This is a genomic window from Paenibacillus wynnii, assembly GCF_030812855.1.
GTDB lineage: Bacteria > Bacillota > Bacilli > Paenibacillales > Paenibacillaceae > Paenibacillus_AQ > Paenibacillus_AQ wynnii_A.
Map to the genome: position 1 here is coordinate 1 of NZ_JAUSTK010000016.1, position 57,671 is coordinate 57,671.

A 57,671-nucleotide genomic window follows, 5' to 3' on the forward strand; every position below is an offset into this window, starting at 1 on the left:
TGGCGAGGTTTAAGTGTTCAAAGATTTGACTGTATTTATCTTCCGGATGCATAAGGAGCAACTCTTTAAAGGAAAATAGCTCTTCTTGTCGAATAGAATAGATGGGGATTACCTCTTTTCTTCTCGGATGTTGGTTTCGTCACCTATATCTTCGAGAATTTGGGGAGGTACTCCTTTTTCTATGCTCAAAAAAACCAGTCCCAGCAAGGGTTTGGAATTATGAAATTGACTCTGAAATACAACATTATTTATTATATCTACTCCGCATGTAGGAAGTGTTGCATAAAATACAACATTAGCTAGCTGTGGAGTCTATCTAAAGTTGGATTGTTGTATTTCATACAACACTTCAACTTTAATGAGCAATTTTCGAGAGAAATGTTATATAAAATACACTATTTCACTCGAAATCGTCGTAGCTACACAATAAGTAAATGTTATGTTCATAGCTGCGGCTGCTGAAAAATAATCCATGCAAGAAGCCGCTGGCGAAGGGGAATCTCCTGCCAGCGGCTTTTTAAATTGGAAGAGTGATGCTATGATTTAACAGAAGGAGGAACAGCCAAGCATGGACATTAACAAATATGAGCATCTTGTTCCGGATGTCTTTCTGTTCGTTGACCGCAGATCCTTCTCAGACTGGGAGATCGGCCGGAGCACCATCGATTTCCATGACCTCACCTTCATCGTTGGAGGCAAGTCCAACTACTATATTAACGGGGAGAAGTTCACCGTGGAGGCAGGCGACATGCTCTATGCCCCTTCCGGCAGCATCCGCGAAGCCCATACCTTCAGGGATGCACCAATGCATTCCTATGCGTTCAATTTCTTCTGGCAGGGTGGGGACAATGATGTGCAGCTTCCCTTCCATACGGTAACCCGAAACTGGCGGACCAAAGAGATCCTGGACGAAATCCGAAAATTCTCGCATGTATGGATGGGCAAGCAGCCTCTCTACAAAATGGAGGCTCGGGCCATCTTCCAGCTGATTATATATCGCCTGCTCAGCATCGCCCACCATCAGCAGGCACCGCTGGTTGATCCGAGGATACATAAGGCAATGGCCTATATCATGGATCATTATTCCGAGAACGTCGCGGTCAGTGAGATTGCCGGTTTGGTTGGCCTGAATCCCGAGTACCTGGGCAAGCTGTTCAAGCAGAATACCGGCTCTACTTGCAAGGAATTCCTCAACCGGGTGCGGGTGAACAATGCCGAGATGATTCTGGCAACAGGCGGCTTTAATGTGTCCGAAGTGGCGGAACACTGCGGTTACCATGATATCGCATATTTCAGCAACGTCTTTAAGCAGATCAAGGGCTATCCCCCGTCATCCGTCCGAAAATAGCAGCGGAGTGACTGTACCGGGTAATCCCCCCCCTTGCTGGTATAGTGTCCGCTTTATTTTACAGATTATTCCGTACGAAAGCTCTCCTCCGGCCCCAGGTACGAATAAGGCAGCGGCGAGGCGGACAGCACCAGCTTCTGCAGCACCAGTCCGGCATCCAAGCCGTAAAAGTGGAGTGTATGAATGCCCTTGGTTAAAGGGTGACGGGTGGTCATAGTATGAATATTATTCATCACACCTCGGCACCACGGTTCATTGTCATGATTTCCGCCCTCAAAGCTCTCCGGCAGAGCATCGGCGATAACCGGTATTTCGCCGTCAAAGCCTGTCGCATATTTCAATCCGCTAAACTGTGACAGATGGTTCGTCGGCGCAATATACGAGGTCAGGCTGTACTCCCCGTCCTGTTGCACCAGCACCCGGTATTCCAGATATGGTGCCTGCTCCGGTAGCCCAAAGGACACACCATCCGGATACATTTTCACCGATGATAAAGTACGCCCGTAGTTCTCAATGGTCCTCCACTCTACCCCGGACTTCGCAATCCGGCTTAGCGTATGCTCCGCTTCGATGGATACTACGTTATGGGCCTCGATGAATGTCATCGGCTGCACATCCTGCACGTCAATCCAGTCTACGGCAGCCTGTACTTTCACCGTTCCCCCTGCACCTGAGATGGTAATTTCACAATTTACTGACTCCCGTACGTTCTCCCAGTCTACAGTAACCTGAATTCTCTCCCCGGTTCCGGTCCAGCCGCTGGTCTTTCCCAGCCTGATCCATTCCGCGTTGCCGGCCACTTCATACGCAAATCCCGTTTCCCCGCCGCTGCTGATCGTAATCGTGTAGCTCTCTTTATGCAGATTCGTAAATACCGGCAGAGCCGCTGTGCCAATGGTATACCCCTGCTCCGTTCCTTCCACAGCGACGATCATCACTGAACCCTTTGCCGGGATAACGGTACTTGCTTCCGGATAACTCCAGCCTTCCGCATCCCAGTTGACATAACCCACATGAGCCGAGCTCATCATTCCCTTCCATTTTCCACCGGATATTCCGGTATTGTAGATCCGCTCCAGCTCCTTGTCCCGTTCAATCGCTTCGCTCACCAGATTGGCGTACTTGTTGGCCAGTACACTGCCCCGCTCCGCGTTAAGCTGGCTAAGTCCGGCATAAATCTGCATTTTGATCACATTTGCTGAGGCAACCGCCGGGAAATAAATGAGCTGAAAATAGGCATCCTTGTGCGACTCTGGAATAAGCTCCCCGTATTTACCGGCAGTCTCCTCTAGTGTGACCGCTTGCTGCAGAACACGCTGGGCCTCCTGATATTGGACAATGCTGAATGTAGAAGGTCTGAGAATTTCCGGTTTGCGCCGTCCGTTCATTCTCGTGTAATCCGCTAATACCTGTGCGATCCCGGCAACCGCCTCTTTATCCACCACATGCCCGAATTGCTGCGCCACCCACTGTTCTGTATAGGCTGCAGTCCTATTGATTGCACCTGTTCCCCACTTTTCAAAGTCATAAGCCAGGTCCAGAAAATAGGATATCGGCAGTTCCATCGGCTTCAAATCCCCGACATTGACGATCCACACCTCACGGATGCCGTAATCGTAGGCCATACACATCTGCTCCCACGTCTTCTCCAGCGGGCTCGTATTTACCCATTCATAGGAATGCGGACCGCCATGATAGTCAAAATGGTAATACATCCCCCATCCGGCGCTGCGGTGCTGCTCTTCACCTGCCGGAATTTTGCGGAGGTTGCCGAAGTTATCATCAGCCAGCAGAATCGTCACATCATTCAAGACATCCCAGTCCTTCAGACCTTCTACTTCGGTAGTACCGTACCAGTATTTCTCCACTTCCTTATAGACGGCCAGAATTTGCGGCGCATGCTCAAGGTTATATTTCTTCAATAGCTCTTTCTGAGTACGGATGATATCCTTCAGCAGCTCAATATTTTCCTGGTCGGAGCCTTCCAGTGCAGAATCGCTCTCTCCCCGCATTCCGAGGGTGATCAGATTGAAGTAATCTTTATTACGCTTGATTCCTTCTTCCCAGAAATCAGTGATAGCCTGCCTGTTCCGGGCAAAATCCCACAGATTACTTGTCCCATACTGCTGATACACCTTCTGCCATTCACTGCCTGCCCTGAACAATGGCTCATGATGAGACGTGCCCATAATAATGCCGTATTCTTCCGCATGTCTGGCGTTCGCCATCGGGTGGCTCTTACCGTTCAGGCTGAATTCGGCGCTCCACATGGCCGGCCAGAGATAGTTCCCCTTTAACCTGAGGATCAGTTCGAACACCTTGTCATAGAAATCTTCATTGAAGTCGCCAAACGCCCCGGTAACCCAAGAGCCCAGGGACGGCCAATCATCATTCAGGAAAATACCTCTGTATTTTACAGAAGGCTCTCTGGAGGTGACATTCAGACCGTTATCGGGAATTTCAAGCAGTGCTCTCTTCTCCGGGTGCACATCCGCAAAATAAACCCAAGGGCTGACACCGATCATTTCAGATATTCTATAAATGCCGTAAATGGTCCCCCGTTTATCGCTGCCGGCAATGACCAGTACCTGATCTACTCCTTCAACCGGGTGTTTTACCATATGGAGTATATAGCATTCCCGCTTATGCTGGATCGAGGATACGTCCAGGTTGCCTGCCGCAATCAATCTATCGATAAGCCTATTGCTGCCGATTGTCCCTGCAATAATGGCCGTATTGCCAAGTTGCTCTGTTTGTGTGATGATTTCAGGTTTAGTTCCGGTTACCAGATTTATATCGACGGCAAAAGACTCCGTGACCCGGCGCAATCCGTCATAATCCTTCGCTGCTGGGTCGATATAAATCTTCGCGGCTTCGCCTTGATTCACTAGTATCATTGAAATTTCATCCCTCCGTACTGTCTTATTCATATACTCAGGCACATTATATAAGTAAAGCGGTTTCAGCAGCCATGTGTAAACTAGATACTTTTTGTAATAAGCAGAGGCGAATTTAGCTCTAGCCGCTGAAATTAACAAATCAGCATTCCAGATATTTCTCGTTTCTGTTACAGTGGAGTCATTGTTAGGCGCTGGCAGCGAATAACACAGCATCGGAATCTGCATCAGCTTCAGATATTACTAAAGCGCCTTCAAAAATATCAATGATCGAGGATGATTTCAATGATGGAAAACAACTACAGCTCTATTGCAGATGGTGCAGCCACCGGTCCTAAAGCTCCTAAAGATCCGGTTGAGCGGCGAAATGGGTTCTTTGTGTTATTCGAAACCGTAATTGAGGCGACTGCGCGGGCCGACGGCAGGCCATCTCAGGAGATTTATCTGGAAGGCAGCTACCTGACCGATAAGTCCAGATATATTGGCGGGGTAACAGATGAACAGATGCTCGAGCTTCTCAAAAGCTGGAACGGTTTCCGCAAGCTGGTGCACAGTATCGGTGTATCTGTGATGGCGAAGAACGAGCAGGGCGAGGTCTCCTTTCTGCTGCAGAATTGGGGTAAAAGAAATAAGTATGAAAGTGGAACCCGGCTGCGTGTTCCCTGCCCCAGCGATGGCACGGAGGTTATTCTGAAGCTGGAGGATTTGGCGTGGTCTGCAGATGATGATGTTCCCGGCAAATTTGCGTTTGAATTCAATCAACCGGGTGAGCTGGCGACGGCGAGTATTATTTTCTATTTGAATGACGGTTACTCGGTGCCCGAGCTGACGGCTGAATCACCTGTTGATTTCGGCTCTGACGAATACCGGAAGATGATCGCGAAGTCCTTACTGCACACAGGCAATAATCACAGATTGAAGTTAGCTATAGACAAAGCGATACGCGGCGAAGATGTCACGATTGCCTATATCGGAGGTTCAATTACACAGGGTGCGGGTGCCAAGCCGATTCATATCGGATGTTATGCCTATCAATCTTATTTACGCTTCAAAGAGTTGTTCGGCAGGGATGGCGGGGAGAATATTCATTTTGTCAAAGCCGGAGTTGGCGGCACACCGTCCGAGCTTGGAGTCATCCGTTATGAACGGGATATACTCAGAGACGGATCTGTGGCTCCGGATATCGTAATTGTGGAATTTGCCGTTAACGACGAGGGCGATGAAACGAAGGGTAATTGCTATGAGAGCCTATGCCTGAAAATCCTGGGTGCTGACAACCGGCCGGCGGTTATTCTCCTGTTCAGTGTGTTTGTGAATGACTGGAACCTGCAGGAACGGCTCTCCCCTGTCGGACTGCGCTATAACCTCCCCATGGTCAGTGTAAAGGACGCTGTAACAGCGCAGTTCAAGCTGACCAAGGCTGAGGGAAACCTCATTTCGAAACGGCAATTTTTCTATGACATCTATCATCCTGCGAATGACGGACACCGGATAATGGCCGATTGTCTGAAACATCTGTTCTCCGAAACTTATACAGCGCAAATGGACGAAGAGGATATTAATTGGGATCAGCCGCCGGTGATCGGGAATGATTTCAGCAGCATCCGTTTGCTGGACCGCATGAGCCTTAGTGAGACTGCAATGATTGAAAAGGGAGGATTCACGGAGCTTGATATGGAGCTGCAAATGGTAGAAATGGATACTAACCCTTACGGAACTGCAGAATTTCCGCATAACTGGATGCATTCGGCCTCGTCCGGGCAGGCAAGCTTCAAGCTGACGATCACAAGCAGCATCCTCATTCTAGTATTTAAGGATTCCGGCAGCGCCGAATTCGGCAGCGCGGATATTTTCGTGGACGGCACGCTGATGCTCACCGCTGACCCGCATGAGAACAACTGGACACACTGCAATCCGGTGATCCTCTATCAGAATGAGAGCAGCCGTGAGCACAAAATCGAGATCAGAATGGCTGAGGGAAATGAAGATAAAAGCTTCACTATACTGGGCTTCGGTTATTGCTGACGAGAGTGGTTTCCACTTTATTATCTATAACAAAAAAGGTGTCCTCTTAGCCGTTTTATGGCTAGGGGCCACCTCCAAACCTCTCCCCCCAACTCTCAATATTAAGATCTACTGTGAGCAGCAGATCATCGGCTCCTGATCCCAAAATATCTATTAAGGTTATTTCGTTTCCTTCCTTGTCCGTTCCTATCGGATCGTGCAGCGACACGTCCTTTCGGGTCTTTTTGAGTGAACGGAGGTGCATGAGGATCTCATTCTCGATACAACGGGCGGCAAAAGTGGCTAGCTTCGTCCCTTTGTTCGGGCGGTAGCTTTCGATGGCCTTAATGAGTCCGATCGTCCCGATTGAGATCAAATCTTCCATATCCTCTCCCGTATTGTCGAATTTTTGACGTTGTGGACACGATACGATGTCAAGATTATGATTTTTGGTGATTCCCCACTGTCCTGTGTCTAGTCCGAATCTTCCGATAACATTGAACTATCGTGTTATTTTATGACTTTTTTAAGAAATGCTCTAATCAAGGGGTGAACTCTATTTTTAAATGCTGAACGTTCAGGCTGAAAAAGCGTTCCAATAAAGAAGGGATGATTAATTAGTTCCATAATTCGAGTTTCTCCATCTGTATCCACTCCTGCTATTCGCATATCTGCCTTCTCTAAGAGAGGAGCAACCCACATTTATGAGGCGGTGGGATTCTCCTCCTTATGCTCTGCTTCAGAAAGTTAATTACATTCTCTTTTATCTTATTCTCTTATTATCTTATTCAAGCTCTCCTCCGTAACTCCATCAGCTTGTAGATATCTACTAAAGGCATACAACTCCTTTTTTATAGCTGAGTTCAGTTCTTCTGAGATCACAACACCCTCTTCCCACCACCAGTTTTTAATGACGAATGGATTACTGCCTCTATGAATTTCCGGCTCGAATCTTGCTACGATTTGATCTCCATATAGAACTGGAAGCACGTAATAACCGAACTTGCGTTTCTCTACCGGAACGTACACTTCCCAACTGTACTTAAAGTTAAAAATTTCTTCGGTCATTTTCCGATCCCAAATCAGATTATCCAATGGAGCTAATATGCGGACTACCTTTTCCTTTGCTTCATATGTTTTATTTAAAATCTCTAAATCCTCAACTCTTATATAGAAAATGTCCTCTATTCCTTCAATCGATATCATTGCAAGCTTATGGTCTTCTACTAACTCTGAAAGGATAGAAGCTCTTAGTTCTTTGTCAGAGAGAAAATGCCCGAGCCATCCACCGCCATTTCGCTTCCACAATAATCCGGAACTTCCTACTCTCCTTTTAAAATACCACTTGTAAAATTCCCGTTCATTATTAAAGGGGGCAGTACCATGTAGCAGTTCGTAAGGCAACAGCCTTTCGATTAAATCATAAACCTTTTGTGTATTCTTTTTTCTGAAAATACCTAACTCGCCTGTATTAAACATAAAATCCATGGCCACTCCAGACAGGTTCTTTTGTCCCCATCGACCATGCCCGATCCCTCCCAATTGCACCTGTGTAGATTGAAGCGGTCCCTTATCAAACATTAGATCTCGAATAAAATCCACATGTAGTAAAGCATCAAGAGATCCCCTTCTTTGTAAAATGAATCTCAATTCTTCTTCCTTCGCTTTTCTTAAACGTTGAAAATAAGGCCAGTCTGAAGTAGAGTAAATAGACATCATTTTATCCCAACCGTCAATCAGCGATCGTTCCTTGTATAACAGATTCTCGAGATAGGCCAGCGAGTATTCTTTTATCCGAGCTTGAAATACCAGGTCAGCATTTCTTCCTACTACATCAAGTGGGTCGTACTGTACACATCCTACCCTTTTTATGTACTCCAAAATACCCTTCTCGCCAGAAAATACATTGGAATTATCTAGACCGTGGTATTTAACTAGAAATCGCCTTGCTTCCGAATTAGTAATTTTTAAGGGTTTCATGATATACGATAATAATCTGGATAGGGAATTATACTTTGATCTGGCACTTCAGAGAACATACAATTCTTTAAGGCTGACACCCGTTGAGCATCTATTTTCTCAGCTTTAGTTATAATTTGTTCTATTTCAAAATCTTTAAAAAAATGATCGGTTGCCATATTCAATATTTCATTAAATACACTTTCTTTTTCAGCGGATGATATCATATCAATTCTTAAGATGCCGATTTTGCACTCTCCATCAAGGAATCTGGTAGTATTCGGAATAGGGGCAATTTCAATAGTTCCAATTATCTTATTTGTCGTTTTATTAGTTATACTCCATCTGATAAAAAATTTTTCCTTGAATACTGTAATCCATCCTCTAATAGCCTCCAACACAGGCTCAATGCCATGGAAATCCCAAACGCCTCCACAATTATCATTATTCATGTGGCTTTTTGTAATTGGATCGGAATAGCATTCAAACAAATCTTTCGCATCCTCTTCTTTAACTAGTGAAAAAAGCATTGACTCCGTTTCATACACTGGGCATTTTTCAAAAGGATTCACTGTTTGCATTGTACTTCCTCCTAATGAGCTGATGCTTATATTTTATAAGAGTAAGGGCGACATCTGTATGTCGTATTTGTCTAGTATAACTTGATGATTTCTCTGGCCTTTTTTAGAATCCGCTGTTTTAATTCTTCAGGCTCTAACACTACAACTTTATTACCAAGTGACAAAATAGTCCCGAACCATAAATGCTCATTTTCGGGTACATACAATTTCAGAATAAAATCTCCATTTGCATAATCTTTCTCAATACTGCCGTTCAAATACTCCATTGCAAACATTTTAACTTCAGCTTTGCATCGAATTATGCACGTTATGTATGTACGAGTATCGATGGCTTCGTATCTTGCCATCAATAGATCTGCACGCTCATGTTCTTTAGAAATGTGCTTGTCTATAACTTGGATATTATTCATTCGCACCAACTTATAAAGCCTGTAATCCTGTTTGTTGGTGCAATAGGCGAATAAATACCAGGCATACCACTTGTAAGTCAGCAAAATCGGATCTACTTCTAGTTGACTTGTCCAATTTTCTGCATTGGTGTATTCAAATGAAATTATCTTTTTCCTAGAAATAGCATTTTCAATAAGTTGTATTCTATTATCTGTATCTTCACCTTCACGAAGAACGCCAAAATCCAAAGATATATTATTTGTAAGAGATTGGCTGCTTGAAACTGACACTATTTTCTCAATCGTCTTCTCAATTTTGGGATTACCGTAGGCAGTAGACAATCCTTTAAGTGCTGTCAGTATGTGTGCATAATCACTTTCATTGGCAAGCTGACGCTCCATCTTAAAACTATTCATAATAGAATAACCACCATCTTTACCATAAGACGAAACGATAGGAATCCCGGATATATTTATGGTCTCAATATCTCTCTGTATGGTTCTGTGTGATACTTCGAATTTTTTAGCTAATGTCCGTGCGCTAACCTTTTCCCTATTTAATAGAAATATTACTATTCCAAGCAAACGTTCAATTTTCAAAATGTTTCACCTCAATAAATCAATTTTTACTACTGATAAATAGAGAGGGTTTTCCTTGATATTGTTTATACTCATCTGCTAATGGACGTGAAATAATTCTTTTGATAAAGGCCTGCTGTGGTGGGTTTTTTAAGTTTTGAGGAACCACTCTCATTTATATTGGCACTTCCATCTCGAAATACTAACTTAACGTAACCAGACACGGGTGTATGCAGTAGTAAATTGTTTACATCAGACTATTCATATTCCGATGTATATTCGAAATCACATTGTCAGCATATCGAATGTACGTTCCTATGTAAATGAAATATTTAAATATCTGCCCGGTTAACATGTCTCCACCAGTCTAAAAAGATATATTTCCTTCTACATATTTCGCACCGATGAGATCATGTAACTAACATCAAGATATTTTCAGATGATAAGATTAACTATACACGCTTCATTTCTCTCCAAAATCCAATGGACAATATAAGAATGAATATAAATTGAATACCAAAGTATAAAAAAAGCAACTTATCCGTAGACAAGTCGCTTTCTATACGCTGAATTATTAGCGGTTAATACTTTTAAACTTTATCATGGGCTTACCGCTTCACCTTATAAAACTCATGATACAGCTTCATTGCAAGTCCAGTTTTCCGTGGAAAATCGGTCGGAATGATCAATAGTTGAACACTTCAAAACTGGAATGGCTGGCTTAGACACCATATAGCAAAGGTGTAGACGAATCCGACAAATCTCACCTATGCTTTATAAACAGCGACTCTTGTCTGCTCTTCGGAAGTCTGTCCGGTTTGGTTGTAGATTGTTGTGATCTTTGTTAAAACCATCCCTTGAAGAGTCTAACTCTCAAACGCAGGTTTCATTTCCCATACCTCCATCGACTTTACTGTTAAGGTGCCGTCGCCCCAAATCTGCATACCAAGAGCATCCGTACGGCTCGGATAAACGCGAGTCGTCAAGCTTTTCAATTCGTTGGCGTAAGCCTCTACCATTGAACGATCCAAATAAATTCTCAACTTCAAATTCGCTCCGTCCAACTCCACCCTTCCGCCTTGAATACCTTTGTCCCAATCTGCCAATTCGTCCAATGATGATTTGTTTCGGTCTACGATCAAAGCTGATTCCTTCATATCATAATAGAGCAACGTTTCTTCTTCGCCATCGGGGGAGCAGCGTAATTTCATTCCTAACTGTGTGCATGTTCCCGCCTCCAGCTCAACCAGTATTTCCAGCATATCGCCTTTGACTTCTTTCAACAGATCATTGGCTTCGTTTAACGATTTATCTTCCATGGATGTGAGTTTTTCGCCGTGAAGCAGTTCCATTTCTTCGATAGGCCTTATTCCAAGTCGCCCGTCCTCGTGAAGGAATATGCTAAGGGGAATTCCCGCGTTATGCGCATATCCGGAATAATAATTAATTTCTGACGTTCTGACTCCCTGGGAAATGGTGAATATAAGTTTACGTCCCGTCCTCGGGTCAACCATGCCGCTAGGACCCGTAAAATGGAAATCACCCAGATCGATCAACTGCGGTTCTTCCTGATCTGGAGTAAATCGCATGGCAACCTTGTCGAAGGTACCGATCCAGTAAAAGACTTCAACGTCTGCTTCAGGGCCAAGAGGACTAATGAGCAAAATATGTTTTTCAGATCCGGTTTTGTCCTGACCGAGAGGAAGAAATACGGGCAATTCCCACATATTACCGAGATGAGTGTATTTCTTGTTATCACTTATATAAAAGGGACCCTTATACTTCCATTCAATCATGTTGTTTGACGTATAAGCAAGAATCGTTCCCCCTTGGCCATCGGTGCCCGAACCGATCAGCAGGTACCAAGTGTCCCCGTCTTTCCAGACAAAAGGATCGCGGAAATCGCCATAAAAACCCTGACCTTTCTCTTGAACGATGACAGGTACGGGGTGCTTCTCCCAACGGATTAGATCGTTCTCACCGTCTTTCAGAAAAGTGCTTCGTGCCAGTCCTACCCGTTGGTTCGGAGTGGCGCTGTCATCGCCGGCGGTATAGAACAATGCCGGAACGCCGTTCTCGTCATAGGCAGAGCTGCCGGACCAAACACCATCCGGGTCAAGGCCGTTATCCTCCGGAGCAAGCGCCCATGGCAGATCTCGCCAATGCGCTAGGTCATTGCTAACCCAATGGCCCCAATGGATCGTATGCAAATACGGCCCATGCGGATCATGCTGATAGAACAAATGATATTGCCCGTTAAAATAGATAGGCGCATGCGGCTCATTCATCCAATGCTGCGGTGGACAGATATGGTATTGCGGGCGGTGCCTGTCGTTTGCAAGCAAGCGGCGGTCCAGTTTGATATCATCGTACGGAATCGCCGGAATGGAACCTCCGTAAGGAGTCAGATATTCCCGGTAAGACTGTCTTACTTCCTCCGGCGAAAGAGCTCTATTGTACATTTTTAATTCATCGATCATGCCGCTGTACATATTAAGCACATACGGTGTATCGCCCAGTATGAAGCCCTTATTATTCTTGGCGATCATTAAATCCCTGTTACAAAGTGTAATTGCAGTGTTAGCAACGATTGATTTGACCGCTACCTCTTCACCGTTCAGATAGAGCTTCATCACGGCATTCCTACTATCAAATGTTGCAACAATATAGGACCATTGATTTAGGGGAAGGGAATGTCCATCCGCCCAAATTTCAACCCATTCGTTATTTAATCCTACTTGCATGGACCATTGACCGTGACGTAAAATACCAAGGACAAAACCTTCCTTTTTCTCGCGGTCATGTTGATTTACAATGGGCGAAAGCCTTGCTTCTATGCCTCTTTCATAAGTACGGGGCGCTACCCATGCCTCAACTGTAAGAGCATCTTGTGGCATAACCGTTTTCACCGCTGGACGAGCAATCCAATTGGAGTATCCGTCAAACATCAGCGCATTTCCGCTGATTCCTTTTCTCCTTTGCGGGTCATGCGAATTGTTATACCGCGCTTCGTTTAACGCATACTCAATCTTATCTTTGATTCCGGTAACGTGATCTAACGCTTCCTTTCCGCTTGCTTCGTCAAAAGACCAATGGCTGATCAATCCTTGTTTATTTTCCATTCGAAATAATCTTTCCCTTCTCTGTATATTTGTACAGGGCATCCTAGAGGGTGTTCATCCCTTTAGCCTCAACCAACGGTTCCTTTCGGAATAAAGGTGCAATAATCAGAAGTCCACCTCCAAAAAAAACACCGGCTAACAGATACATCACCATAACGGACAACTGATCCTTCAGCCATCCCGACATGCTCATCGTTATCAGCATCGAGCCCATAAAGAGAGGAGACAGGATGCCGTTCACTCGACCGACATAGGCTTGCTCCGTATTTTTCAAAATCAAAGTCTGAACCGCAACCTGAAAGCCGGGCGTAACCATGCCGATGAAAAATTGAGCCAAGAGCGTAAGCCACATAAACGTCGATAGACCGGAAATCGCCATACACAACGCATTGACCGCCAAACCGATAGCAAGCAGAGAGCGCGCCTGCATGACTTTGCTCAGCATTACCGTTAAGGCTCCGCCGAGAATCATCCCCATACCGTTCAAAGAGAGCAGCCACTGCAAATATTCCTTCGGCAATCCAAGTCTATCCGTAATGAGAAAGATGCCCAAGGGCTGGATAAACCCGACGCCAAGACCGGTAAAACAAAAGCATGTTCCCAACAAAAGTAAAATTCGTTTCTCCCTGATATAATGCAGGCCTTGAACCATTTCAATCCTTAAACTATTCGAATGTTCCATTTTGTCGAGCTTAGTGTCTGTAGGCAGCAAAGTTAAAACCGTAGCCGATAGTAGGAAACAAACCGAAACCAGACCGATAGAGATCGAAATGCCGAATTGATAATAACACAGCGTACCCAGTACCGGTCCGAGCAACGTAAAGACGGCCATCACGGACTGGAACAAAGACATTCCAGTCTGAAGCTGATCCTCCGGCACATGCCTCTTAAACAATTTCATACTTGATGGCTGAGAGAATTGCGACAAAATTGAAGAGACCAGCGTTGCCAAAAAGACGGCCTTCCATGTACCAAGCAGCAAAGCCAGCAGAACGAACGCAACCGAAACCGCACTGCCTAAATCGCACCAGACCATCGTTTTTTTGGGCTTCCATCGGTCTGCCCATACGCCTCCTATAAAGGAGAAGATAAATATTGGCGCAAATTCAGCAACTGATATCAGGGATACGGCTAATGCGCTGCCGTTCGTCTTCTCCATTACAAACATCAAAACCGCAAAGTTTCTGACCCAAATTCCAAGCTGCAAAAAAGTCATGGATAACAAAATCCCAATCATAAACCGATTCCGCAGTAAACTGCCCATCCCCGCCGTATCCTTTTTCATAGGTTCACCGTTCGGAGAATACGATCGGCCATATACTCGGAAAGCTGTTCTACCGTCGAAAATTTCAGTTCTTCCCATTCCGCGCTTTCTAGTTCAAGGCCGAACTCGGTCTCGACTCTGACCAAAAGACGTATGAAATCGAGCGAATCGAGCCCTATAGCATGTTCATAGGGAGTCGTTACTGCATCTTTTATTTCGCATGAATGAATGTGAGCACGCACACCATGGTTCTGCTCCAGCATAGAAAAGCTGAATTCACTTTCCATTTCAAGACAAACCCCTATAGAATGACCAGAATGACGCTCGTACCGGAAAGACCAAGAATTTGCCAGTACGCATTCGTAGCCCCTTCCGTGGTATCTGCTAATAGATGAATAAGAGTTTTCCAGACAGTCCAAATTATCGTCTCGTTGAGACGGCACGGAAAGAATCAATAGCATCTGTCCTTTCTACTAATCAAATATGTAAACGATTACGTAAACGATTATATCTCTCGACTTTTTTTATTATAATTAGATCAATTAATAAAGTCTATTAATAATTTTCAAAAATCAGGAAATTGAATTCCGACAAGCCGATCTGAACTTATTCGCCAAGAATCAAAAGTTACTAATAATTTTTAAGTTCGAGATTTGTCTGTTCAAATAAGTGATTTCTGAAGATCTCAAAAAAAGCGATCATTGAAGTTGGTGAGCAGCACATGCTTTCCTTTTCGTAGAATTTGCGCTGCCATCTGAAAATGACTGTTCGGTGGCGTTGCGTTCAGCACAGCGTCGATGTCTGCATCAAGCAAAGCTTCAAGCCGCGAATAGGACAGATTACACAGAAAAACAAAGAATTTGTTCTTTACTCGGTATACCTATGGATAAACAACTTTCTATAGAATTGTCGTCTTCAACAAAGAAAAAATAGATAGTCAATATAATATTAAAATCGCGGTTCACCTGAAACGTTGACGGCGATTTCGCATTTTTCATAAATGATTTTTCGCATTCTACAGGTGGTTCTTCATAACCTTCTCAACTCTTCTAATAGAAAAGGATGGGATAAGTTCTTTGCCCCAATAAATGAGTATTCCCCCCCTCTATGGAGCCAAGATTACCTATCAAAATACAAAAACGTGGAAGGATTCAAACGATCCGGCGCCTGAGTCTAAATAACGATCGAAGACCTCTACCGGAACCCTCCAGCGGATGGGCGTGTAATATGTGTGGATAGTTTGGTCCGCTCTCGCTTCAACCTTACCGTGGGAACCACTAGTTTCAAAAACCAAGAAGCATCAGGATATTCTTCGATTCTTCCAGATCCTTCGGCGCCGATTTCATCGACCGAAGCGCTTGTATGTGATCCTGGATAATTTCTCTCCGCACTTGCACATAAAGTGAAAGATTAGACCTGGAATTGGTTTCATATTACAAGTCAAAATTCAGACTTCCATTCTAACTAAATTTGAAATGGAACGCACCAAAAAAGCAGCCTGTCAATAGACAAGCCGCTTTTTACTCACCGCTTCACCTTATAAAACTCATGATACAGCTTCATGAGCGCTCTTTTCTCTATCCTTGATACATAACTCCGGCTTATCCCAAGCTCCTTCGCAATTTCCCGTTGCGTCCGCTCTTCCCCGCCTGTATCTAAACCAAACCGTCCAACAACTACTTCCTTCTCTCGGTCATCCAGAATATCTAGATTACGATATATTTTACTCTTCTCAATATTAAGATCTACTGTGAGCAGCAGATCATCGGCTCCTGATCCCAAAATATCTATCAACGTTATTTCGTTGCCTTCCTTGTCCGTTCCAATGGGATCGTGCAGCGACACGTCCTTTCGGGTCTTTTTGAGTGAACGGAGATGCATAAGAATTTCATTCTCGATACAACGGGCAGCAAAAGTGGCCAGCTTTGTTCCCTTGTTGGGGCGGTAGCTTTCGATGGCCTTGATGAGTCCGATGGTTCCGATGGAGATTAGGTCCTCCATGTCTTCGCCTGTATTGTCGAATTTTTTAACGATATGGACACGACACGATACGATGTCATTCCCAGTATTTCATATTATTTTGCCGACAAAGTGATTTCGGATACGGATTCCCGTTCGATGATTTTATGGGGCAAATAGAAATTCCCTTTTCCTGTCACTTGACCGGAGTCAGTGAGCACTTTCATCAGGTGTCTTACGCTTTCTGAACCAATCTGCCCGAAAGGCTGCTCGATTGTCGTCAATGTCGGCGTCGTCATGGTGCCCACCGATAAATTGTCGTAACCGATGACCGAAATATCTTCCGGCACGCGAAGCCCGGCATCGTGAATGCATCGCATCGCCCCGATTGCCATCTCGTCCGACGCGGCAAAAACAGCGGTAAGTTCGATCTTCTCATTATTGGCAAGTAATTGCTTCATGGCCACGTAGCCGTCGTCGAAGCGCATGTCTCCAAAAGCAACAAATGAATCCGAATAGGGAAGGTTATAAAAATCGATCGCCTGTTTATAGCCCCTAAAACGCAATTGCTCGCTTCGCTCCGGTTCCGTCGGCAATGCGGATATCATACCGATGTGCCGGTGCCCTCGCGAGACAAGATAAGCAACCGCATCGAATGAGGAGCGGATATCATCCACTTTAAATGCCGGAAGTTTTCCGTTTTCATGCGAGCTCAGCACAAGAGCAATCGGGATTTGCACTTGTTCGATCAGATCTTCATAATCGCCGGGCACGTGGCAGCTAGCCAGAATAATACCATCCACCATACGTTGTTTGACAAAGGAAAGCGCCTTGGATATTCCTTCGTTGGACATATGCTGGCTTTTCAATTCATATAGAAGCAAATCGATGTTATGCTCCTCTGCAACCTTGCTAATTCCGCTATATAATTCACCGAAATAGAAAGCCGTGATATAAGGAATAATGATACCCAGCGAAAGCTTTTTATTTTTAACGTTGGATAGTTTTGTATTTTCGTTCGCAAAATAATTCAACTTCTTAGCGGCATGCATGACCCGCTCCCTTGTTTCAACGTTTACCATTTCAGGCTTGTTCAGCGCTCTGGACACGGTTGCAATCGAAATGCCTGCATGCTTCGCAATATCTTGAATCGTTGCCACCAACAAACCTCCTCGTTCTATCCCTAAGAAATGCCTAGTCTATTTTATTATACCTAATACAAACACGATCTAACAGCTTGATCTTCCACTTATCCTTTTTCCGCTCCCGATGTCAACCCTTCAATCAAGTACCTTTGCAAAAACAGAAACAGCAGCGTAATCGGAACAGCGATCAGAACGCAGCCCGCCGCAAACATCGTGAACTGACTCTTTGTTTTATCTGTCATCATATCGTACAATCCGACCGCGAGCGTTTTTTTCTCGGAGGTCCGGAGAACCAGCTTTGAAAAAATGAAGTCGGTAAACGGGCCTGTAAAATTCATAAGCACCGCGAATACGAGAAGAGGTTTTGACAATGGCATGACAATGCCGAAAAAAATACCAAGGTGACCTGCTCCATCGATCCGGGCAGCTTCGATGAGACTTCTTGGAATGGTATCGAAATAACTCTTCGAATAAAGGAAGAAAAGAGGCGCTCCAGCTGCGGAAACGATAATGACCGCTGCATGCGTATTCAGCAAATTCATCTGATTGAGCAGAACGTAAATGGCAATCATGCTCATAAAACCAGGGAACAAACCGAGCACAAGCAGGGTGCTCATGAGATTCTTGCGTCCTTTAAAACGAAACATCGATAAGACATAGCCGGTCATGAGCACCAGCATCGTTCCAATCATCATACTGAGTATCGAAATTTTAAGAGTGTTTCCGTACCATTGTATAAATGGGTATTTCACAAACAACTCCTCATAATGAATCAACGTAAAGGCGGTTGGAATAAGGGTTTCGCCATAGAGAGAGTCGCCCGGACGGAAAGAGGACATCAGCACCCATAAAGCAGGATATACGCAAAAAATCGCGGTTACACCAAGTATGAAATAGCCGAAAGTTTGAAACGTGATCCTTCTTATTTTTTTGGCGTTGATCAAAATGCATCCTCCTCTTTGAACGCTTTCGTTCGGCGAACATTCCAAACGGCAAAGGCAGCCAGAATGATAAAAATGAATATCCCGATGACGGAAGCAAAATTATACTGCCCTTGATCCATCGACAGCTTGTAAAGCCACGTGATCAGTATGTCGGTATGACCGGCAAATCGATAATCTCCATTAACAGGGTTGCCGCCGGTTAAGAGATAAATGATATTGAAATTGTTCATGTTGCCTACGAATTGCATAATCACGAGCGGAGTCATGGCGTGCATAACGACCGGGAATGTAATGAGCCGAAGTTTCTGGAAGCCATTTGCCCCATCCATATCCGCCGCTTCGTACATATCTCCAGGTATCGTGGACAAAATCCCTATGATCATTACCATGATAACAGGAAACCCGAGCAGCAAATTGACTAGAATGATCGTTACTTTTGCCCAAGCGGGATCCGAAAGCCAAGGAATCTTGGAAATTCCCATCAAGCTCAAATATTGGTTCACAGGTCCGAACTGACCGTTAAAAACATTGCGAAGGATCAAGGTTGAAACGAACATTGGAATCGCATAGGGGAGAATGAAAATCGTCCGCCAAAGCTTCTTGTATCGTATATCTTTATGTTGGACCAAGAGCGCAATGGCAAATCCGCCGAAGAAACAAGTACATGTCGCAAAGAAGGCCCATATAAACGTCCACAAGGTGACACCGTAAAAAGTGTGACTCCAGGCTTGAAGCCGAAAAATATCCCGAAATGCGCCAAGTCCGTTCCAATCGACCAGGTTTGCCGGCGGCATATTGCTTTTGGTGAAATTCGTGAAAGCGAGTAAAATCATGAACACGATCGGCATCACCGTGAAGAAAAGAATACCCAACATGGGAATGGAGATAGCAAGATGCGGAAAACGGTAATCGGCGACATATTTTAGCGTTTGTACGAAAGTATTCAATCGTACTCCTTTTTCCAGCAGCTTTCCGCACCGGTAAGCATCTTTGACATTCAGCAAATACATACATACCATCACAATCATGAGAAATACGGTTATGAGTCCCTCGACCAGTAAATAGATGGAATGATCTCCCGTAACCTGCTTGTACAATTTCCCTACTTTAATCAGCTGAGTTTCTGTCTCCCCCATCGTTACCAAACCCCAAATGGCACGAGGCAACTTTGCAAGGGCCAAATATAGGCCAATACTATACAGCCCCAGAAAGAGGAAGCCTTTCCCATATTGCCGATTGTGCAATTGGCCAAGCCCCATAATAAGGATCGACAGGATCGCGCTTTTCTTGCTATGCTGCCTCATGTCGTGCTGAAGTCGTTTCTCGATGGACAGCTGTCGCATACTAAACCAGCTCCTTAGTCTCTGAAATAGACCGCCGGCAATTGACTGCCGGGCGATCGTCCCTTTTTACCAATCATTCTATTTTGTTTCAATGCTTAATGATCCGCTTCAATGTTCGATTTCATGTCAGCCACCGCTTTATCCAATGTTTTTTTGATATCGGAGCCTTTCCAGATCTGCTCAAGCACTGGCGGCATGCTTTGAAAGAAAAATTCAACCTCCTGAATGCTGGGTATCATTTGCGCATCTTTTACATGTTTGCTGAATGCCTGAATGAATTCGTCTTCTTTGAGCTTCTCGTCGTTCTCGATCCCTTGATAAGCGGGAAGTACGCCTCTTATCTCGTAGTTCTTCAACTGCATTTCTTTGGTAGTCGCGAAATGGGCAAACAGTTTTGCCGCGTTTGGATATTTCGAGTATGAACTGACAAAATAAGCCGGAACGCTTGCATAAGGAACCGGATCGATGCCACCCGGCATTTTTGGAAGCTGGATGACGCCGACCTCAAACGGCAATTTTTTATATTTCGCTGCATTCCAGATGCCGTCAATGATCATTGCCGCCTTGCCCTGTTCCCATAGCGATACCTTAATATCTTCCGTGAGATCCGTAATTTCCACTGGGAAAATCTCTTTAAGCGAACGGAAAAACTCCATTCCTTTGACCGCTCCCTCGTTATTCAGGCCAATGTCATTTTTGTCCGTTCCATTCTTCCCGAATATGTAGGCACCGTAACCAGCCATAAACGAGTAATTGTACAACATACTGTTCGGTTCGTACAAAAATCCGTATTTATTATTGGGAATGTCGTTAAATTGTTTCGCGAAAGCTTTAACGTCATCCCACGTTTCCAGTTTAGTGTTCTTCACCAATTCTTTATTAACGTAAATCATATAGGACTCTATATTTCGGGGATACCCGTATAAAATGCCGTCAATCGTCGCAGCATCGACGGCCGATTTGACTGTAATTTCTTTGGTCTCTTCCTCGAAATAATCATTCGGAAGAACAAGGCCGGATTTGACGGCCGGCCCCAGCTGATCTGCACCGGCAACAACCACGTCAGCCCCCGTTCCGGCCGGACCGTCCGTACCCAGCCGACCGAGCGTCTCCCAAAACTTCACATCCTCAACCGTTACCTTTACGCCATATTTTTTCTCAAATTCCAGGGCAAGAAGGTCCGTATAAGAATCTTTCATATCCCAGTAGACAAGCTCAGCGCCCGGCTCCGGCTTCAGTTCATCCAAAGACGCACTTGTCGTTTCGGCCGGTTGTTCCGCCTCATTGTATTGTTTATTACTTTTTGGCGCGCTTCCACATGCGGACAAAGCAAGAATCGTGGCAACAATCAGTGAGAGAAGTACCATTTTCTTTTTCATACATTTAAGCTCCTTTGTTATCAGATGGTTTCTTTCTTGCACAGCGTCTACTCGCGATTCGGATTGTTATCCGGTCACTCTTCCATTTCGTATGACCGATTTCGCAACACCACCCTTCTAATATGAGTCCATTATGAAAATACTATTCACAGTTTTGTGATTCATTTTTACATTCAACGTCATCTTTATTCACAATATAATCTCATTCCTTAAAAGTTGTCAATAAATAAACGGTATTTTTTCGTTATTTTCATTGATTCCAGCCATTTTCTACTAAAAATTAAAAACTAATGTTATATTTATTGACAAGGAAAACAGAAGTTTCGTATGATTGGAATCGTAATATGAAATATTTTCATGTAAAAATGTAAAGAATGAGAGGGCATATTATGGAGCAATTATGGTGGCAAACAGCGGTCGTCTATCACATTTATCCGCGAAGCTTTCGGGACAGCGACGGAGACGGGTTCGGAGATCTCAAAGGAATTATCGAAAAACTTGATTATTTGCAGTTCCTGGGCGTCGATGTGATCTGGCTTGGGCCGGTTTACGAATCGCCCAATGACGACAATGGCTATGATATAAGTGATTACTATCAAATCATGGAAGAATTCGGGACAATGGAAGATTGGGAGCTGCTGCGGAATGAAATCCACCTCCGCGGGATGAAAATCATGATGGATATCGTTCTCAATCACACGTCGGACGAACATGCATGGTTTGTTCAATCCAAGCAGCCCGGCGACAATCCGTACCGTGACTATTATTATTGGCGCGATAGCAACGAAGGATTGGAACCCAACAACTGGGAATCGTTTTTTGGAGGGCCGGCCTGGGAGTATGATGATGACGCCAAAGCCTTCTATCTTCACCTTTTTTCCAGGAAACAGCCCGATTTGAACTGGGCAAACCCTTCCGTACGGCAAGAGATGTATGACATGATGCGTTTCTGGTTGGACAAGGGAGTTGACGGTTTGCGTCTCGATGCGGTCAATCTTCTTTCGAAACCGGACGGTCTGCCAAATTCCGAGTTGACTTCAATAGACAAGAAATATGCTCCCTGCGGACATTTAGTAGCAAACGGGCACGAGATTCACGGAATTTTCCACGAAATGAACCGTGAAGTATTTTCTCGTTATCCTATATTTACGGTTGCCGAGATGGCCGGCGTGTCGGCCGAGGAAGGATTGTTATACACGGATCCTATACGCCAAGAGTTGGACAGTATCATATGTTTCGAACACATGGATGTCGACAACGGACCGAATGGCCGCTGGGAAACGGTTCCGTTCCAGTTAACAACCTTTAAACGCATTTTGTCCAACTGGCAGAGAACTCTTCATGGAAGCGGCTGGTTCGGACTGTATTTAAATAATCACGATCAGCCCCGTGTTGTTTCCCGTTGGGGCAACGATACGGAATATCGGGAGGAAAGCGCAAAAATGTTCGCTACCTGCATTCAAATGATGCAAGGTACCCCTTACATTTATCAAGGTGAAGAAATTGGCATGACCAATGTCCAATTCGACGATATCAGCAAATACCGCGATGTAGAAACGCTAAATTACTATCGGATCGAGACGGAGGAAAGAGGAAGGAATTCTGCCGATGTCATGCGGGATATTTACTTGAAAAGCCGTGACAACGCCCGGACACTCATGCAATGGGATGAAAGTCCGAATGCCGGGTTTGGGATCGGGACCCCCTGGATCGAAGTCAATCCTAACTTCAATGACGTTAACGTTAAGAGCGCATTGAACAATCCAAATTCAATTCTTCATTACTACCGGAAGCTGATTCACTTGCGGAAGCGGTATGAAGTCATCGTATACGGCGATTATGTTTTATTGCTTGAAGAACATCCGGATGTCTTCGCCTATAAACGCACGCTACGAGACGAGACATTGATCGTCGTTACCAATTTTTCCGAACAGGAACAAATCGTCGAAATCAAAGAGCCTGTCTTGCAACAAGAGCTGTTAGTAACTAATTATCCCGATAACGGGGAGAATATGGATCGGATGCAATTGCGCCCTTTCGAAGCGAGAGTTTATCTTTGTAAACAAAAGGAGACTTTCAAATGACAATAGAACACAATCGGGAAGATCTGATGAAACAAGCAATCAAGAGGCTTATGAAAATTTCATTTCTGCACATGGCGGCCCATTTGGAGCGATTGTTGTGAAAGATGGAGGAATTATTGGGAGGGGCCGTAATGAAGTTACCTCATCGAATGATCCGACAGCCCATGCCGAAGTACAAGCTATTCGTGAAGCATGTTTGCATTTAGGACATTTCCAACTAAAAGGCTGCGAGATCTATACGAGCTGCGAGCCCTGTCCTATGTGTATTGGGGCTATTTATTGGTCCCGTCCAGATGCGGTTTACTACGCCTGCACGCAAGCAGAGGCAGCTTCGATCGGCTTTGACGATCAATTCATTTATGAACAAATCGCTTTGCCCATGCCGGCGCGTTCCATTCCCATGAAGCGAATTGATCTGCCAGATTACAAGCTTCCATTCGCAACATGGAAAACCTCAATGAATAAAACAGAGTATTAAGTTAGGGCCCGAAAATTGTTATGTGGCATAAGGTCATCAGAAATAGAGGTTGCTGAGTAAGGCAACCTCTTTAAATAACAACCAATATTAATGTAAGAATTCTTATTTCTTCACCTTATAAAACTCATGATACAGCTTCATCAACGCCCGCTTCTCAATCCGTGACACATAACTCCGGCTTATCCCCAGCTCCTTCGCAATTTCCGGCTGCGTCCGCTCCTCACCGCCTGTATCCAATCCAAACCGTCCAACTACTACTTCCTTCTCCCGGTCGTCTAGAATATCTAGATTGCGGTATATTTTGCTCTTCTCAATATTAAGATCTACTGTGAGCAGCAGCCTGACAGCACTGAAATTCTCGGATCTGTTAATCGAGGTATCCCGGGAATATGTGATTCATGTGCTTCAATAACACGCTGGCAATAATACGAAATCAGTTGTGAAGGTGCATGCGCTGCTGGATTATATTCACGGAAATTATGCCAATAAATAACGAGCGCCGATATTGAGTGGAAAAAAAATACCGTCAGGATGTCCCGACGGTTCCTAAATGTTCCTATTCAGTACACTTTCTTATAATCCCGGTCCTCTATAATCAATGGTTACTTATTTATTTTCACTCTAAGCCGAACATTATCCTTCGGCTGCGGGAATGTCAAGGTCAGAACACCTGCATCCGTCTCAACTGTTCCTCCATCCGGCAACCCTTCAATCTGCGAATGCTCTGTAATCTGCAAATTTTTGAAATGTACAGTCCATTGCATCCATTTGCCGGTATAACCGAGATGAGCCGGGTCAATAGAGAATTCTGCAGCTTCGGAACTCTCCAGAAGATGCAGCTTGAACAGATTGTATTTACCCTTCTCATAAGCATAGGATTCCCCGTCATCATCGTAAAGCTCAAAAATATTGTTCGCGCTTCCCGTACAATAAACATCAAGCCGGAGATTGCCGTTGCCTTCCATTAATGTGGAGCTAACCGGCTCGGCCTGCGGAAGAATCGCCCCGCCTTTGACATAGAGAGGCATGATATTCAGTGGGGCCTGGGCAACAATGCTGTCTCTGCCTTCCACTCTTTCCCCCGTCCAATAGTCATACCATGTGCCCTCCGGGAGATAAACTGCGCGGAAGGTGGTACCCGGCCGGTATACGGGCGCCGCCAGCAGGTGGCTGCCCAGCAGAAACTGGTCGCAAAGATTATACACCACAGAATCGGAAGGATATTCAAGAATCAACGGACGAATAACAGGCATCCCCGTTTCTGCAGCTTCTTTAAAAAGGGAGTACATCAGCGGCATCAGCCGATAGCGCAGTTTGATATAATCGCGGCAGATATTCTCGATCTCCGGCCCAAAGGACCACGGCTCCTGTCTTAAGCTGGACTGCTCGCTGTGATTGCGGAAAAATGGAAACAACGCGCCCATTTGAATCCAGCGGGCCAGCAGTTCACCACTTGCATGAAAGGCAAACCCTCCAACATCGGGACCGGCAAACGCAACACCGGAGAGACCAAGATTAAGTACCATCGGCATCGACATTGCCATATGTTCCCAGTAGCTGCGGTTGTCGCCGGTCCAGACCGCTGCATACCGCTGGATGCCGGCATACCCGGCCCGCGTCAGCACGAATGGGCGCCGTCCGTCCAGGTTTCTTTGCAAACCTTCTGCGGTTGCCTTGCACATAAGCAGACCATACAAATTGTGGACGGCTCCGTGAGATACCGGACGTCCGTTGTTATTGTGAACCGTCTCCACATCCATCGTCATCGTCGGGCCAAAGACGGCGGGTTCGTTCATGTCGTTCCAGATGCCTTCAATACCCGCTTCCATATAAAAGCGGTGCAAATCTCCCCACCATTCCCGGGTTTCATCGTCCGTAAAATCAGGAAAGACGCTGGGACCCGGCCATACCGGTCCCACGAAGGGCTCACCGTCCTTCATCAGGCACAAGCGCCCACCTTCAACTCCCTCATTGTATATCTTATAATGGGTATCTTCTTTGACTCCGGGATCAACAATCGGTACGATCCGAATGCCGAGCTCCCGCAGTTCCCGGGTCATCGCCAACGGATCGGGAAATCGGACGGGATCAAAGGTAAAGACCCGGTACTCGTTCATATGGTGAATATCCAGATGGATCGCATCGCAGGGAATATCTTTCTCGCGAAAGGTATTCGCCAATTGCAGCACTTCATCCTGGGACAAATAGCTGTAGCGGGATTGATGGTAGCCCAGCGCCCATTGCGGTGGAAGCTGCATTCGCCCGGTCAGCAAGGTGTACCGTTTAAGCACATCTTTGATTTGCGGACCGGCAATAAAATAAACATCAAAAGAACCTGTCTCTGTCTGCATCGAGTAAATATCCTTTTGGCTGCGCATATCAAAGAATGTTCTGCCGGGATTATCCAGAAAAATGCCGTAGGCCATATGCGGTTCATGAACAATTAGAAAAGGGATCGACTGGTACAACGCCTCAGTCTCCGGTACATGTGGAGAAAATACGTCTGAATTCCACATCTCATAACGTTCTCCCCGCTTGTCCAGAAAGCCCGTTTTTTCTCCAAGTCCGTAATAATGGGCCTCCGGGGAAACAGTGAATGTCCCGGTCACAGCTCTTTTTTCATCCCATGCCAGCAAGTTGTTATCTGCAACCTTATTTCCTGCCTTGTCTATAAAACGTAGACTGCAATCGGCTTTAGACATATCAAGGATTACATGTTTGGTTTCCCACAGGTAGGTTTCTTTCGTCTCCTGGATCTCCGGCAAATGATGTTCAGCCTCTTTTACAACAGCAATCGTACCTGTCATATCCAAGTTCCCCGTAGTGAGCAGTTCCGGAAACAGCTTAATGCGGATTATTCCTTCGCTCATTTTATGCAACGCGAGAATACCGTGCTCACCTTTCACGATCAGCAGGTTCCCCTCCTGCGATAACCCGGTTATTCTCCCCATCCCAAGAAGCTCTTGCGCAGGCTGGAGATTTTCGATCTTATCGGGACTTATGGCTTCACTGTTCAACATTTGCAGCTTCCTCCCTTTGATGAAGCCAAGCAACTTTTCTTGGCCTCACCAACCCAAAAATATTCTGTATTCTATCTATGGTCCTGTTATTGATGTTTATACAAAATCCTGAATTCATACGGCATTAACACACCTAGATGTTCACCAGTATGCCAAGTTTCCATTGCGCCATCGTTTATGGCATCGTACCATTCGCCGGTGGGGAACGGAAGTTCAGCCGTAAGTGGAGCCGGGGATGCGTTCATAACCACAACCAAGAGATCTTCACCTAATCGGCGCTCATACGCTAATAGAGAAGAACCTTTCTCGGCCCACAAGGTCCGGAACGATCCTGAAGTCAGCGCCGGATGCGCTTTGCGGAGCTGGATGAGCTTTTGGTAAAAAGCGAACAGTTCCCGGTCTTGCTTCTCCGATTCCCAGATCATGCACCTGCGATTGTCAGGATCAAATTGACCCGTGAGTCCCACTTCGTTCCCGTAATAAATGCTCGGCGCCCCGGCAAAAGTAAACTGGAGCGCAGTGGCCAGCTTCATCTTCCGCTTGTCATCACCGCATAATGTCAACAAACGTACCGTATCATGTGTATCCAAATGAACGAAGCAGCTCTCATTCACCTGCTGCGGATACCGGGCCAAATACCCGCCGATTTTTGCCGCGAAATCATACGCATCATAATGCTCAAAGACGATAAAATCGAGGATCGCATGGGCCACCGGGTAGTTCATCACACCGTCGAATTGATCCCCTTGCAGCCATTTCATCCCGTCATGCCAGACTTCCCCCAGAATATAGGCGTCCGATTTCAACTCTTTTACCGCCTTGCGGAATTCCCGCCAAAAGGCATGATCCGCTTCGTTCGCCACATCGAGCCGCCAACCGTCTACATCCGTCTCTTCAATCCAATAGCGTCCCACGTTGATAAAATAATCCCTAACTTCGGGATGGGCCGTATTTAATTTGGGCATGGTTTGTTCGAACGCAAACGTCTTATAGGAAGGAACGCCGTCGGTCACCTGAAGCGGCCACTCATTAATGTGAAACCAGTCGTAATACTCCGAGTCCTTCCCTTTTTCCACCACATCCTGAAAATAAGGAAACGTAACCCCGCAGTGATTGAACACACCGTCCAAAATAACGCGAATACCCCGCTCATGGCAGGCCTGGACCAAAGATTTCAGCGTCTCCGTAGACCCAAAATGAGGATCGATCTGCAAATAATTCCGTGTATCGTATTTATGGTTCGACGGCGCGTCAAATAGAGGGTTAAAATAAATCACCGTAATGCCCAGCTCCGTCAAATAATCCAGATGATCGATAACCCCTTGCAAATCTCCGCCAAAAAAATTGTAATACTCCGGCCTGCCGCCCCATGCCTGTGTCTCTTGCGGATCGTTACTCCGATCTCCGTTTGCGAAACGTTCGGGAAATATCTGATAAAAGATGGCGTCCTTTACCCAAACAGGCGGCTTATGCACATCAACCGGGTGCAAATAGGGAAATTCGAACAGTCCCAGATGCTCCTTAGGCGATGCAGAATGGAACCCTTTTTCGGTATACCAGATTTGATCGTGGCCTTTTGTCAGAAGAAAACCGTAAGCAAGCCTGCCATAAGGAGGGCGTACCGCTGCCTGCCAGTAGTCATACAACTCGTCGCTCGCCAGAATCTCCATACTCTCTGTTGCCATGTCACCCCAGGGCTTGCATTTATCTCCGTACAGGACTTCCACCTTTGTGGCGTCCTCTTTTTTAGTGCGGATACGCAAATGAACCGTTTGATCATCGTAACCATAAGTCCAGCCATCACCCGGCCGGTGGTAAATCGCTTCGAGCAGCATAATCTGTCATCCAACTCCTTTAATGTTTAAATTGTTCATTCTCCCAGGTACGGCTCAGCCCTTCTCGGACCCCGCCATCAACCCTTCAACCAAATACCGCTGCAGTAAAATGAACAGTAGTGTCAATGGAACCGCAACCAGCACACAGCCGGCGGCGAACAGCGTAAATTCCGTGGCGAACTTTCCCTGCACAATTTTGAACAGTCCGACCGCCAGTGTCTGCTTCTCGGGCGTACTTAACACCATGTTGGCAAAAATAAAATCGACAAAACCTCCGCTGAATGAAGTGAGCGCAATGTAGACAAGCATCGGCTTGGACAGCGGCAGCATAATTCGCCGGAATACCGTGAAATGCCCGGCTCCGTCAATCCGTGCCGCATCGACCAGACTCTGCGGAACCGTGTCAAAATAGCTTTTCACATATAAATAGCCCATCGGGGCTCCGGCCGAATACACCAGAATCAGGGATAGATGTGTATTGAGAAGCTGCAGTTGCATCAGCAAAATATAAACAGCAATCATACTCATAAATCCGGGGAACATCCCGATGATGAGCATTCCGAGCATCAGATTCTTACGGCCTTTGAACCGGAAACGGGAAAAGACATACCCGGTGATCGTAACCAGAAAAGTGCTGAATATCATCGTAAAGAAAGACACTTTGAATGTGTTGATAAACCACTGCGCATACGGATAGGTATTGAACAAATCCCTGTAATGCTGCAGCGTGAACGTGGATGGAATCAAATGTTCGCTGTATAAGGCATTGCCTGGTCTGAAGGAGGACATCACGACCCAGAGCGCAGGATAAATACATACGATGCCGATTACAATCAGCCCCGCATAACAGAAGAGGTTGCCCAAACTCCATTTCAGCTTCGCGTCCGATCTTGTCATCTGTTCAAATCCTCCTCCTTAAATGCCTTCGTTCTCCGGATGTTGGCGATCGCAAAGGATGAAACAATGATGAAGATGAAAATGCCAATGATGGAAGCAAAATTATACTTGCCGCTGTCCATCGTCAGTTTGTACAACCAGGTGATCAGAATATCGGTGCTGCCCGCGGATTGATAGGCCGGATTTGCCGGATTACCATTCGTCAGCAGGTAGATCAGATTAAAATTGTTGATATTGCCGGCAAAGGACATTACCAGCAGCGGGCCAAATGAGAACATCACCGTCGGAAGCGTGATGGCATTGAATTGCTGAAACGGACTGGCCCCGTCAATTTCGGCGGCTTCGTATAAATCCCTCGATATCGTGGATAAAATCCCGATAATCATCAGCATCGTAATCGGAAACCCAATCCAGATGTTAACGACGATTACCGTGAACTTGGCCCAGAACGGATCTGTCAACCAAGGCAGGCCTCCCAGACCGAAATAACCGAGATATTGGTTGATCGGGCCGAACTCACCGTTAAACATGTTTCTCATAATAAGCAGTGAAATGAACTGTGGTATCGCATACGGGATAATAAACAGGGTGCGCCAAAAGCCTTTAAAGCGAATTCCTTTTTTCTGAACCATCAGAGCCACGATAAATCCACCCGCAAATGTTGTCAACGTTGCGCAGATCGTCCAAATCAGCGTCCAGAGCGCTACTCCGAAAAACGTCTGATTCCAGGCCTTAATCGTAAAGATATTTTTGAAGCCTTCCATTCCAGTCCAACTCACCAGTTTGGCCGGCGGTAGAAAATTCGGAGCCGAATAATTCGTAAAGGCCAGCAAAACCATGAACAGAATCGGCATCAGTGTAAAGAAGACAACGAGCAGAATGGGGATAAAAATAACCATTTGCGGGAATTTTGCCCCTTTAAGATACTGTAAGGTCTCCGCAAAATGCGGCGCCCGTTCTCCCTGCTCCCGCTTCCTGCCTATCAAGTAGGCGTCACGCACATTGGCAATATAAATGAATGCCAGGATGACCATAGCCAAAATGACGATCATGCCCTCGATTAATAAAAAAATGGAATGGTCGCCACGGACATTGACGTATACTTTTCCTATTTTTTTCAGGTGGTCTGCTTTTTCCCCAAGCGTAGTCAAACCCCAGACAGCCTTAGGTAAAGAAAAAGCCAGGCTGATTCCGGCAATGTGCAAAAGGAATAACAACACTCCCTTTACAAATTGTCGGTTGTATATCTGTCCAAGCCCCATACCGAGCAGCGATAGAATCATCGCCCGCTTTCGATGCTGGATCATTGTTATTCATCTCCCATTAGCAAAAAAGTGGCGACGTCATCCTATGCCGAAGATTTGGATGACGTCAGTTCATCAGGCGAAACCGCAGCTTATTGGTGTAAGGTTTGTATGCCTTCCTTAATGCTTTTTACCGCATTGTCCAATGTTGTCTGCGGGTCTTCCCCTTTCCAAATCAACTCCAGCGCGTTGGCCATTGGAGCCCATACTTGCTGCATTTCAAAGATCGACGGCATCGCAATGGAATGCTCGAATTGCCGGATCGCTCCGCTGACCATCGCGTTGTCTTTGATCACGGCCTCGTTTTCCATGCCTTTGCGAGCGGGAATGAAGCCGGACACTTCAAAATTCTTCAGCAATGCTTCCTTGGTTGTCACATATCTGGCAAACAATTTTGCCGCATTCGGATATTTGGAATATGCGCTGACATAATAGGCTTTTACACCAGCGAAGGTATTCGGCACCTCACCGCTCGGGAACTTTGGCAACGGTACCATTCCGACTTCAAATGGGAGCTCGGAGAAATTGCCGATATTCCACACTCCATCCAGATTGATGGCCAGTTTCCCTTCCTGAAACAAAGCAGTTTTCACATCCCCTGTAGCATCAGCCGCTTCCATAGGCAAAATTTCGCGCATGGACTGAAAGTATTTCATGGCTTCAACCGCTCCCGCACTGTTCAGTCCGATTTCTTCCGGGTTGGTATTGTTGTCGCCAAAAACATAACCCTTATAACCCGAGAAGAAGGGATAAGCAAAATATAAATTATTCAACTGCATCATAAATCCGTATTTCTTGGTTCCCACATCGTTAAATGTCTTGGAGAAACGGATAATGTCATCCCAGCTATTCAAGTCCGACTCCTTGACCAGTTCCTTGTTGTAGAACAAAGCATAGGTCTCCATATTGCGCGGATAGCCGTAAAGAATGCCGTCTTTCGTTACGGCATTAACTGCCGTCTCCTGAAATTCCGCTTTGGTCTCCTCTTCAAAGAAATCATTTGGAAGGACAAAACCGCCGGCTATCGCTTCACTCAGATTGTCATGAGGGAGCACCAGCAGATCTGCTGCGAGCCCTGCGGGGCCGTCGATCTTCATCTTGGTCATCTGCTCTGGTGCTCCTTGTTCCTGAACCTCGACCGGAATGTTGTACTTCTCGGAGAATTGTTTGGCGATTTCAGTTAAGAAAGGCAGCCCGTCTTTACCGTCCCAGACCAGCAGTTTGGCGCCGGGCTCGGGTGTCAACTCGTCGGCATTTGTCGTATTCTCGTTAGTTGGACTGGTTTGTTCCGTACGCTGAGGCGTATTGTTCTCTGTCGCTTGGTTGTTTGAACATGCCACCGTTCCGAACAACATCATAAAGGCAAGCAAAAGGAGATTGATTTTCCCTAATTTCATTACATGAACCACCCTTCGATTATTTAATAAAACGCTTTCAGTGAAACATTTAATCAAAAAATTAAATCTGCATTCACTTATTTCAACGGTATAACTCTAAACACCATCTCCTTTCATTTGTCATTTTTGATTAATCGTTTAATCTAATGATAAAAAAATATAGCAAGAGAACACTATACTTTTTTACTATAAGGAATCGTGCTTTGCCGCACAGTAAGACTAACCGGAATGGTCACGTTTCTGGTCGAGGAGACCGTTCCATTAATTTGGTCGAGCAACATGTTAACAGCTGTCTGGCCTTTGCTCAACACGTCCTGCCGGATGGTCGTCAACGAAGGAATCATAAACTGGGTATAAAATATATCATCGAAGCCGATAACGGATAGATCCGTAGGCACCGACAGACCAATATCATGCAGCCCTCTGATTAATCCCATAGCAGAAACATCGGAGAAAGCGAATACAGCACTGATCCTGCTTTTGCTGCTTCCAATCTTTTGGGCCGCCTGATATCCGCCCTGTATAGAGGAGAACTCCTCAATCACCAGTTCCGGATCGCTTGAAATGCCGCATTCTTGTAACGCCCTTAAATAACCTTGGTAGCGGAAATAGTTGACTCCGCCTTCCTCCAGCTTCCCGGTCAGGGCTGCAATTGTCTTATGCCCCAATCCTATCAAATGCTTCGTCCCGAGATATCCTCCCGCTTCGTCATCCAAATTGACCTGGTACAGGTCAGGACTAGACAAATAGCTGTCCAGAAATACACATGGCACACCCATTTCCATCACTTTTTGCAAGGCGGAAGAGTGGCCAAAGGTACCCACAACAATCAGGCCGTCAAGATCCCGCTGCTTCACAAACGAGAAATCCTCATCCTCATTCGTGCCCAGCAATATGACCTGAACTTCATGATTCCTCGCTCCGTTCTCCACACCACGCACAAGTTCCCAATAAAATGGATTGTCCTGCAGTATTCCTTTCTCCAGAAACGGAACCACAACGGCAATCAGATGTGAATTTTTATTTTTCAAATTACGGGCCGAGGCGCTGGGAACAAACTGCTGTTCCTGAATAATCTTGTTTACCTTGTTGATCGTGTTTGCAGATACCCTGCCGGTTTGATTGATGACATTGGACACTGTCGCTACGGATACGTTTGCAATTCGGGCAATATCCTTAATTGAAACTTTGTTATTCATAAAGGCTCCTCAATTTGATTAAACGTTACATCACTGTAAATTAATTTAATCACCTATAGATTATTTTGTCAATGGATTTTTTGAAATGACCCGTTATTTCCCCGCATCCCAAAATATAGGAGCAAATGTATCCAACAGTTGCAGATCACGGTATATCGTCCTTACATCTACATCGCACTTAAAAGCCAAATTTGTTGCGGATATACCAGGATTGGATCAAATTAATGATATTATATACGTGAAATTTTCTCGGCTATGATTATTCTCCTCACTATGATAATGATCGTTCTATTACTAGGTTTCTACACTATAATTTCAATGAAATCCAATTACTTCCTTCTAAACTATGTATGGATGGTCTTTTGTTGCTTTTCCTTTCTTTGGTCTGTCATCATGTTTCTTTTTACACAGTATACCTAATCAATGCTTCTACGGTTTGTCAGGGAACGTATGTTTGTTGATAAAAACAAAGAAAAAAACCGATCCATCCGAGCTATGACCACAGGGAGGAATCAGGTTATTTAAGGTTCAACTGATTTTGAATAGGTATGACCCATATTTACTCTATGAAAACCTTTGGTGTTGTGGGCTTCTAAAGTAATTCGGCTTTCTACCGCTTTGCCTTATAAAACTCATGATACAGCTTCATGAGCGCTCTTTTCTCTATCCTTGATACATAACTCCGGCTTATCCCAAGCTCCTTCGCGATTTCCCGTTGCGTCCGCTCTTCCCCGCCTGTATCTAAACCAAACCGTCCAACAACTACTTCCTTCTCTCGGTCATCCAGAATATCTAGATTACGATATATTTTACTCTTCTCAATATTAAGATCTACTGTGAGCAGCAGATCATCGGCTCCTGATCCCAAAATATCTATCAACGTTATTTCGTTGCCTTCCTTGTCCGTTCCAATGGGATCGTGCAGTGACACGTCCTTTCGGGTCTTTTTGAGTGAACGGAGATGCATAAGAATTTCATTCTCGATACAACGGGCAGCAAAAGTGGCCAGCTTTGTTCCCTTGTTGGGGCGGTAGCTTTCGATGGCCTTGATGAGTCCAATCGTTCCGATTGAGATTAGGTCCTCCATAACCTCGCCGGTGTTATCGAATTTTTTGAGGTTGTGGACACGATACGATGTCATTTTCTCGTCTGATTAACAACTGTTAGTAAATAATAAATGTTCGTTATATCTGTAGAAACCCTGTACGAACCACCTGAAGCAAAGCCTGATCTTTTCTTTGTTATACATAAGGCCACGAAGACATGGCCTATCTCATGCAAAATAGAGATATTGGGACAACAAGCAATAAGGTCGAATATTTGTTGTGAAGCGGCAGTGGTCACAAAGAGCCTAAATCTCCGTTTACTCAGAGACCGCCCTTATGACTCATGAGGTGGGGGGGCAAGATTGATCAGGTCAAACGGGAAAAGGGTGACAACTGGACGATTAAACAGATGGTCATTTTTCAGAATCAGCTAAAGCATCGATTAGAGCATTTGGTTAATAGGATAAGGAAAAAAACTTGCTCTACTTCGAGCAGCTTGGCGTTGATATGCTATTCGTCAATGAAGCGCATGCCTACAAAAACTATTTTACTTTTACCAAAATGCGCAATGTCGCCGGCATAGGTAAAACAAGTAGTCAGCGTGCCGTGGTTATGCTCCTAAAATGCCAATACATTTAGGAGATGAATTAAGGTAGAGGCGTGGTCTTTGCAACGGGAACACCGATAAGCAATAGCATGTCTGAGATGTAAATGATGCAGCGTTATTTACAGTAATGGCAGTGAAGAGGCTTGGATTGGCTTTTTTCGATTATTTGGCAGCAACTTTTGGGGGAAATCATCTCCTCACTTGAAATAACGCTTGAAGGCAGTAGGTATTGGATGAAGTCCCGATTTGCCAAATTTCATAATCTTCCAGAACAACCAAAAAAGGAATACTCTCCCATGAGTGCTACCCATATAGGGTGCGATATTTTTCCAGTTCATTAATACTTGTTCTTTTACAACTTTTTTGAAGTATTCTAGTAAAATTGGATATTTATAGTCCTATTTACACTGTAATCAGTAGCATAAATATGTAAAAATATAACTATGTTCAAAAATATATTTTTTGGGAGGTGTTTAATATTTCATATGATCTTTTAGTCTGATAGATATCCAGAACGAAAAAGTAGATTACAAACAAAATGAATAAATCTAAAAAAAGAATTGGAGGCGGAATTATGTTGTTGAAAAAAATAAGAAAACCGCTATTTTCTCTCTTGATACTTTCCAGCTTTGCTATTGGAGCAAGTTCAACATATGCTTACAAAATTTGGTATAGTGGCGGATACAGACCCTATCCAGTGTCTGGCAGCCCAATTGTAGTCCATCCTTACAGTACGTTCGACACTGAAAGTATAACTGCTATGAACAATGGAGCGGCGCAATGGAACAGTGCAGGTGCGGGTACACTTTTAAATATAGGCAGCACTACAACGAATACTTCCTATCCCAATGACAACGATTTGAATCAAGTCACAAAGGGTGCAAGAGGAACAGATCAATATCTAATGCAGACACATGTGACTTCATCCGGTTATGAGTGGGTTGGTGCTTGGTATGTAAATGCCATATATGAAGCAGATATTGATGTTAATATCTCACACCCATGGTCAAATGCAGTATCAGGGAATTCAAATTATTATGATGTAGGGAATTCTTTTACTCATGAACTAGGTCATCTTCTTGGCTTAGATCACTCAGGCGTTTCCGGAGCAACCATGTGGTCAGGTTCTAGTCCAGGAACTATTTATAAGAGAGATATTGCGCAAGATGATATAGATGGAATTAAGGACTTATACTAAAACTAGGGAGGGGTTAAATTATGAAAAAGATGTTAGTTGCAACTGTATTTTCATTTTTGTTAGGTGTTGCATTATTCAGTTTCATACCTCAACAAATAAAAATTGAAGCTTCCGGTGATATTCCTATATTAAGCAAAAGAGACCTAATTAATAATGCATCAGTCGTTATTAGAGGTACAGTTGATAAGATATTACCCAGTTCTTGGAGTAATCCAGATTTTGCAAAAGGACTCGAGGTACGTAATACTATTCAAACTGATGTATTAATCAAAGTAAATGAAGTTTATAAAAATAAACCCTATGATAATTCTGTTGTAACTGTTAGGATTGAAGCGGGTAAAGTAGGTAATACAACCTTAACTTCTGAAGGATACCCTACCTTCCAGCCTGGAGAAGAAGTTGTATTATTTTTATCAGAAGATGATGGAGATTTAGCCAATCCTAATGAGAACTATTATGTTTTAACCGGAATGTTACAAGGTAAATTTTCGCTAAATGAAAAAACTTCAACAGATAAAACATTTGTGAATAAAAGTGATAATGATCTTCTCAACGGAAAGGATTCTTTTAAACTTTCAACAATAGGAGAAGAAATTAATTCTACGTTAAAAGATCTTAAATTAAAACCCATACAAAAACTTACAAAAGAAGAGATTCGTATTCAAAATGAAAAAGTATTTGGAAAGTAGTGGATAACAATATCTTGAAATAAGGAAGTGTTATTGCCAATGAAACATTTATTTGGAATAATAATATTTCTAATCGTAATAATATCGGGTTGTTCAAATGAAGAAGCAACAGAAAATCCTTTACTGCCTTATCCACAAGTTGTAGTGTGGGATAAAAAAGCATATGTTGTGACAAATGAAATTGTAGCCCAGGTAGATATTGGGCAAAAATTAGGTGAGGTTAAACGTTACATTGATCCAAACAAATCACTACCTGAAAAAAATGAAGACTCAACTATTGCTCCAGTTGGAAGTAAACTATATGAAATTAAGAACAGTGATCTAAAGCAAGAATTTGCAGTTGAAATAAATGGACAGCTTCGAAAAGCTATATATAATGCACCGTAACCTTAAAATGTCTAGCATAATGGTTCTATAAACTAAACAAAAGTTTAACAAGCAATTATACACGGGAGTTTGTACACATGATTTCAAGATAACAGACTCCCTGTTGTATTTATCCCCCTACCCCCTTAATCGTTTATTTCGTTACGTATGACCAACCCTCTATGTCTTGCCTCACTTTATGTACATTGGTGTTGTAAACCTCTTGGATTCACATCTCTTTGCCTACTAGAAATACACACTTATTTGAAAAGCGTTATCATCGCTTATAGGATCAAATAAACTTCTACAAATAGTTCGTTATACAACGTGATGCAAAGGTAAACCACTTTGTTGATTTATTGGGACGATAGTACCAAAATCGTTTGAATGTCTATCATCATGGCATTGCATTCTCTTATGAAATGAAATAACAGACCACACTCCAGTCCACATTGAACGAGGAGCATATTTTCACGGTGTCACCTAATTTGACTAAATGCACTATTGTGAATCAAGGCCTTCTCTGATCTCGAGATAAAGGGAAACATCTATAAAAAATGAAAAAGAATGGATAGAATACATATCAAAATAATTTAGGAACGCTTTCAAAAACTTGTCCGACGCTGCCTTCGCCTTCTCATACTGAGACTATCGCCCCTTTCTCTTTATTATTACTCATAAATATATAGCAGTTGAATATGGAGATCATATACTTACTTGTATGTCATCATAGTGCTCCTCTAGTAGCGATTTTGTGATTTCCTTAAACCCCATATCTCAGAACTACCTCTTATAAACAAAAGCAACCTATCCGTAGACAAGTCGCTTTCTATACACAGAATTGTTAATAGCAATACTTTTTAACCTTATTATGGACTCACCGCTTCACCTTATAAAACTCATGATACAGCTTCATCAGCGCCATTATCTCAATCCGTGACACGTCACTCCGGCTTTCTCCCGACCATCCAGTATGTCGAGATTGCGGTAGATCTTGCTCTTCTCGATTTTGAGATCGACTTCTTTGATGACATCATCGGTCTCAGAGCTTATCGATAAGGGTGATTTCATTAAGTGCATTAGAATTTCATTCTCTATACAACGGGCGGCAAAAGTGGCTAACTTTGTCCCCTTGTTGGGACGGTAGCTCTCGACGGCCTTGATGAGTCCAAACATTCCGATGGAGATTAAATCCTCCATATCCTCACCTGTATTGTTGAATTTTTTGAGGTTATGGACCGAGTATGATGTAATGTAAATACACCCTCGCAGCAAACTTTCGACATACAAACGAAAGCAACCACTTTTCAGGGCGGTCCTTGTAATCGGACTTCATTCCTCTAGAATCTCACCATTGCCGTCAGCCCTTATTCATTTCACGTGCCTTTTCAGCATCCTAAATCCGTAAGTTCTATCCCTTACTCTCTCTCCCGTCTTAGATCCGTGTAGATGCGCGAATCGAGCCGCCGCAACCCTCTGTCAGATACTTATTTTATAAACAAAAAGCAACTCATCCGCAGACAAGTCGCTTTCTAAATCCCTATTTTGTTAACGGATACTACTTCGTATTATCATGCTAACCCTACCGCTTCACCTTATAAAACTCATGATACAGCTTCATGAGCGCCCTTTTCTCAATCCTTGAAACATAACTCCGACTAATCCCCAATTCCTTCGCGATCTCCCGCTGCGTCCGCTCTTCCCCGCCTGTATCCAACCCGAACCGACCAACCACAACTTCCTTCTCCCGATCATCCAGAATATCTAGATTGCGGTATATCTTACTCTTCTCAATATTAAGATCTACTGTGAGCAGCAGATCGTCCGCTCCTGATCCCAAAATATCTATCAACGTAATTTCGTTACCCTCTTTATCCGTTCCAATGGGATCGTGCAGCGACACGTCTTTCCGGGTCTTTTTGAGTGAACGAAGATGCATCAGAATTTCATTCTCGATACAACGGGCAGCAAAAGTGGCCAGCTTCGTCCCTTTGTTCGGGCGGTAGCTCTCAATGGCCTTGATGAGTCCGATCGTTCCTATGGAGATTAGGTCCTCCATATCCTCGCCTGTGTTGTCGAATTTTTTGAGGTTATGGACGCGATGCGATGTCACGATTACACAGTTGGATATCTAACGACTCAAAAATGATTATCGTAACCGTGCTTACTTACGTTGACCATGAATTCTTCTTGATTCCCACTCCGCTATCTTTCCAAACAATATAACTTGAGGGTTTTCCTGTTCCACTGAGTGCCATCAACTCTAAAGTGTCACTCTCGCTTTCATCCCTGGCCACAACGGAATTACTTCCATGCTTTCTTTTGCCTCCCGGTTGATGCCGTAAATATAGGTAAGCATCATTGACTCTCAGATTCCAATGATAAACATAGCCACTGTGACGAATAGCAGGCTTAATATCAAACTAATCTCAATATGACAGTGCGAGCTGATTGTAAAAGTTCACTCACACTCCATGATATTCAAATGAGACTTTATCGACAAAAAGTTGAACATTGTTTATACATTCCCCTCACAGCAAAACTTTTGAATGATTTTCCGCTTGTATTAGGAATGAGAGAAACTGTGGCTGGCCTTTCACACATGACCTTCCATGTCAGTTACGTCTTGACAATATAGTGGTCAGTTGCGATGTCTTAGTCACGATATCCATCAGGGCAGCTATTCAAGAAGTTGCGTCTGATTTGAAAAAACCCACAAAAAAACGAAGATAACAAAAACAAGCCAATCATGGTGGTATCTGACCATAATCGACCTGTTCTTTGTATAGACAAAACGTTATTTAGGGTATAAAGTTCAAGCATTAACATGCGTACAAGCGACTTCAAGAAATCTTTATACGGGTATTACATAGGTTAGTGGGGGGAACCCTGTCTGGGATTTTGGTTACTTCCCTTCGTGAGTTTTTGCAGTGGGTTAGATTCCTCCTTGGTGGTTTTGCAATCCCGAGGATACCCCACTTTTTTGTGCCTTGGCTAGGTCAAATTCTTTGTACACAACTTATTTCACGTCATCTTTCAAATTAATAGTGACTAGAATTAATAATAAGACATGGGCAAAATCCACCTCATACAAAAAACCAACTTGAATCAACAAAAATTAATAAAACGAGATTTGCTTTCATTGTCGAATTTTCAAAACTACTCACTCACGAATAAAGCTACTTTCAATAACATTATCTGCAATGAGAATAACTTCAATCCTGATATCTAAATATTTCATTAAATAATGAATTGTTTTTTCTCCTCTGTCTTCCTCATCTCGCGCAGGTATTAAAGATGGATATACATCATTAAAAAATTTGAATTTATGTTCTTCATAATTTTCCCCTGATTTTAATTTAGTTATAAAGTATCTTGTTCCTAATGGATTAAAATAGTCTACTAAAAACCATTTAATGAAATCAACAGAAGTTAAATTGTATGGGAAACGCTCAGCAACCAATCTTTCTTTTGATAAAATCAATAAATTGATTATTTTTTTCAGTTCTCTTGGCGTTATCTCTTTATCTTTAGCAATATCGCCGATCATAGATACAACAGTGTTCTTTTCCTCTTCCTTAAAAAATTCATTTTGAGGGTTTAATAATTCATTCAGAAAATTCATATAAGAACGCTCAACTGGGAGGTGAAAAGCGGTAGTTACATACTTTTGCAGATATTTGTAGCCGAAATCCAATTTTTCCTTTTTAGTTGTATTATCCTGAAAATAAAAATCATTATTCTTAGCTAAAGCTAACGCTACTATTTCTTCATTCATCGAAATAACATGAATAAGTGAATTGAAAGATAAAAATAATTGAAGCGCTGAGAAGAATTCCACAATTGTTTTCTCCGAACACCTATCCAACTCATCGACAAACATAACAATTTTTTCATTATCTTTAATCCAGACTTTTAAAAGATCATCTAAAGATTCCTTTACTTCTTCTCGTGTCCCTAACTTAGCTTTATAATTAGGAATAAGTACATGCTGAATCATTTTGGCAGAGACAGGTTTAAATAAAATTTGAATTTTTTTGAAAAATGGTATAATAACTTGAAAAATGGCGGTTATTGATACGACTATCGTTAGCAAGTTTATAAAGATATTGCTATTTTTTATTATATTTAGAATCGTACTATATTGATTCAATTGATTAAAGTAAATGTAAAATAGAATGGCGTTTAGTATGATTAAAATTAAACTAGTAACATACGGTACTTTGTTTTTTCTAAAAGAAGGAATTAACCTTCTGAATGAATATGCAACTCTACCTTTGAAGCCCATGTCAGCATCGTATTTAAGATAAAGCTCTTTAAGAATAGCATACCAAATCATATTCTGATCTTCATATTCTGTTGGATTAAAGCGAATAAGATGCGTCTTATTATATTTTTTATATACTTCCTCCCTTTTGTCATCAATTTCTTGATTTATAATGACCAATTGCTTTTCAACTAGACGTAAAAACGTAGATTTCCCTGCACCCCAAGGTCCATAAACACCAATAGTTAAAGGGGGATTTGTCTCTTTGTTGGCAATAAATCGGCTAATCGTTTCAGCTTGTGGTGTTCGTGATAATAAATCAATTTCACTTTCAATATCAGTAATCATAAAGCCATTATTTCTAGGGAATCCATCGAAAATGTTCTTCTTTTCTTCATTCTCTTGCTCAATTTCAATTCGCCTTATTTCTTTTTCATGTTTATCTATTTTATTTTGGAGATCATTTATTTTATAGTCTGGATCAAGATGTTCATCATAATCAATTTCATGAGAGTTTCCATGTTGTTCGTAATACTCATTACTAAGCTGTGTTTTTAACTCTTCTAATTCATCAGAGAGTATTCTCCTACGTTCTTTTCTGTCATCCATTTTTCAAATCACCTTTGTTATTGTATTTTCCCGTTGTATAACGACAATGTGTGCAGTTAGAACACGCATAAAAGAATCTACCGTTTCACTGTTTTTCTTAATTACCATGAGCTTTTACAGCTAACGCAAAAAATTGTTCATTGATGATTTTGATATCTTTATATGTCCTTCGGCATCCTAAATAATTACTACATCCTACAAACAAAGGACTCTTCTCTTGGCAAGAATTCCTGTTCTGCATGTCAATATTTATACTGGCTGTCTCATGTTCATATTTATCCAAATTATAACATCATATTTCAAAAGTTTTACATGGAAATCCTACTTTTTACATAATTCTTTTGAACTACACGTCTAATTTCCGACAACAAAAAGGTTGAGAAAACAATTCTGAGTGAAGAAAGCGAAATTTTTAATATATTGAACCGCTTCGGAATACGACATAACCGACTAAAAGACCAAATATTAAATTACGATGCGGAAGTTTACTTCCCTTGGATGTTCTATTATTTCCTATCAAGCTTTGACGCCTTCGCGAAGTTGCAAGCCCGTCAATCAAACTAAAGCAATGTCGGGGACGAAAAAAGTAAATAAAGACCTATAAAGGGCTGGGGCTTACGCATATAATCGGGTTACACATTTGTTTGACTCGACGCCATACCATCGACAAAAAGTGCGGAACAATCGCCGGGACTCCTAACCATTCGTGTTACCCTTTCAGAAGTTTCCCAACCCTTATAACGAAGTTTTACGGGTGCTATTATGGATCCCTGTTTTTCGCTATAAGGCAAAAAAATAAGACCCCGCCGCCTTCCGTTGCGTTCAACAGTCAGCAAAGCGGGGGGGATTGAGTAACAGCGGTCATACGGCATTACTTGAAGCGTCGGCAGTTGCTTTTTTTCCGATACACTTTATTTCCCGATCGACCTGTTGTTCCGTCAGTCAAGCTTCATGATCGCTGTTTTGCGTGATATTGTACCGCTACACGTCCGAAGTCGAACGTCCCTTGTTCAAGCGCCGTTTTGAAGTTTTCTTTATGCGTACCAATGCTGTAAACCCCTTAAGTTTGATACGTCCTTACGTCGCGGGGTCAAGCCGTTTTGTGACAAAAAAAAGCGCCGGGGGTTAGCCCGACGCCTACGATTATAATTTATCAATCAATTCTTCTGCTTCCCTTAGTTCGTCACTGTCAAAGTCATCTTTGAACGCATCATATAACTTATGCGCCGCCCTTCTGCTCATACTCGCTTGCCCTTCGTAAAGGTATTGAAAGGTTTCGGCTTCACGAAGTTGATATTGGATCGCGTTCGTCTTCTTTTTCAAACTCTTAAAACCGTTCGCTTCGTTCTCTTTTCCTTCCGCCATACTGGTACTCACTAAGTAGTCGTTAACATGGTCACGAATTATATCTACAAGTTTGGAAGTCATTGACATAGGATATAAACCCCTCTCTATTTATAAAGACTAGACTAATATTACCACATTTTAGGCAGCCAATTCGACGAAATAAGCGCGGGGAACGAATCCCCGACGCCTATCAATTCACCTACCTTTATCTGCTTTACTACGCTGATAATTGCTTTTCAACCTTGTTGTACGCTTCGTTGTATGCTTCTTGCAAACCCTCGACATGTCCGAAGTTACTTGATGCACTCTTATGCGTTTAGTTGAATCCGTAATCCTTGTCGCTATGCGGCGATGGTAATTCGATGATCGTTCGCGGTCTGGAATTTTCAAGCTTCCGTTGAATTTCCACCATATGCGTGGCGATTTCGTCCGTTGACATATCGTTGTAATTTTCATCGCTGTGATTTCCTTACCGTCAATAAGAAGTCGTTTGCATCTGGAAAAGTAATTACGACGCTTTGACATCCCCGTTTGACGCGGTTCGTTGTAAGACATTCGGCGAAAATCACAGAGCCTCCTAAAGGCGTTCTTTCTATATGCAGTGTTTGATACAACTATGTTTACTTGGCATGAAGCTAAAGAGCATTTGGCATCCGTAGACAAGTCGCAAGTCGCTGTCTATATGCTTTATTACTAACGGATAATACTCGTAGTTATGACACTGTGCTCATCGCTTCCCTTATAAAACTCATGATACAGCTTCATGAGTGCCCTTTTCTCAATCCGCGACACATAACTCCGCGAGATCCCAAGCTCCTTCGCGATCTCCCACTGCGTCCTCTCTTCCCCACCAGTATCCAGCCCAAACCGCCCTACGACAACTTCCTTCTCCCGGTCATCCAGAATCTCCAGGTTGCGGTATATCTTACTCTTCTCAATGTTAAGATCTACTGTAATCAGCAGATCGTCGGCTCCCGAGCCTAGAATATCTATCAACGTAATTTCATTACCTTCCTTGTCCGTTCCGATGGGATCGTGCAGCGACACATCTTTGCGGGTCTTTTTCAACGATCTTAAGTGCATCAGGATCTCATTCTCAATACAACGGGCAGCAAAAGTAGCCAGCTTGGTTCCCTTATTAGGACGGTAGCTCTCGATAGCCTTGATGAGTCCAATCGTTCCGATGGAGATCAAATCCTCCATATCCTCACCGGTATTGTCGAATTTTTTGAGGTTATGAACACGATACGATCTCAAATGGCATATCGGCAACCAAACATGCTCCAATCACATATCTCCCTCTATGTTCCAATCCTTCAACAAAATCGAGTACGACGTTGTTTGGGCTTTTGCGCTTCCTTCATTCGGCACTGGGTAAGGGAATCCATATGAAAAAAACATAGAGTCTTACTCACATATGATTTTTTCGCCATAAAAGAATAAGATAAATGCTCTCATTCATAAGTTATTTGATATTTCATAATGGCTTCAGTTTATGACGTAGGTTTATTAAAATGTCCAGTACATTTTTACTGTTGTTTTAAACATAAATGCAGTTTTTATTCATTTCTAGCTTGTATCATCTTATTAACCCAATTAGTCAGTCTACCTGATTTATTTTCGGCAGCGTACCACTTACCATTAACAGTAACAACTTCACACTGATCAGTTAACAAATGCAATGTTTTCTTTTCAAAAGTAGTCAGTCTCTTTTCAGAAAGACTCTTTATAAGATCTTCTAGTTTTGCACCTTTTTGGTCCAACCATTTTTGGAACCCAGGATCCTCTGTATTAAGCTCCTGATGTAAGCAAAGCCAATTGATTATGAACCACTCTACTTCGTCAAGTTCCGCAGGTTTCCACTCCCCAAATAATGGCTCATGATCTAACCCTTCTTTTGGGATATAAATATACCTTGTTTCCCACCCTATTTTATCATCATTTTTTGTGGCTTTAGTCAGCAGAAATGGATGAAAGCCTTCAATATCAAGATCTTCACCAAAGATTTCATCACTAAGGTTGTATTTATAGCTTAGCTTTGTCCAAATAAACTCAAGGAGTATTAAAAATGGATTGTGTGTTGATGAACCATAGAAATTCCAGTTACCTTCCCGATCTAGAGGACTTATGTAAGGCATAGCATCGAGTTTTGCTAATACGCTATTATTACATATAATTAGATCGGGAAAGACTGTTGGACTAAAGCCCTTAATGCCTAAGTTCTTTTCTATATATTTATAAAACGCTTCTCTTAGAGCAAATTCAGAGGAATATCCATAGTAACCAAATATAATTCTAACTGGCATCATTTCTTCTATTAACAAGCTGTGATATATCATTTGTTCATGTAAAGGTAGGTCTTTCACTTCTTCATAGTCAGGGAGTTTTTTCTGAACTACATGTCTGAACGCATCTCTAAACGCTTTCATATTTAACAACTCATTATTTGGTTCAGTAATTGAGTATATTTTCCGCATTTTATCGTATGCATCTATCAAGCCATCTTGATACAAGTTTTTTTTAACTTCTAGGACTGCAATTACTTGAGAGAGCTCATATATAAATTTGCCTGTATACGGGATGGCTTCACCTTCTCCCTCTACTATCATACAGTCTATTTCATTACTAAACTCACCTAATTCATTCCGTATTTTTCCGGACACAATCCTTATATCTAATCCTTTAAATATAGCCTTATTCAGGAGATTGGCTGTAAGCCCTTCATACATATCGCCAATTGTAGGACCGTGCTTAATTATGCTGTATTTTTTCAATAATTCTTTTTCCTTGGTCATAAGAGAATTCAATAGATCGGCTACTGTTGTAATCAATTTAAATCCACCTCTCAACTGCATTATACTTCCAGTATACTATCAAGAGAGCATATGATCGCAGAATCAATGATAATATTCTTATACTTTTCAACAATTTTAGCTGGGCTAAAGTTAGATGTAGCTTTCCGCTAACCCTCTCCTTCTTCGGGAGATATTTTTTAAGAGTACTCTTACTAATCCCAATAATATCAACAACTCTTCTCATTCTGTGTGTTCGAATCATCATAATCGCATTATTCATTAAAGCTTCAAGAGCAAGAAGACAAAGTTTAGCTGTGTTTTCTTTTTTAGAATATATTCACCTCTAATATGACCTTTCCTTTTAATAGAATATTTGCCACCAAAACACCCATTAAAATGCAATGTCTGTGATCTCATCAGGTCTTCATTCTCTAGAGGAAACCCATCAAAACAAAAAGCAACTCATCCGCAGACAAGTCGCCATTTTAACGTCTTTTAAGAAATACTACTTTATTAATTATCGTTTCATTTCTTACCGCTTCACCTTATAAAACTCATGATACAGCTTCATGAGCGCTCTTTTCTCAATCCGCGAAACATAACTGCGCGATATCCCAAGTTCCTTCGCAATCTCCCTCTGAGTCCTCTCTTCCCCGCCTGTATCTAGCCCGAACCGCCCAACCACAACTTCCTTCTCCCGGTCGTCCAGAATATCAAGGTTCCGGTATATTTTACTCTTCTCAATATTAAGGTCTACAGTAAGCAGCAGATCGTCTGCTCCGGAGCCCAAGATATCTATCAATGTGATTTCATTACCCTCTTTGTCCGTTCCTATCGGATCGTGCAGTGACACGTCCTTCCGGGTCTTTTTCAACGATCTTAAGTGCATCAGGATCTCATTCTCTATGCAGCGGGCAGCAAAAGTGGCCAGTTTTGTCCCCTTGTTGGGACGGTAGCTTTCGATCGCCTTGATGAGTCCAATCGTTCCTATGGAGATCAAATCCTCCATATCCTCACCTGTATTGTCGAATTTTTTTACTATATGAGCGACTAAGCGTAGATTATGTTCAATTAGTATATTCCGAGATTTGGAATCTCCTTCCGCCATACGTCCTAAATGTAGGCTCTCTTCTGTCTCCGTTAACGGCTGTGGAAATGCATTGTTCCTAACGTAAGACACCAGCAGTGTCAGTTCTTTTATTAGCAGCGCGACGGCACTTATCAGTCCAGGCACTTGCGACACCTCCCGTATATGTACAATGAATCCCATCTGTGAGCCCTACGGGTTCATGGTCATTGTTATTGTATGTGGGTGGATGCCTAGAAGTGCCTGTACAGCAAAAACAGGTGCATAAATTAACTTAAAAATTGATTTCTCTTTAAAAGACGTCCTACATTTTGTGGGTTACCAATCTGACAGATCGAGCTCTCGCTTACAAACGTCGCACTGTACTTTAACCACCAAACCAAATCCAGTTGGAATAAAAATGTAAGCAAGTTTTGCTCCGGTCACATCCTCTGGCTTACAAGAGTCCCATTCATTTATTTTCTGTTCCATCTCCCCAGACACATGAAAATCCATCCCTGTACTCTCGGATATATTCTTGGGCCCCAGTAATTGATCACGTATATGACCAACATAAATCAAACGCTCAATTTCATCAATTACGTTGGCGAAGTCGTGTACGTTCATATTAAGACCATAATTTCGGTTTAGTCCTCGGTAATGTTGTAAAAAAACTCTCTTCGCATCGATTTCGGTGTACCCTAACCGCTTTAATTCATTTATTACTCCAACAGCATAAAGTTTTCCCTTCAACCTCAGATCATCCATCTTTCCAGATCCCCGCTTCCTTTGTGTGCTATCTAATCGTACTTTTAAAAGGCTCAACTATTCTTATTGCTCATCCTTTTAAAATAGGTTTCGGAGCACCACTGAATGAGATTTTCTCTTTCTTTCTCATGAAGTTTTACAATCTGGTTCAACACAAAAACACGCTGAGCCACATCTTTAGTAAATAGCAGCTGATCCCTATAGTAATTCCTTTGAGTATCGAAAGGTGAGTTGCATCTTTTATGTTCCCTATATGTTTCCACTAGATCTAGGTGTAGTTTATATATCTCCATGAACCCCATAATTCTCTGATCCTCTCTTGTTACATATATAGTCTTTTACTTAGGGCTAATGGAATTTTCTTTATTAATTTATCTTGAGTATTGGAAAGTTCGCCTAAGCTCCCTACAATGCTGATACTGAGCCCTTCTTCCTCTGCCTTAATGATGATTTCATCAATAAGCGTTTCAACGATGAAGCGCTTCTCAATAAAAGCGAGCGTTGCTCCTTTGCTGATAATAAACTCATTTATCCGTTCAACTGCCTTTAAATTTTCCTCATGAGAAAAATGCCGATCCCTGTGTGTCTTAATCTGCACATCATACAGCTCAAGCTGAGATTGAAGGTCATTAATCTCTCTTGTTAGTTTATGAGACTCGGTAGCAAGCTCCTCTTCAGAAATCACATCCCGCCGGAACATAATTTTTAACTTGTCCGACTCTTTTCTTTTCTCATCAATTTGAGATCTGATAAAACCAGCGGTTAATTCCAACTCATCAACAATCTCTTCAACTTGTCCATCTAATCTCTCCATATAGTCTTCCGGATTAGACAAGGTCTCCATTACCATATCCCAAATGAACGCTTCAAGAACGTCTGCTCTGATACTTCGTCGAGTTGGGCATCGATCAGTTGTAACCCCGTATATCCTGGGGTTAAGATTAGGACAGCGATAACATCTGTACTTTACTCGAGATCCTGTTACTTTATCATGTCTGCCAGAGTAGGTCGTACCTCCCCATTTACGCCCACAATGACCACAACGGATTAGGGATTTCAATAAATATTCAAAATGTACATTTCCGCCTCGGGTGTAATTCTTAATACGCTGTTGCCGTGCCTGTTCGAATAACTCTTCAGAGATAATCGGTTTGATTTCAACCAGTATCCAATCACTTCTGTCTCGTACTGTATATGTCTTTTTAGGAGCGCCGGTTTGAGTCCGTTGTCCTTTGATCTTCTTCACTTTTCTGCGGTTGTAGTAGTACTTTCCGATATAAATTTCTGAGCAAAGTATCCTACCAATTGAGCTTGCTCCCCAATTTCCATTAGTTGAACGCTTTGGCGATACGCCCATGGTAAAAAGCTTGTTCCCGATTTGACGAATCGTCATTTTGTCGTTTAGATACCAGTCATAGACCTTCCTTACATAATCTGCCTCATGTTGGTTTACAAGGAGCTGTCCTTCTACCCAATCGTAACCAAAGGGAGGGACGCGCATAGGCATAATTTTTTTGTCTTTTTCTACGGCTTTAAGCCTTCCCCGAACTGTTCTTTTCTTAATAAGCGAAAGTTCATATTGAGCAATGACACTCATCAAGTTAAAAAACAACTGACCTTCGGGTGTGTTCTGGTACTCGGTATCCACAAAAATCAATTGAACATCACGTGTCTCGAATTCCCGGCACAAGAATAATTTATCTGTTAGATCACGCGACAGACGATCCGGATGGGTAATAATAACCCGTTCAACCAAGTGAGTATTAATGGCTTGCCGAAGTTCATTCATTGCTGGCCGATCAACATCCTCCCCGCTAAAACCCTCCTCGCGGAATACTTTAATGGAATCGTGCGGTATGTTCATCTCCTTTGCTCTGCACATACAGAGTTCAAGCTGGTGATCTAAGCTGTGGCCCTCTGCAACCTGCATCCCTGTGGAGACACGTCCGTAAATTGCGGTGTACATACATCCACCTCCTTCCCTTGTTTTTACTTTTGTTCTTCATTTGGTCTGGCACAGTGCTGAAAAGAACGATAAATACTTATCCCGATCGTATGAAATGATATGTTGTTCAATAGACGAACAGTTAACGAAGCCGACATTCATTAATAAAGCGACTTTTTGTGTAGTCCACTGAATCGAAACACACATCGACATGAATAGGGTCTTACTCAGACCATTGCCCTTTGATATCTAATGGGCATCTATACCACTTGATACCGAACTTTACTACTTGCTACGGATTAAACCGTTCTCTTTGGTGAGTGACATCTGAGAGCCTTCACATAGGAACGTTTGTTCGTAATAGTTATCATATCCAGTTGTATAGAAAATAAACCAACTGAGGTCAGTTGGCTTTAAAAATTACTTTTTTTAGTAAGTAATCGATGACTTTATTTTTGTTTATGTTGGCCTTTATAGTGTAAGATTCTACTGCAGTTGGTTTATAAGTCTGATCCTCACTATTATTTTGTTTCATCTTGTTTAGGATCCTTAGTATCAACATTATTTGAACACTTCTCTTCTTCCTCTCTAATCCATTGTTCAATCATTTCAAGTGCTTTCCTTCTTGCCGAATCATTAATAGGCCATTTTTTAGTCAAAATAAAAAACCTCCGATATTGTAATATCAGGAGGTTTCACACAATCGTTTGTTTTCTTTCAAATGTATATTTAGTTATACGGGCGAAATTCAAGAGGTAAACAGAAAAAACCACCCTTTCTAACACATACTATTGCTCGATTTTTACGCCCGTGTACTGGAGTTATAATTAGCCCCTCAACACAATTGTACTTACTTCGAAGACTATATGATAAGTCGAGGACATCTTCGACACTCCCCGTTTTATTAAAGAATTCAATTAGGAAATTTCCCTTTTGACACTCAACTCTTAAAAAAGTAAAAATATCAGGTATTGTTGTATTAATTATATAAAACCTTATCCATGATTCCCCAAATATTGTTTGCTCCAGTAAATCCTCAAATTCCTTTTTAGAAATTTTATTAATCTTCAAGTCAAAAAAATGATAAACAACCCACTCTTCGGAACAAGATTCATTCGTAAGCCAATTAGGCGGAACTCGGTATAAAATAGCTAATTGTGCAAGTAACTTTGGAGTGTTAATTAAATCCTTTGATAATATATTTTGGACAGAAGCATGCGAGTGATATCCTAGCAAATCAGCTAACTCTCGATATGTATAACCAGTAGAAAAGTGAAAAAATTCTAATCTAGTTCTCAATCTAACTGTAGTAACAAACTCATTATAATATTTTGGAGAGATTCGCAAGAATGGATTACACGCATAATCTCCTTGTAGAAAACGATTAATGTAATTTACCTCTAACTCATTTTTCTTACCAATGTCATTTTTATGTCTACAAATATTTACGGCTGCACTGTACATAACCATCATTTCCAACCAGGCCTCGGAACCCATTTTACATCACCAGAATTATTTTATTCAATCTAGTGATCTATGCGGATTTTGTATTTTTGAAAATACAAATCACACAAAACTTTTATTCTGGATAATATAGTGGTGGTGTACTTGGTTAAGGATATTTGCTCTCATGATCACTAGAGGAAACAAAACTGTTACAGCTGTTAAGCATGAAAGAGAATAACAAGTATGAGCCCAAAAAGGAAAGTAATTAAGTATGTATATGTTATTTTTCATTTCTTCTCAGCCACCTCCTTCGCAAAATATATTGATCATGAAGTGCTACTTTCACTTTAGTTAATTAAAGAAATTCAATTTCGATACTCCTGAGAGCACCCATTGTTAACTTACAATGGAACGGTACTAGCAATCATTTCCAGCTACTAGAAAGGATGTTGTGTATTTGTGTATATATGTTCATAAATTAAACTCAGGAGAATTCGACATAATTCGACTTATTATCAAATAAGAAAAATTATTCGATAATTTCTGTAAATTAAAGTAAAAAAACCAGTACAAAGAAAAGTCCAAGTTAGGACCATTCATTCGCACTGGCTTAGGTCAATATATTGACAATGAACCAATAGCACTAAAAAAAGTGAATTGGTTTAGAAGACTCTTTTATAGTCAATTAAACATTAAATGCCAATTCGGCGCATGCCCATGGCCACAATTAAAATTAGTGTTACATGTAAACATTTTACCATTACCTGCCTAATGAATCTAGTACTTTAAATCTATTTCTAGCAAGCAATGTCTAAAAATAATAGTTTTGACCAATAATATGATAATGAGGTGATTAAAGTGCATAATTCTCTATTTAACGCTTCCCTAAGTCGCAAAGAAAAAAAAACAGTTAATAACTTATCAGCCACAAATCGCGCGGTAAAAGTCAAAGATTTTCTTGGTAATCCGACTTTCGAAGATTTTATTAATGCTCTAAAGAAACGAAATGCATCTTGTATTCGTGAAAACTACAATAATATTGCCTACTTTTTACGATTTCTTGATAGTTCAAATACACTATTAAATTACTTAACGCTTAAAGATGTTAAGAATTTCGAAAACTTACTTCTTAGTAAAATCAATTTAAAAGAAATAACAAAAAAAACAGCTTATACCAAATTAAGCTATCTCAAAAAATTCTTAAGATATCTTTATTTAAATAATATTATTACATTTAAATACGATATACCTCCAGTTTTTCAAAATAATAAAGTAACTCGTGATAACGAGTATGTTTTTAACAATAACAGACTTGCTTTAATTGAAGCAATTTTTAGAAAAAATAGTGAACTTATGCTTCGAGATCTAGCTATTGTTTTATTACTAATTGAAACCGGTTGTAGACCAATTGAAATAGCACAATTGAGGATAAGAGATTTCAATATTACTGAATCAGGAATTACTTTGTACTGTAGTAAATCTGGACAGAGAAACCTGCATATTCACAATACGGTTAAAAGACAGTTAAAGCGATACATTGATTATCGTATTAATGTCAAGGCAGAAACTGAACATCTCTTTTTACTCGAAAAACTTAATCCTATGAATACAGAAGCAATAGGTGGAATTATAAATCGATATAACAAATTAGCATTTGGTAGAGCTTATTTCTCAGCTAAATCACTTAGACATACTTTTATAACAGACTCACTTAATGATAGAAATGATATCCATGATGTAGCAAAAGCGGTTGGACATAAACATCTTGTTTCGACGATGCATTATTTTTATCGTTGCTTGGAGACATTGCTCGCAAATACACTCCCTTACAACCCTGTAAAAGGAATAGGTGATATTGTATGAAATTGGATATTAAATCTAAGTATAATTATCAAGAAATGTGTGATGAGCTCGGAATTGATTATGAATCTTTCCTGTCATTTATCCAAACAGGAGGGGGTAATTCACCCAGCCCTCTCAAGCCAGAAATAAAAGTCTTGCCTGCACTAGAACAATATACCGAACACTTAAATGCATTGTTATCACATGAAAAAATCTCAATAAACACTTTCAAGACTTACACTAATTTTTTAGAGCGTTTTAAGTCTTATATAACAACTTCTTATCCTGAACTTATGTTATTAGAATTAAACCAGGTGTTCTTTCTAGATTTTCTGAAAAGTGTTAAATCCAATAAAACAATCAATCATTCTAATAGAACATATAACACGTATGCAGCAATCATTCGTGCTTTTCTAAATTTCTGTTATTATAAAGATCTCACTCATAAAGAATACAAAAAAAACTTCACTTTCAAGCCAGTAAACTTGAAGCCTAGATACTTAAAAGATGATCAAGTTACAGCCTTCCTCAAAGAGGTTTTGCAAACAACTTACGGATACCTTTATCATGCTATTTTTAGTTTTTTACTTGGTACCGGCTGTCGGGTTAGTGAAGTACCAAAACTTCGCGTCTGTGATTTTGATATTATTAACAACATTGTTCATATAAAAGGTGGGAAGGGAGGAAAAGACCGATACATTCCCATCTATGATGAAGTTAAGAAAATCATCCTTGACTATCTCAACTTAACTGGTGTAAGTGAGTGGAGTCCCAGACTAACAGGCTATTTATTTAGTAGAGATGATGGCACGGAACGTAAGAAATCTATTGGCATAAGAAGTATTGAACGAATGGTAAAAGTAGTAAGCAATAAGCTTAAATTCGAAGAAAATTACACCGTTCATAGTTGGAGACATACATTCGCAGTAAGATGTTTGCTTGCTAATATGAAGATTGAGTATTTAAGTCAAATAATGGGCCATACATCACCCGAAACAACGTTCATATATCTTCAACTTTTACCAAAGGATTTACAGCAACACGTCACAGACAAATATCCCTTTGCTTTTGAGAAACTATTAGTTTCTGCTTTTGGGATAGAAGATGATGTGCTATGAAAAGTCTATATCAAGAAATTGAGTCTTTCCTTAACATCACGACTTATACAATTAGGACTTATAATACCCATCGTCGAAACCTTCAAGACTTCTGTAGTTATTTGTCAAATCTTAAAAGCATTCCAATCCCAGAAGTTCATTTACTCAATATATATAGTTTGCGGGATGCTAAAGGTAATTTGATACGTATTATGCCAGTTGATTATAAAATCATAGATAATTACATGGTGACAAAACAAGACTGTTCATATAATCAGCTTTTACGTTTAACATATTCTCTTGGCAGTTTTTTTAGATATCTTGATAGTAATTATATGTTTCCTAATCCAATGAGACTGATTACTTTTAATATTAAAGACATGAAGCCCAACAAAAGACCAGTTAACACATTATCAAGAAGAGATGTTTTAAAGTTCTTCCATACGTTAATATCAACTAGCACGTTTTATGTTAGAGACCTAACACTGTTCAGTATCCTGTTTGGAACTGGTTGTCGAATAACTGAGATTCTCACGCTGAGAGTACGGCATATTGATTTTGACTATGAATTTATTACTCTTGAAAAGACTAAAAATAGAAAGACGCGAGTCGTTCCCCTACGTCATGGAATGGGTAATGTATTAAAGTGGTATTGTGAAGACCAAGTGTTAGGAATTAATGACTATTTATTCAAGAACAATATGGGCCGGCCAATGCAATATAATAACGCAAGAAAGCTTTTTAAGAGATATTTAAAGATGGCAGACATACCGGAAAATCATCTTCATATTCTTCGTCATACCTTCGCTACACATTTATTCGAAGCTGGAAGTGAAATGCCCCTGATTCGACAGCTGTTGGGACAAGCAGGCGAGGCAACTACATTCGGTTATGTGCATCCGAATTATATTAGAAACTATGGTCTAAAAAATACAAACAATAAACAGTTATATGCATTACTAGAAAGTTATCTTGAGATCTAGTTATTTTTAGTTTATCACCAACAACAATTAGCTCCGCGGCAATAGTCATGCGGTTCTCACCAAGACGAACACTCCGCAATGTCAACGTGATGCACCCAGCTCATCCCAAATGTCTTGTACGGTCGATCATGAATTAAGTATCAAAAGAAAAAGGTATGAACTGAACATTGATTTTTTATGATTTCCTTCAACTTTGACCAAATGAGAAGCTGACCACTTGGTCAGCTTTTCACCTTCAACTTTTCCACATGTTGACGTACTTTATCAAGCTCACCAGAACGATTTTTCCACCAGTTACGGCTCCATATCCGATGTATTGTCCATCCGTGACTTTCTAAGAATTTCTGCCTGTAATAGTCCCGTTCCCGTGCTACCTTTGAGGAGTGAAACATAGCCCCGTCACACTCAACCCCAAGGATGTAACGTTCATTGTTATTCGGGTGTATGATCCCTAAATCAATTCGATATCCTGAGAGACCTACTTGTGTATCAACTGAATAATCAAGATCCAACAACCCTTCGTATACTTCATATTCAAAGGGACTATCGAATACAAGATCACTCCGCCCATTCACAGCATTACCGTCCAATAAACCATTTAGAATTCGGCGCACTTGTTCTTGATCTCCGTCAGATACAGCCTTACCGTATTCTAAATAGCGCTTAAAGAGTCGTACACCCGATGCATATGTCTCTGCCCGATTCCATTCCCGTGGATCAAAAGAACATATGATGTGGATTTTTTTCTTAGCCCGGGTTACTGCAACGTTCAAGCGATTTTCGCCTGCCCCTTGGGATAAAGGTCCAAAATTGCTAACCATTCGCCCTTCCTCGTTTTTGGCATAAGCTACAGAAAAGAAAATAATATCCCTTTCGTCCCCTTGAACATTATCGATATTTTTTACAAACAGCCCTACATACTCATCCCCGTTTCTACGACTTTTTGCTTCTTCTATCAGGACTTGAACCTCAGGATCTTTTCTTCCCTCTTCCTCCAGCACTTCATAGATTGCATCCGTTTGAGGACTGTTAAATGTGATGATACCAATTGTTGGTCTCGACTCATCATTTTTCAAAGTATCAATCACCAGTTCTACTATCATTTCTGCTTCTTTTCGGTTTTGGTTATTAACCCACTTTCCCTCTACTTGATGAAAACTTATTGGCCTTCCTTCTGGACGGTGGGCAGATGGAGCAATCTCCATTCGGCAACCGTAAAAAGCATAATTAGAGAAGTTAATTAACGCATCATTTTGGGAACGATAGTGCCACGTAAGCCAAATATCAGCAAAATATAGTTTACTCCATTCCAGCAAACTTTGGGCTTTATCCGCACGTTCCTGAAGGGCAGCCTCTTCCTCCTCGCCTTCTTCTTCTTCTGAAGAATTCTTAAAATAATCGCTAGGCGGAAGTTGTTTTTCATCTCCGGCAACAACCACTTGCTTAGCCCGGTATAAGGTTGGTATAGCATTTTCAACGGAACATTGAGATGCTTCATCGAAAACAACCAAGTCAAATAAACCAGAAGTCATTGGAAAAATAGTAGAAACCGTCTCAGGGGTACAAAGCCAGCATGGAATCAGCTTTAACATATCATCGGAATAGGCCGAAAATATCTGTCGAAGTGTTAATTGCTTCCGTTTCTTCTGAGCTTCTCGCTTCAAGTTGGATTTTGCACTAATTCCTATTTCGTTCGCCTTTACACCTAATCGCTGATTGATCCAACCTGGTACCGCTTTACGCTTTTCTTTATGCAGTTTAATATAACGGGACCTGTTTCGCTCAAAGATTTCCGTCGATACGTCTTTAACATGTGGCTCCTGTTCTTCGATTTGGAGAAGCCAAGCGTGCAAGAAACTATTTTCTATAAGATTAATCCAACTATCCTCTTGAGAAGGCATTTTGTCCTTACATCTCTGTAGGAGCTTAGTATTCAAATCATCCGTTTCTGCCTTCAATTGATCTAATCTGCACATACTATCAAATTGTTCCAGTGTTTTTACCATCTCATTAAACAAAGAAACGCTCATAGTACCCATTTTGAAGTCTTTCGAAATATTAATTATTTCTTTTTCACCGAGATACTTATTCAAGATTTCTAAAGCACTAATTAAAGAAGCAGTCAGCTCTCCTAACTGGATAGCTGAATTCAATTTATTCTCAAATTCATCCTTGAAAGATGAATTCGTTATTGGAGTAACCCACTGCGGAAATCTTTCTGAAGTTTCTAGATATGCACTCAAGAATTCAATAGCCTGCTGCTTCTCCAATCGCCACGTTTCCCAATCCTGGACATTGACTGACAGTGGTATGTCCTCCAGTACTGAGTGATGGATAGCTTTTTGCTTAACTTCTTCCATAGATAAGTAAAGATCCAGTTGAGATTGCAATGTCATTGGACTAATGCCCCGCTCAGAAGCAACTGCTTCTACTTCACGGTGTGTTCTCCGCCATTTCGTCGAGAAAACTCTTG

Annotated in this window: 41 protein-coding genes and 3 pseudogenes (1 of these 44 running past the window's edge); 10 read left to right on the forward strand and 34 right to left on the reverse strand. The window is 42.1% G+C overall.

The window, feature by feature from the left end; translation table 11 throughout:
- Nucleotides 1–568: 568 nt before the first annotated feature.
- Entirely contained in the window at nucleotides 569–1,348 is a 780-nt protein-coding gene (locus J2T20_RS15685; RefSeq protein ID WP_307589856.1) for a helix-turn-helix transcriptional regulator, read from the forward strand.
- A gap of 65 nt (nucleotides 1,349–1,413) precedes the next feature.
- Here the strand turns inward: J2T20_RS15685 and J2T20_RS15690 are convergent, their stop codons facing one another.
- On the reverse strand, nucleotides 1,414–4,245 hold the full coding sequence (locus J2T20_RS15690) for a glycosyl hydrolase 115 family protein (protein WP_307589857.1): 2,832 nt from the start codon (nucleotides 4,243–4,245) through the stop codon (nucleotides 1,414–1,416).
- A 288-nt stretch (nucleotides 4,246–4,533) separates the two neighbouring features.
- On the opposite strand from J2T20_RS15690, the gene J2T20_RS15695 reads away from it, so the two are divergent.
- Nucleotides 4,534–6,270, forward strand: coding sequence for an SGNH/GDSL hydrolase family protein (locus J2T20_RS15695; RefSeq protein WP_307589976.1), 1,737 nt, complete (start codon nucleotides 4,534–4,536; stop codon nucleotides 6,268–6,270).
- 94 nt (nucleotides 6,271–6,364) lie between these two features.
- On the opposite strand, the pseudogene J2T20_RS15700 reads toward J2T20_RS15695, so the two are convergent.
- The 13 genes and pseudogenes from J2T20_RS15700 to J2T20_RS15755 all read right to left on the reverse strand — a co-directional run.
- Nucleotides 6,365–6,694 (reverse strand): annotated as a pseudogene (locus J2T20_RS15700) (sigma factor); the annotation flags it as partial.
- Between the two features lie 323 nt (nucleotides 6,695–7,017).
- The gene (locus J2T20_RS15705) at nucleotides 7,018–8,229 is read right to left on the reverse strand and encodes a DNA glycosylase AlkZ-like family protein (protein WP_307589859.1); all 1,212 of its coding nucleotides are present in this window, start codon (nucleotides 8,227–8,229) and stop codon (nucleotides 7,018–7,020) included.
- Nucleotides 8,226–8,789 (reverse strand): GNAT family N-acetyltransferase, encoded by a 564-nt coding sequence (locus J2T20_RS15710; RefSeq protein WP_307589861.1) that lies wholly within the window; start codon nucleotides 8,787–8,789, stop codon nucleotides 8,226–8,228. The genes J2T20_RS15705 and J2T20_RS15710 overlap by 4 nt, the downstream gene beginning before the upstream one ends.
- Nucleotides 8,790–8,860: 71 nt before the next feature.
- Nucleotides 8,861–9,778 (reverse strand): helix-turn-helix transcriptional regulator, encoded by a 918-nt coding sequence (locus J2T20_RS15715; RefSeq protein WP_307589862.1) that lies wholly within the window; start codon nucleotides 9,776–9,778, stop codon nucleotides 8,861–8,863.
- Between the two features lie 845 nt (nucleotides 9,779–10,623).
- Nucleotides 10,624–12,879 carry a GH32 C-terminal domain-containing protein gene (locus J2T20_RS15720; RefSeq protein ID WP_307589864.1) on the reverse strand — a complete coding sequence of 752 codons (2,256 nt, stop codon included), beginning with the start codon at nucleotides 12,877–12,879 and terminating at the stop codon, nucleotides 10,624–10,626.
- Nucleotides 12,880–12,922: 43 nt separating this feature from the next.
- Complete coding sequence (locus J2T20_RS15725) at nucleotides 12,923–14,164, reverse strand: MFS transporter (RefSeq protein ID WP_307589866.1); 1,242 nt, start codon at nucleotides 14,162–14,164, stop codon at nucleotides 12,923–12,925.
- Nucleotides 14,161–14,430, reverse strand: a complete 270-nt coding sequence (locus tag J2T20_RS15730; protein WP_307589867.1) for an acyl carrier protein — start codon at nucleotides 14,428–14,430, stop codon at nucleotides 14,161–14,163. The genes J2T20_RS15725 and J2T20_RS15730 overlap by 4 nt, the downstream gene beginning before the upstream one ends.
- Nucleotides 14,431–14,828: 398 nt before the next feature.
- Complete coding sequence (locus J2T20_RS25785; RefSeq protein WP_373457812.1) at nucleotides 14,829–14,990, reverse strand: Gfo/Idh/MocA family oxidoreductase; 162 nt, start codon at nucleotides 14,988–14,990, stop codon at nucleotides 14,829–14,831.
- 677 nt (nucleotides 14,991–15,667) lie between these two features.
- Nucleotides 15,668–16,198 carry an RNA polymerase sporulation sigma factor SigK gene (sigK, locus tag J2T20_RS15735; protein ID WP_307589979.1) on the reverse strand — a complete coding sequence of 177 codons (531 nt, stop codon included), beginning with the start codon at nucleotides 16,196–16,198 and terminating at the stop codon, nucleotides 15,668–15,670.
- Between the two features lie 20 nt (nucleotides 16,199–16,218).
- Nucleotides 16,219–17,262: a LacI family DNA-binding transcriptional regulator gene (locus J2T20_RS15740; RefSeq protein WP_307589868.1), complete on the reverse strand. Its 1,044-nt coding sequence runs from the start codon at nucleotides 17,260–17,262 to the stop codon at nucleotides 16,219–16,221.
- 89 nt (nucleotides 17,263–17,351) lie between these two features.
- Entirely contained in the window at nucleotides 17,352–18,188 is an 837-nt protein-coding gene (locus tag J2T20_RS15745) for a sugar ABC transporter permease (RefSeq protein ID WP_307589981.1), read from the reverse strand.
- The gene (locus J2T20_RS15750) at nucleotides 18,188–19,534 is read right to left on the reverse strand and encodes a carbohydrate ABC transporter permease (protein WP_307589869.1); all 1,347 of its coding nucleotides are present in this window, start codon (nucleotides 19,532–19,534) and stop codon (nucleotides 18,188–18,190) included. The genes J2T20_RS15745 and J2T20_RS15750 overlap by 1 nt, the downstream gene beginning before the upstream one ends.
- A gap of 95 nt (nucleotides 19,535–19,629) precedes the next feature.
- Complete coding sequence (locus tag J2T20_RS15755) at nucleotides 19,630–20,913, reverse strand: sugar ABC transporter substrate-binding protein (RefSeq protein WP_307589870.1); 1,284 nt, start codon at nucleotides 20,911–20,913, stop codon at nucleotides 19,630–19,632.
- 389 nt (nucleotides 20,914–21,302) lie between these two features.
- Between J2T20_RS15755 and J2T20_RS15760 the strand changes: the two genes are divergently transcribed.
- Both J2T20_RS15760 and J2T20_RS15765 read left to right on the forward strand, forming a co-directional pair.
- The gene (locus J2T20_RS15760) at nucleotides 21,303–22,997 is read left to right on the forward strand and encodes a glycoside hydrolase family 13 protein (RefSeq protein ID WP_307589872.1); all 1,695 of its coding nucleotides are present in this window, start codon (nucleotides 21,303–21,305) and stop codon (nucleotides 22,995–22,997) included.
- A gap of 97 nt (nucleotides 22,998–23,094) precedes the next feature.
- Complete coding sequence (locus J2T20_RS15765; protein ID WP_444939702.1) at nucleotides 23,095–23,475, forward strand: nucleoside deaminase; 381 nt, start codon at nucleotides 23,095–23,097, stop codon at nucleotides 23,473–23,475.
- Nucleotides 23,476–23,577: 102 nt separating this feature from the next.
- Here J2T20_RS15765 and J2T20_RS15770 read toward each other — a convergent pair.
- From J2T20_RS15770 to sigK (J2T20_RS15810), 8 genes and pseudogenes are all read right to left on the reverse strand, one after another.
- A pseudogene (locus J2T20_RS15770) lies at nucleotides 23,578–23,802 on the reverse strand (sigma-70 family RNA polymerase sigma factor); the annotation flags it as partial.
- A 275-nt stretch (nucleotides 23,803–24,077) separates the two neighbouring features.
- Nucleotides 24,078–26,495: a glycoside hydrolase family 31 protein gene (locus tag J2T20_RS15775; protein WP_307589874.1), complete on the reverse strand. Its 2,418-nt coding sequence runs from the start codon at nucleotides 26,493–26,495 to the stop codon at nucleotides 24,078–24,080.
- Between the two features lie 86 nt (nucleotides 26,496–26,581).
- Nucleotides 26,582–28,330 carry an alpha-glycosidase gene (locus tag J2T20_RS15780; protein ID WP_307589876.1) on the reverse strand — a complete coding sequence of 583 codons (1,749 nt, stop codon included), beginning with the start codon at nucleotides 28,328–28,330 and terminating at the stop codon, nucleotides 26,582–26,584.
- Between the two features lie 54 nt (nucleotides 28,331–28,384).
- Nucleotides 28,385–29,227 carry a sugar ABC transporter permease gene (locus J2T20_RS15785; RefSeq protein WP_307589877.1) on the reverse strand — a complete coding sequence of 281 codons (843 nt, stop codon included), beginning with the start codon at nucleotides 29,225–29,227 and terminating at the stop codon, nucleotides 28,385–28,387.
- The gene (locus tag J2T20_RS15790; protein WP_307589879.1) at nucleotides 29,224–30,534 is read right to left on the reverse strand and encodes a carbohydrate ABC transporter permease; all 1,311 of its coding nucleotides are present in this window, start codon (nucleotides 30,532–30,534) and stop codon (nucleotides 29,224–29,226) included. Before J2T20_RS15790 ends, J2T20_RS15785 begins: the two co-directional genes overlap by 4 nt.
- Nucleotides 30,535–30,623: 89 nt before the next feature.
- Nucleotides 30,624–31,928, reverse strand: a complete 1,305-nt coding sequence (locus tag J2T20_RS15795) for a sugar ABC transporter substrate-binding protein (RefSeq protein ID WP_307589880.1) — start codon at nucleotides 31,926–31,928, stop codon at nucleotides 30,624–30,626.
- Between the two features lie 173 nt (nucleotides 31,929–32,101).
- Nucleotides 32,102–33,127, reverse strand: a complete 1,026-nt coding sequence (locus tag J2T20_RS15800; protein ID WP_307589881.1) for a LacI family DNA-binding transcriptional regulator — start codon at nucleotides 33,125–33,127, stop codon at nucleotides 32,102–32,104.
- Between the two features lie 610 nt (nucleotides 33,128–33,737).
- Nucleotides 33,738–34,268, reverse strand: coding sequence for an RNA polymerase sporulation sigma factor SigK (gene sigK / locus J2T20_RS15810; protein ID WP_307589883.1), 531 nt, complete (start codon nucleotides 34,266–34,268; stop codon nucleotides 33,738–33,740).
- Between the two features lie 1,086 nt (nucleotides 34,269–35,354).
- On the opposite strand from sigK (J2T20_RS15810), the gene J2T20_RS15815 reads away from it, so the two are divergent.
- Genes J2T20_RS15815 through J2T20_RS15825 form a run of 3 tightly spaced genes read left to right on the forward strand, consistent with a single transcriptional unit; the run spans nucleotide 35,355 to nucleotide 37,054 of the window.
- Entirely contained in the window at nucleotides 35,355–35,978 is a 624-nt protein-coding gene (locus J2T20_RS15815; protein WP_307589884.1) for a matrixin family metalloprotease, read from the forward strand.
- 20 nt (nucleotides 35,979–35,998) lie between these two features.
- The gene (locus J2T20_RS15820; protein WP_307589885.1) at nucleotides 35,999–36,667 is read left to right on the forward strand and encodes a hypothetical protein; all 669 of its coding nucleotides are present in this window, start codon (nucleotides 35,999–36,001) and stop codon (nucleotides 36,665–36,667) included.
- Nucleotides 36,668–36,706: 39 nt separating this feature from the next.
- On the forward strand, nucleotides 36,707–37,054 hold the full coding sequence (locus tag J2T20_RS15825; protein ID WP_307589886.1) for a NisI/SpaI family lantibiotic immunity lipoprotein: 348 nt from the start codon (nucleotides 36,707–36,709) through the stop codon (nucleotides 37,052–37,054).
- A gap of 856 nt (nucleotides 37,055–37,910) precedes the next feature.
- Here J2T20_RS15825 and J2T20_RS15830 read toward each other — a convergent pair.
- The 11 genes and pseudogenes from J2T20_RS15830 to J2T20_RS15880 form a co-directional block, all read right to left on the reverse strand.
- Nucleotides 37,911–38,269: pseudogene (locus J2T20_RS15830) on the reverse strand (sigma factor); the annotation flags it as partial.
- 346 nt (nucleotides 38,270–38,615) lie between these two features.
- On the reverse strand, nucleotides 38,616–39,164 hold the full coding sequence (gene sigK / locus J2T20_RS15835) for an RNA polymerase sporulation sigma factor SigK (RefSeq protein ID WP_307589985.1): 549 nt from the start codon (nucleotides 39,162–39,164) through the stop codon (nucleotides 38,616–38,618).
- A gap of 1,032 nt (nucleotides 39,165–40,196) precedes the next feature.
- Nucleotides 40,197–41,909, reverse strand: coding sequence for a KAP family P-loop NTPase fold protein (locus J2T20_RS15840; protein WP_307589887.1), 1,713 nt, complete (start codon nucleotides 41,907–41,909; stop codon nucleotides 40,197–40,199).
- Between the two features lie 1,143 nt (nucleotides 41,910–43,052).
- Nucleotides 43,053–43,343, reverse strand: a complete 291-nt coding sequence (locus tag J2T20_RS15845; protein ID WP_307589888.1) for a hypothetical protein — start codon at nucleotides 43,341–43,343, stop codon at nucleotides 43,053–43,055.
- A gap of 606 nt (nucleotides 43,344–43,949) precedes the next feature.
- Complete coding sequence (gene sigK, locus J2T20_RS15850; protein ID WP_307589889.1) at nucleotides 43,950–44,543, reverse strand: RNA polymerase sporulation sigma factor SigK; 594 nt, start codon at nucleotides 44,541–44,543, stop codon at nucleotides 43,950–43,952.
- A gap of 272 nt (nucleotides 44,544–44,815) precedes the next feature.
- Nucleotides 44,816–46,087: a DUF6602 domain-containing protein gene (locus J2T20_RS15855; protein ID WP_307589891.1), complete on the reverse strand. Its 1,272-nt coding sequence runs from the start codon at nucleotides 46,085–46,087 to the stop codon at nucleotides 44,816–44,818.
- Between the two features lie 496 nt (nucleotides 46,088–46,583).
- Nucleotides 46,584–47,285 (reverse strand): RNA polymerase sporulation sigma factor SigK, encoded by a 702-nt coding sequence (gene sigK, locus J2T20_RS15860; protein WP_307589892.1) that lies wholly within the window; start codon nucleotides 47,283–47,285, stop codon nucleotides 46,584–46,586.
- A gap of 171 nt (nucleotides 47,286–47,456) precedes the next feature.
- A complete protein-coding gene (locus J2T20_RS15865) occupies nucleotides 47,457–47,885 on the reverse strand; it encodes a hypothetical protein (protein ID WP_307589893.1) in 429 nt (142 codons plus the stop codon).
- 322 nt (nucleotides 47,886–48,207) lie between these two features.
- Entirely contained in the window at nucleotides 48,208–49,851 is a 1,644-nt protein-coding gene (locus tag J2T20_RS15870; protein ID WP_307589894.1) for a recombinase family protein, read from the reverse strand.
- A 500-nt stretch (nucleotides 49,852–50,351) separates the two neighbouring features.
- Nucleotides 50,352–50,489 (reverse strand): hypothetical protein, encoded by a 138-nt coding sequence (locus J2T20_RS15875; protein WP_307589896.1) that lies wholly within the window; start codon nucleotides 50,487–50,489, stop codon nucleotides 50,352–50,354.
- A 70-nt stretch (nucleotides 50,490–50,559) separates the two neighbouring features.
- Nucleotides 50,560–51,327 carry a helix-turn-helix domain-containing protein gene (locus tag J2T20_RS15880; protein WP_307589897.1) on the reverse strand — a complete coding sequence of 256 codons (768 nt, stop codon included), beginning with the start codon at nucleotides 51,325–51,327 and terminating at the stop codon, nucleotides 50,560–50,562.
- Nucleotides 51,328–52,134: 807 nt separating this feature from the next.
- On the opposite strand from J2T20_RS15880, the gene J2T20_RS15885 reads away from it, so the two are divergent.
- From J2T20_RS15885 to J2T20_RS15895, 3 genes are read left to right on the forward strand one after another with little or no spacing between them, the layout of a single operon-like run.
- Nucleotides 52,135–53,139 (forward strand): tyrosine-type recombinase/integrase, encoded by a 1,005-nt coding sequence (locus J2T20_RS15885; protein ID WP_307589899.1) that lies wholly within the window; start codon nucleotides 52,135–52,137, stop codon nucleotides 53,137–53,139.
- Entirely contained in the window at nucleotides 53,136–54,236 is a 1,101-nt protein-coding gene (locus J2T20_RS15890; protein ID WP_307589901.1) for a tyrosine-type recombinase/integrase, read from the forward strand. Before J2T20_RS15885 ends, J2T20_RS15890 begins: the two co-directional genes overlap by 4 nt.
- Entirely contained in the window at nucleotides 54,233–55,198 is a 966-nt protein-coding gene (locus J2T20_RS15895) for a tyrosine-type recombinase/integrase (RefSeq protein WP_307589903.1), read from the forward strand. Before J2T20_RS15890 ends, J2T20_RS15895 begins: the two co-directional genes overlap by 4 nt.
- A 221-nt stretch (nucleotides 55,199–55,419) precedes the next feature.
- Here the strand turns inward: J2T20_RS15895 and J2T20_RS15900 are convergent, their stop codons facing one another.
- Nucleotides 55,420–57,671, reverse strand: partial view of an AAA domain-containing protein gene (locus J2T20_RS15900; protein WP_307589904.1) — the 3' portion only. The gene runs 1,816 nt beyond the window's last position; 2,252 of the gene's 4,068 nt are visible here — the last part of the coding sequence; the start codon falls outside the window, past its right edge; its stop codon occupies nucleotides 55,420–55,422.

What these genes read in the sequence shown, in the direction of transcription:
- J2T20_RS15870 (WP_307589894.1), bottom strand. Translation starts at nt 49,851, where the DNA reads ATGTACACCGCAATTTACGGACGTGTCTCCACAGGGATGCAGGTTGCA.
- J2T20_RS15800 (WP_307589881.1), bottom strand. Translation starts at nt 33,127, where the DNA reads ATGAATAACAAAGTTTCAATTAAGGATATTGCCCGAATTGCAAACGTA.
- J2T20_RS15815 (WP_307589884.1), top strand. Translation starts at nt 35,355, where the DNA reads ATGTTGTTGAAAAAAATAAGAAAACCGCTATTTTCTCTCTTGATACTT.
- J2T20_RS15865 (WP_307589893.1), bottom strand. Translation starts at nt 47,885, where the DNA reads ATGGATGATCTGAGGTTGAAGGGAAAACTTTATGCTGTTGGAGTAATA.
- J2T20_RS15705 (WP_307589859.1), bottom strand. Translation starts at nt 8,229, where the DNA reads ATGAAACCCTTAAAAATTACTAATTCGGAAGCAAGGCGATTTCTAGTT.
- J2T20_RS15720 (WP_307589864.1), bottom strand. Translation starts at nt 12,879, where the DNA reads ATGGAAAATAAACAAGGATTGATCAGCCATTGGTCTTTTGACGAAGCA.
- J2T20_RS15710 (WP_307589861.1), bottom strand. Translation starts at nt 8,789, where the DNA reads ATGCAAACAGTGAATCCTTTTGAAAAATGCCCAGTGTATGAAACGGAG.
- J2T20_RS15730 (WP_307589867.1), bottom strand. Translation starts at nt 14,430, where the DNA reads ATGGAAAGTGAATTCAGCTTTTCTATGCTGGAGCAGAACCATGGTGTG.
- J2T20_RS15790 (WP_307589879.1), bottom strand. Translation starts at nt 30,534, where the DNA reads ATGATCCAGCATCGAAAGCGGGCGATGATTCTATCGCTGCTCGGTATG.
- J2T20_RS15780 (WP_307589876.1), bottom strand. Translation starts at nt 28,330, where the DNA reads ATGCTGCTCGAAGCGATTTACCACCGGCCGGGTGATGGCTGGACTTAT.
- J2T20_RS15840 (WP_307589887.1), bottom strand. Translation starts at nt 41,909, where the DNA reads ATGGATGACAGAAAAGAACGTAGGAGAATACTCTCTGATGAATTAGAA.
- J2T20_RS15785 (WP_307589877.1), bottom strand. Translation starts at nt 29,227, where the DNA reads ATGACAAGATCGGACGCGAAGCTGAAATGGAGTTTGGGCAACCTCTTC.
- J2T20_RS15895 (WP_307589903.1), top strand. Translation starts at nt 54,233, where the DNA reads ATGAAAAGTCTATATCAAGAAATTGAGTCTTTCCTTAACATCACGACT.
- J2T20_RS15775 (WP_307589874.1), bottom strand. Translation starts at nt 26,495, where the DNA reads ATGTTGAACAGTGAAGCCATAAGTCCCGATAAGATCGAAAATCTCCAG.
- J2T20_RS15845 (WP_307589888.1), bottom strand. Translation starts at nt 43,343, where the DNA reads ATGTCAATGACTTCCAAACTTGTAGATATAATTCGTGACCATGTTAAC.
- J2T20_RS15825 (WP_307589886.1), top strand. Translation starts at nt 36,707, where the DNA reads ATGAAACATTTATTTGGAATAATAATATTTCTAATCGTAATAATATCG.
- J2T20_RS15880 (WP_307589897.1), bottom strand. Translation starts at nt 51,327, where the DNA reads ATGGGTTCCGAGGCCTGGTTGGAAATGATGGTTATGTACAGTGCAGCC.
- J2T20_RS15890 (WP_307589901.1), top strand. Translation starts at nt 53,136, where the DNA reads ATGAAATTGGATATTAAATCTAAGTATAATTATCAAGAAATGTGTGAT.
- J2T20_RS15725 (WP_307589866.1), bottom strand. Translation starts at nt 14,164, where the DNA reads ATGAAAAAGGATACGGCGGGGATGGGCAGTTTACTGCGGAATCGGTTT.
- J2T20_RS15685 (WP_307589856.1), top strand. Translation starts at nt 569, where the DNA reads ATGGACATTAACAAATATGAGCATCTTGTTCCGGATGTCTTTCTGTTC.
- J2T20_RS15760 (WP_307589872.1), top strand. Translation starts at nt 21,303, where the DNA reads ATGGAGCAATTATGGTGGCAAACAGCGGTCGTCTATCACATTTATCCG.
- J2T20_RS15755 (WP_307589870.1), bottom strand. Translation starts at nt 20,913, where the DNA reads ATGAAAAAGAAAATGGTACTTCTCTCACTGATTGTTGCCACGATTCTT.
- J2T20_RS15695 (WP_307589976.1), top strand. Translation starts at nt 4,534, where the DNA reads ATGGAAAACAACTACAGCTCTATTGCAGATGGTGCAGCCACCGGTCCT.
- sigK (WP_307589883.1), bottom strand. Translation starts at nt 34,268, where the DNA reads ATGACATCGTATCGTGTCCACAACCTCAAAAAATTCGATAACACCGGC.
- J2T20_RS15690 (WP_307589857.1), bottom strand. Translation starts at nt 4,245, where the DNA reads ATGATACTAGTGAATCAAGGCGAAGCCGCGAAGATTTATATCGACCCA.
- J2T20_RS15795 (WP_307589880.1), bottom strand. Translation starts at nt 31,928, where the DNA reads ATGAAATTAGGGAAAATCAATCTCCTTTTGCTTGCCTTTATGATGTTG.
- J2T20_RS15750 (WP_307589869.1), bottom strand. Translation starts at nt 19,534, where the DNA reads ATGCGACAGCTGTCCATCGAGAAACGACTTCAGCACGACATGAGGCAG.
- J2T20_RS15820 (WP_307589885.1), top strand. Translation starts at nt 35,999, where the DNA reads ATGAAAAAGATGTTAGTTGCAACTGTATTTTCATTTTTGTTAGGTGTT.